General features: G+C 73.0%; 46 protein-coding genes, 1 tRNA gene and 1 pseudogene (1 of these 48 only partly in view). 25 read left to right on the forward strand and 23 right to left on the reverse strand.

What is annotated here, in order from left to right; all coding sequences use genetic code 11:
- Positions 1-966 precede the first annotated feature (966 nt).
- Both ACK8GG_RS11415 and ACK8GG_RS11420 read right to left on the reverse strand, forming a co-directional pair.
- Positions 967-1,043 (reverse strand) — tRNA-Pro (locus ACK8GG_RS11415).
- 100 nt (positions 1,044-1,143) lie between these two features.
- Entirely contained in the window at positions 1,144-2,037 is an 894-nt protein-coding gene (locus tag ACK8GG_RS11420; protein ID WP_440356277.1) for a metallophosphoesterase, read from the reverse strand.
- Between the two features lie 25 nt (positions 2,038-2,062).
- Between ACK8GG_RS11420 and ACK8GG_RS11425 the strand changes: the two genes are divergently transcribed.
- Positions 2,063-2,521, forward strand: coding sequence for a GatB/YqeY domain-containing protein (locus ACK8GG_RS11425; RefSeq protein ID WP_440356278.1), 459 nt, complete (start codon positions 2,063-2,065; stop codon positions 2,519-2,521).
- Positions 2,522-2,597: 76 nt separating this feature from the next.
- Here ACK8GG_RS11425 and ACK8GG_RS11430 read toward each other — a convergent pair whose 3' ends face one another.
- Positions 2,598-4,994 (reverse strand): penicillin-binding protein, encoded by a 2,397-nt coding sequence (locus ACK8GG_RS11430; protein ID WP_440356420.1) that lies wholly within the window; start codon positions 4,992-4,994, stop codon positions 2,598-2,600.
- Positions 4,995-5,460: 466 nt separating this feature from the next.
- Between ACK8GG_RS11430 and ACK8GG_RS11435 the strand changes: the two genes are divergently transcribed.
- A complete protein-coding gene (locus ACK8GG_RS11435; protein ID WP_440349288.1) occupies positions 5,461-5,754 on the forward strand; it encodes a WhiB family transcriptional regulator in 294 nt (97 codons plus the stop codon).
- On the opposite strand, the gene bagB is transcribed toward ACK8GG_RS11435, so the two are convergent.
- Genes bagB through ACK8GG_RS11450 form a run of 3 tightly spaced genes read right to left on the reverse strand, consistent with a single transcriptional unit; the run spans position 5,744 to position 8,894 of the window.
- Entirely contained in the window at positions 5,744-6,886 is a 1,143-nt protein-coding gene (gene bagB / locus ACK8GG_RS11440; RefSeq protein ID WP_440349289.1) for an ArsA family ATPase, read from the reverse strand. The two genes, ACK8GG_RS11435 and bagB, sit on opposite strands and share 11 nt — an antisense overlap.
- A 56-nt stretch (positions 6,887-6,942) precedes the next feature.
- Positions 6,943-7,920, reverse strand: coding sequence for an ATPase BagA (bagA, locus tag ACK8GG_RS11445; RefSeq protein ID WP_440349290.1), 978 nt, complete (start codon positions 7,918-7,920; stop codon positions 6,943-6,945).
- Positions 7,921-7,946: 26 nt separating this feature from the next.
- A complete protein-coding gene (locus tag ACK8GG_RS11450) occupies positions 7,947-8,894 on the reverse strand; it encodes an Rv0361 family membrane protein (protein WP_440352317.1) in 948 nt (315 codons plus the stop codon).
- Positions 8,895-9,150: 256 nt separating this feature from the next.
- On the opposite strand from ACK8GG_RS11450, the gene ACK8GG_RS11455 reads away from it, so the two are divergent.
- The 9 genes from ACK8GG_RS11455 (at position 9,151) to ACK8GG_RS11495 (ending at position 18,309) form a co-directional block, all read left to right on the forward strand.
- Positions 9,151-9,573 (forward strand): hypothetical protein, encoded by a 423-nt coding sequence (locus ACK8GG_RS11455; protein ID WP_440352318.1) that lies wholly within the window; start codon positions 9,151-9,153, stop codon positions 9,571-9,573.
- 40 nt (positions 9,574-9,613) lie between these two features.
- Entirely contained in the window at positions 9,614-9,769 is a 156-nt protein-coding gene (gene sp36 / locus ACK8GG_RS11460) for a Sp36 family protein (RefSeq protein WP_440349293.1), read from the forward strand.
- Positions 9,766-10,224 (forward strand): RidA family protein, encoded by a 459-nt coding sequence (locus tag ACK8GG_RS11465; RefSeq protein WP_440352319.1) that lies wholly within the window; start codon positions 9,766-9,768, stop codon positions 10,222-10,224. Before sp36 ends, ACK8GG_RS11465 begins: the two co-directional genes overlap by 4 nt.
- Before the next feature lie 114 nt (positions 10,225-10,338).
- Complete coding sequence (locus tag ACK8GG_RS11470; protein WP_440349295.1) at positions 10,339-11,169, forward strand: MBL fold metallo-hydrolase; 831 nt, start codon at positions 10,339-10,341, stop codon at positions 11,167-11,169.
- A complete protein-coding gene (locus tag ACK8GG_RS11475; RefSeq protein WP_440349296.1) occupies positions 11,166-14,831 on the forward strand; it encodes an adenylate/guanylate cyclase domain-containing protein in 3,666 nt (1,221 codons plus the stop codon). The genes ACK8GG_RS11470 and ACK8GG_RS11475 overlap by 4 nt, the downstream gene beginning before the upstream one ends.
- A 57-nt stretch (positions 14,832-14,888) precedes the next feature.
- Positions 14,889-15,332, forward strand: a complete 444-nt coding sequence (locus tag ACK8GG_RS11480) for a hypothetical protein (protein WP_440349297.1) — start codon at positions 14,889-14,891, stop codon at positions 15,330-15,332.
- A gap of 36 nt (positions 15,333-15,368) precedes the next feature.
- Positions 15,369-16,850 carry a serine/threonine-protein kinase gene (locus tag ACK8GG_RS11485; protein ID WP_440352323.1) on the forward strand — a complete coding sequence of 494 codons (1,482 nt, stop codon included), beginning with the start codon at positions 15,369-15,371 and terminating at the stop codon, positions 16,848-16,850.
- Positions 16,851-16,947: 97 nt separating this feature from the next.
- Positions 16,948-18,030 (forward strand): WD40/YVTN/BNR-like repeat-containing protein, encoded by a 1,083-nt coding sequence (locus ACK8GG_RS11490; RefSeq protein WP_440352324.1) that lies wholly within the window; start codon positions 16,948-16,950, stop codon positions 18,028-18,030.
- A 3-nt stretch (positions 18,031-18,033) separates the two neighbouring features.
- Complete coding sequence (locus ACK8GG_RS11495; RefSeq protein WP_440349300.1) at positions 18,034-18,309, forward strand: MoaD/ThiS family protein; 276 nt, start codon at positions 18,034-18,036, stop codon at positions 18,307-18,309.
- A gap of 100 nt (positions 18,310-18,409) precedes the next feature.
- Here the strand turns inward: ACK8GG_RS11495 and ACK8GG_RS11500 are convergent, their stop codons facing one another.
- The 7 genes from ACK8GG_RS11500 to ACK8GG_RS11530 are packed head-to-tail and all read right to left on the reverse strand — an operon-like array spanning position 18,410 to position 27,557.
- The gene (locus ACK8GG_RS11500; RefSeq protein WP_440352325.1) at positions 18,410-19,570 is read right to left on the reverse strand and encodes an acyl-CoA dehydrogenase family protein; all 1,161 of its coding nucleotides are present in this window, start codon (positions 19,568-19,570) and stop codon (positions 18,410-18,412) included.
- A 25-nt stretch (positions 19,571-19,595) separates the two neighbouring features.
- Entirely contained in the window at positions 19,596-21,599 is a 2,004-nt protein-coding gene (locus tag ACK8GG_RS11505; protein ID WP_440353313.1) for an acetyl/propionyl/methylcrotonyl-CoA carboxylase subunit alpha, read from the reverse strand.
- 7 nt (positions 21,600-21,606) lie between these two features.
- Positions 21,607-23,145: an acyl-CoA carboxylase subunit beta gene (locus ACK8GG_RS11510; RefSeq protein ID WP_440353314.1), complete on the reverse strand. Its 1,539-nt coding sequence runs from the start codon at positions 23,143-23,145 to the stop codon at positions 21,607-21,609.
- A 59-nt stretch (positions 23,146-23,204) separates the two neighbouring features.
- Positions 23,205-24,365, reverse strand: a complete 1,161-nt coding sequence (locus ACK8GG_RS11515) for an acyl-CoA dehydrogenase family protein (RefSeq protein WP_440352326.1) — start codon at positions 24,363-24,365, stop codon at positions 23,205-23,207.
- Complete coding sequence (locus ACK8GG_RS11520) at positions 24,362-26,125, reverse strand: acyclic terpene utilization AtuA family protein (RefSeq protein WP_440352327.1); 1,764 nt, start codon at positions 26,123-26,125, stop codon at positions 24,362-24,364. Before ACK8GG_RS11520 ends, ACK8GG_RS11515 begins: the two co-directional genes overlap by 4 nt.
- Positions 26,122-26,940, reverse strand: a complete 819-nt coding sequence (locus ACK8GG_RS11525) for a TIGR03084 family metal-binding protein (RefSeq protein WP_440352328.1) — start codon at positions 26,938-26,940, stop codon at positions 26,122-26,124. The genes ACK8GG_RS11520 and ACK8GG_RS11525 overlap by 4 nt, the downstream gene beginning before the upstream one ends.
- Before the next feature lie 11 nt (positions 26,941-26,951).
- Positions 26,952-27,557, reverse strand: a complete 606-nt coding sequence (locus ACK8GG_RS11530) for a TetR/AcrR family transcriptional regulator (RefSeq protein ID WP_440352329.1) — start codon at positions 27,555-27,557, stop codon at positions 26,952-26,954.
- A gap of 110 nt (positions 27,558-27,667) precedes the next feature.
- Here ACK8GG_RS11530 and aroA point away from each other — a divergent pair, with 110 nt between their 5' ends.
- A complete protein-coding gene (gene aroA / locus ACK8GG_RS11535; protein ID WP_440356279.1) occupies positions 27,668-28,945 on the forward strand; it encodes a 3-phosphoshikimate 1-carboxyvinyltransferase in 1,278 nt (425 codons plus the stop codon).
- A 58-nt stretch (positions 28,946-29,003) separates the two neighbouring features.
- On the opposite strand, the gene ACK8GG_RS11540 is transcribed toward aroA, so the two are convergent.
- A complete protein-coding gene (locus ACK8GG_RS11540; RefSeq protein WP_440349306.1) occupies positions 29,004-29,681 on the reverse strand; it encodes a Crp/Fnr family transcriptional regulator in 678 nt (225 codons plus the stop codon).
- A gap of 329 nt (positions 29,682-30,010) precedes the next feature.
- Between ACK8GG_RS11540 and ACK8GG_RS11545 the strand changes: the two genes are divergently transcribed.
- From ACK8GG_RS11545 to ACK8GG_RS11565, 5 genes and pseudogenes are all read left to right on the forward strand, one after another.
- Entirely contained in the window at positions 30,011-31,141 is a 1,131-nt protein-coding gene (locus tag ACK8GG_RS11545; protein ID WP_440356280.1) for a CapA family protein, read from the forward strand.
- A 120-nt stretch (positions 31,142-31,261) separates the two neighbouring features.
- The gene (gene nth / locus ACK8GG_RS11550) at positions 31,262-31,987 is read left to right on the forward strand and encodes an endonuclease III (protein ID WP_440349794.1); all 726 of its coding nucleotides are present in this window, start codon (positions 31,262-31,264) and stop codon (positions 31,985-31,987) included.
- Entirely contained in the window at positions 31,984-32,583 is a 600-nt protein-coding gene (locus tag ACK8GG_RS11555) for a TlpA family protein disulfide reductase (RefSeq protein WP_440356281.1), read from the forward strand. Before nth ends, ACK8GG_RS11555 begins: the two co-directional genes overlap by 4 nt.
- Positions 32,580-33,245 (forward strand): annotated as a pseudogene (locus ACK8GG_RS11560) (NUDIX hydrolase); the annotation flags it as partial. The gene ACK8GG_RS11555 and the pseudogene ACK8GG_RS11560, both read left to right, overlap by 4 nt.
- 148 nt (positions 33,246-33,393) lie before the next feature.
- On the forward strand, positions 33,394-34,572 hold the full coding sequence (locus ACK8GG_RS11565) for a MarP family serine protease (protein WP_440356282.1): 1,179 nt from the start codon (positions 33,394-33,396) through the stop codon (positions 34,570-34,572).
- Between the two features lie 69 nt (positions 34,573-34,641).
- On the opposite strand, the gene mycP is transcribed toward ACK8GG_RS11565, so the two are convergent.
- Positions 34,642-36,027: a type VII secretion-associated serine protease mycosin gene (gene mycP, locus ACK8GG_RS11570; protein WP_440352334.1), complete on the reverse strand. Its 1,386-nt coding sequence runs from the start codon at positions 36,025-36,027 to the stop codon at positions 34,642-34,644.
- Positions 36,028-36,144: 117 nt separating this feature from the next.
- Entirely contained in the window at positions 36,145-40,101 is a 3,957-nt protein-coding gene (gene eccCa, locus ACK8GG_RS11575; protein WP_440352335.1) for a type VII secretion protein EccCa, read from the reverse strand.
- Positions 40,102-40,233: 132 nt separating this feature from the next.
- Here eccCa and eccD point away from each other — a divergent pair, with 132 nt between their 5' ends.
- Complete coding sequence (eccD, locus tag ACK8GG_RS11580; RefSeq protein ID WP_440356421.1) at positions 40,234-41,634, forward strand: type VII secretion integral membrane protein EccD; 1,401 nt, start codon at positions 40,234-40,236, stop codon at positions 41,632-41,634.
- Between the two features lie 63 nt (positions 41,635-41,697).
- On the opposite strand, the gene ACK8GG_RS11585 is transcribed toward eccD, so the two are convergent.
- Positions 41,698-42,204, reverse strand: coding sequence for an inorganic diphosphatase (locus ACK8GG_RS11585; RefSeq protein WP_440349312.1), 507 nt, complete (start codon positions 42,202-42,204; stop codon positions 41,698-41,700).
- A gap of 455 nt (positions 42,205-42,659) precedes the next feature.
- On the opposite strand from ACK8GG_RS11585, the gene dacB reads away from it, so the two are divergent.
- From dacB to folE, 6 genes are all read left to right on the forward strand, one after another.
- The gene (gene dacB / locus ACK8GG_RS11590) at positions 42,660-44,051 is read left to right on the forward strand and encodes a D-alanyl-D-alanine carboxypeptidase/D-alanyl-D-alanine endopeptidase (RefSeq protein WP_440356422.1); all 1,392 of its coding nucleotides are present in this window, start codon (positions 42,660-42,662) and stop codon (positions 44,049-44,051) included.
- Between the two features lie 50 nt (positions 44,052-44,101).
- Positions 44,102-45,169 carry a zinc-dependent metalloprotease gene (locus tag ACK8GG_RS11595; RefSeq protein ID WP_440352336.1) on the forward strand — a complete coding sequence of 356 codons (1,068 nt, stop codon included), beginning with the start codon at positions 44,102-44,104 and terminating at the stop codon, positions 45,167-45,169.
- 10 nt (positions 45,170-45,179) lie between these two features.
- Positions 45,180-46,181 carry a tRNA lysidine(34) synthetase TilS gene (gene tilS, locus ACK8GG_RS11600; protein ID WP_440356283.1) on the forward strand — a complete coding sequence of 334 codons (1,002 nt, stop codon included), beginning with the start codon at positions 45,180-45,182 and terminating at the stop codon, positions 46,179-46,181.
- 127 nt (positions 46,182-46,308) lie between these two features.
- Positions 46,309-46,884 carry a hypoxanthine phosphoribosyltransferase gene (hpt, locus tag ACK8GG_RS11605; RefSeq protein WP_440349315.1) on the forward strand — a complete coding sequence of 192 codons (576 nt, stop codon included), beginning with the start codon at positions 46,309-46,311 and terminating at the stop codon, positions 46,882-46,884.
- A gap of 420 nt (positions 46,885-47,304) precedes the next feature.
- Entirely contained in the window at positions 47,305-49,332 is a 2,028-nt protein-coding gene (ftsH, locus tag ACK8GG_RS11610; protein ID WP_440349316.1) for an ATP-dependent zinc metalloprotease FtsH, read from the forward strand.
- A 77-nt stretch (positions 49,333-49,409) separates the two neighbouring features.
- A complete protein-coding gene (gene folE / locus ACK8GG_RS11615) occupies positions 49,410-50,036 on the forward strand; it encodes a GTP cyclohydrolase I FolE (protein WP_440349797.1) in 627 nt (208 codons plus the stop codon).
- A gap of 59 nt (positions 50,037-50,095) precedes the next feature.
- Here folE and ACK8GG_RS11620 read toward each other — a convergent pair whose 3' ends face one another.
- Entirely contained in the window at positions 50,096-50,800 is a 705-nt protein-coding gene (locus tag ACK8GG_RS11620) for a hypothetical protein (protein WP_440352338.1), read from the reverse strand.
- Positions 50,797-53,334 carry an FtsK/SpoIIIE domain-containing protein gene (locus ACK8GG_RS11625; protein ID WP_440352339.1) on the reverse strand — a complete coding sequence of 846 codons (2,538 nt, stop codon included), beginning with the start codon at positions 53,332-53,334 and terminating at the stop codon, positions 50,797-50,799. The genes ACK8GG_RS11620 and ACK8GG_RS11625 overlap by 4 nt, the downstream gene beginning before the upstream one ends.
- Positions 53,335-53,646: 312 nt before the next feature.
- Between ACK8GG_RS11625 and ACK8GG_RS11630 the strand changes: the two genes are divergently transcribed.
- On the forward strand, positions 53,647-54,069 hold the full coding sequence (locus tag ACK8GG_RS11630) for a hypothetical protein (RefSeq protein ID WP_440349319.1): 423 nt from the start codon (positions 53,647-53,649) through the stop codon (positions 54,067-54,069).
- Between the two features lie 31 nt (positions 54,070-54,100).
- Here ACK8GG_RS11630 and ACK8GG_RS11635 read toward each other — a convergent pair whose 3' ends face one another.
- The 4 genes in view from ACK8GG_RS11635 to ACK8GG_RS11650 are tightly spaced (at most 12 nt apart) and all read right to left on the reverse strand, a layout consistent with a single transcriptional unit that may run on beyond the window.
- Positions 54,101-54,694, reverse strand: coding sequence for a hypothetical protein (locus ACK8GG_RS11635; RefSeq protein ID WP_440349320.1), 594 nt, complete (start codon positions 54,692-54,694; stop codon positions 54,101-54,103).
- Positions 54,695-54,706: 12 nt separating this feature from the next.
- The gene (locus tag ACK8GG_RS11640) at positions 54,707-55,858 is read right to left on the reverse strand and encodes a M23 family metallopeptidase (protein WP_440352341.1); all 1,152 of its coding nucleotides are present in this window, start codon (positions 55,856-55,858) and stop codon (positions 54,707-54,709) included.
- Positions 55,855-56,406 carry a hypothetical protein gene (locus tag ACK8GG_RS11645; RefSeq protein WP_440356284.1) on the reverse strand — a complete coding sequence of 184 codons (552 nt, stop codon included), beginning with the start codon at positions 56,404-56,406 and terminating at the stop codon, positions 55,855-55,857. The genes ACK8GG_RS11640 and ACK8GG_RS11645 overlap by 4 nt, the downstream gene beginning before the upstream one ends.
- A gap of 3 nt (positions 56,407-56,409) precedes the next feature.
- A protein-coding gene (locus tag ACK8GG_RS11650; protein ID WP_440356285.1) for an MraY family glycosyltransferase crosses the window boundary here: on the reverse strand, positions 56,410-56,895 show its 3' portion. The gene runs 1,467 nt beyond the window's last position; 486 of the gene's 1,953 nt are visible here — the last part of the coding sequence; its start codon lies off the right edge, out of view; the stop codon is at positions 56,410-56,412.

Genomic DNA, 56,895 nt, shown 5'->3' on the forward strand with positions numbered 1-56,895 from the left:
CACCTACTACCAACGGTCCAGGCAGCCTAACTAACATCGACACATCGACCCTGTCCGTCGAAACGGGTCAAGCCCAGGACGCCCGGGATGCCGTGTCCGACCTCGTCGCCGAAGTCGGAGCCCAGAGTGACGATCGGACTCGTACGGCGGACCAGATCGGCCGGGCGCTAGCTGCTTCCCCGCAGGCGGACCTGATCTCGATCTCGGGAGTGGACACGGCTGATCCCGACGGCGTCACCGCTGTGCTCCGCGTGGTCGGCACGGGCAAAGACGGCTCATGGCTGGAGCCGGAGTGGGTCAGTGAGGAATTCTGCTTCGAGTTGCGCTTCGCACCCGCACCTCCGGCGGACCCGCCGACTGTTCCCTGCCCGTCGCTTGCCGCCCGGTTGACGTTTCCACCACCGACCGAGCCGAAGCTGCCATCGCCGGACGAGTTGCGTCGTGTGCTCTCGGAGACCAGCGCGGACGAAGCCGGAGTGTGGGCGGCCCCTCGCCACGTTCTCGCTCGACCCCGCGATCAGGGTCGATGTGGCGGTCGTGGGCGGGGAAGTGGGCGTGGCCCTGCGCTCACCGGTTCGGGAGAGCGGCCGTTACGACTGCGTCCTCGCGCGTGTCCGCAGCAGCGGGACGGCGGAGGCGTGGCGACCTGCCGGCGCCCAGCGGCAGCCAGGGGAGCTGTCGTGCCGGGCCACCGAGAGCCTCGCCGGACACGGCCTGCAACCCCCGAAGTGATCACGGTGTAGGCGGTGCTTCAGTCTCCTACGACGCTGACCTCTGCAACTCACCGCGAGCCTTCCGCGCGACCAGCTCCAGCACAGCGATCACCGTGCCGGCGCCGACGATCTCATCGCGGGACACCATCCAGGCTCGCGTCGTTCGCTGCCTTCTCGCGGCCTCAGGAGGAGCGGTGAACCCTAGAAACGAATCAAGGCCCCTCCGTGGAGGGGCCTTGACCTGCTGTACCTCTGGTCGGGGTGGCCGGATTCGAACCGACGACCTCTTCGTCCCGAACGAAGCGCGCTACCAAGCTGCGCCACACCCCGAGGCGTGCCGAGCAATAGTAGCCCACCCGCCCGGAGGATCAAATTCGCACCCCCGGGCCCGCCGGAGCCCGCCGGGAAGCACCCCGGCGGGCCGTACGGATCAGCGCGGGATCAAGGTCAACAGGGTGGCTTCGGGGCGGCAGGCGAAGCGGACCGGGGCGGTGGGGTGGGTGCCCAGGCCCGCCGAGACGTGCAGCCAGGAGTTGGAGCCGGGCCAGCGGTGCAGCCCCTTCGCCATCGACCGCGGTAGGCCGCAGTTGGTCACCAGCGCCCCGACCCCGGGTACGCAGACCTGACCGCCGTGGGTGTGCCCGGCGAGCAGCAGGTCGAAGCCGTCGGCGGCCATCTCGTCCAGCAGCCGCGGCTCGGGAGTGTGGGTGACGCCGATGCTCAGGTCGGCGGTGGCCGAGACCGGGCCGGCGACGGCGGCGTAGTCGTCCCGCTCGACGTGCGGGTCGTCGACGCCGGCCAGTTCGATCAGCCGGCCGCCGGCCTTGATCGTGGTCCGGGCGTTGTTCAGGTCTGCCCAGCCGGCGCCGGTGAAGAGGTCCCGCAGCTCCCCGGCGGGCAGGTTCACCCCGTGGGCGTACTCGCGGTCGGCCTGGAAGTACGAGAAGGGGTTCTTCAGCACCGGGCCGGTGTAGTCGTTGGAGCCGAAGACGAAGGCGCCGGGGAACTCCATCAGCGGCGCCAGGGCCCGGATCACCCCGGGTACGGCGTCGACGTGCGCCATGTTGTCGCCGGTCACCACCACCAGGTCCGGGTCGGTCGCCGCCAGCGACGCCACCCAGTCCTGCTTGCGGGCCTGTCCGGGCATCATGTGCAGGTCCGACAGGTGCAGCACCCGCAGCGGTTCGGTGTCGGTGGCGAGCACCGGCACGTCGTACCGCCGCAGGGTGAACAGGTTGCGTTCGACGAGTGAGGCGTACGCGAGGGTGGCGGCCCCGGCGAGGACGGTGCCGGCGGCTAGCCGGAATACTGTGCGCTTTCGCATACCGATCAGGGTAGTTTGAGCAGCCATGAGCACCTTGAAGGACTCCCTGACCGCCGACATGCGCGCAGCGCTGAAGGCCCGTGACGAGCTGACCACCTCCACCCTGCGGATGGCGCTGGCCGCCATCGGCACCGCCGAGGTCGCCGGCAAGACCAAGCGGGAGCTCTCCGACGACGAGGTGCTCGCCGTGCTCACCAAGGAGTCGAAGAAGCGCCGCGAGGCCGCGACCGCCTTCGCCGAGGCGGGCCGGGATGAGCAGGCCGCCAAGGAGCGGGCCGAGGGGGAGATCCTCGACCGGTACCTGCCGAAGCAACTTGACGACGCGGAGCTGGCCGAGCTGGTCGCCGTGGCGCTCGCCGAGGGCGGCTTCAACGGGATGGGGCAGATGGGCCCGGCGATGAAGGCCGCCCAGGCCGCCGTCGCCGGCCGGGCCGAGGGCGGCCGGGTCGCCGCCGAGGTACGCCGGCAGCTCGCCGCCAGCTGACCCGTACGCGGACACGGAACGGGCGGGCACCCCCAGGGGGTGCCCGCCCGTTATGCGTTCACGGCCGTAGGGCGGCTCAGTTGCCGCGCCCGGGGCGGCGAGGCTTGTCGTCGTCATCGCCCCCGCGACCGCTGCTGATCTGGATCTCGACCAGGCCGCCCTTGACGGTGCGGTCACCCGGGCTGGTGCCCGCCACCTGGCCGGCCGGGCAGCGGGAGGCGACCCGGGTGCTGCTCACACTGACCCGGAACCCGGCTTCCCGCAGCCGCTCCTGGGCTGCCGAGACCGACTGGCAGGAGACGTTCGGGATGGCGCGCTGATCGCCGTAGACGGTGTTGGCGTTCGGCGGCGTGAAGTTGATGGCCTTCTTGCCCGCCAGGGCGTCCCGCATGGTGGCGATGACCGCCGGGTTGACGGTGTTGTGGTCCATCCGCTGGTTGGTGTCCGGCCAGTCGGGGTCGGTGAGGAACCCGGCGACCGCCAGCTGCTTGGTGGTCAGCGCCAGCGTGGCGACCTTCTCGCCGTCGGTGGTGCCGGTCTTGCCGGCCAGCGGCTTGCCGACCATGCCGCGTGCCATGCCGACCGTGGCCTGGCCGTTGCACTTCGTGGTGTCGGAGCGGTCGCCGACCGGGCAGCGGGCCGCGTCGATCGCGCCGCGCGCCACCTGTTTGGAGATCACCTGCTCGCAGCGGGGCTGCGCGACGTCGAGCTTTTTGCCCTCAAGGTCGACGATCTTCTGCACTGGGATCGGCTCACAGTGCTTGCCGTCGGCAGCGAGGGTGGCGTACGCGGTGGCGACGTCCAGCGGGGTGGTTGCCGAGACACCGAGACTGAAGGCGCCCCACCCGTCCGAACCGCCCTCCTTGGTGGTCTTCTTTGCATCACTCGCGGCGCGGAACTTGATGCCGAGCCGCTGCGCGGCGTCGATGACCTTGTCCGAGCCGACCTGCTGCTGCAGCGGGATGAAGTAGGTGTTCACCGAGGCACCGAAGGCGTCCCACATCCGGTAGGTGCCGGCACCGCCACCGCCGGCGTTGGTCGGGCAGTAGTAGTGGATGCCGTTCTTGGGGCAGGTGGCCGGACCCGGGATGTTCGGGTAGTCCGAGACGAACTTCGCCGGGGCCTTGATGGCGTAGTCCAGGGGCAACCCCTGCTCCAGCGCCGCGACGATCGTGAAGATCTTGAAGACCGAGCCGGACTGGTAGCCGTGGATGTCGGGGCTGCCGCTGATCAGCGGGTTGGTGGTGTTCGGGTACGACCCGCGGATCTTCTTCGCGGCCTTCGCCGGATCCGAGGAAATCTTGTTCTTCGGCCTGGCCGGGTCGTCGAGCTTGAAGAAGCGGTTCACCGCCATCGCCCGGACGTACCCGGTGCCCGGCTCGACCGCGGCGACCATCAGCGCGCGCTTGTCGTTGTAGCTCACCTGCTCCTTGACGGCCCGGTTGGCCGCGGTCTGCGCCTTGAGGTCCAGAGTGGTGGTGATGGCGTAGCCGCCGCTCTTGAGCCGGCGCTCCCGGTCGTAGGTGGTGCTGCCGAAGGTCTCCTGATCCATCCACCAGCGGTAGAAGTAGTCGCAGAAGAAGCCGGTGTTCTTGTTGGCCGCCACGCAGCCGTTGCCGGCCCGCTTGCCCTTGACGACCAGCTTCACCTTCTTGGCCTGCTCGGCCTGCTCGGTGGTGATGAAGCCGAGCTTCTGCATGTTGTCGATGACGTAGTCGCGCCGGCCCACCGCCTGCGGGTAGCCGTTCTCGGTGGCCGGGTTGAACTCGGTCGGGGCCTTGACCAGGCCGGCGAGCATCGCCGACTCCTCGACATTGAGGTCGCGCGGGTGCTTGCCGAAGTAGACCTGCGAGGCCGCGTAGACGCCGTACGCGCCGTTGCCGAAGGCGGCGATGTTCAGATAGCGCTCGAGGACCTCGTCCTTGGTGTACTGCTTGGTCACCTGCAGCGCGTAGCTCATCTCGCGCATCTTGCGCCCGGCGGTGTCCTCGGTCGCGGCGACCACGTCCTGGGGGTGGGTGGCCGAGTACGCGATCGCGAGCCGGACGTACTGCATGGTGAGGGTGGAGGCGCCCTGCTGGTGGCTGGCGCCGGCGCTGTTGTTGATGAACGCCCGGGCGACGCCCTTGACGTCCACCCCGTTGTGCTCGTAGAAGTTGTGGTCCTCCGCGGCGATGATCGCCTTCTGCATGTCGGGCGAGATGTCGGCGAGCTTCACGTCGCGACGGTTCTCGTCGTACATGGTGGCGAGGACTGTCTTGCCGTCGCTGGCATAGACGTAGCTGATCTGCGGCGCCCGTTTGACGGTGAGTTCGCTGGGCAGGTTGTCAAAGGCTTCCGCGCCCGCTTTCGCGGCAAGGCCCGTCATCGCTACTGCGGGAAATGCGGCGGCGGCCACCACGACGCCGGCCAGGAGTCCACAGATCAGTAGCGATGCGGCGTTGGTAAGCACATGGTGGTCACGCTTCCGCATCCAGGTCACCCGGCCAGGGTACGGGAACACGCAACGAGGTGCGTCGCGGCGTTCTTGCCATTTCCAATCGCGATCAGCGCTCGTTGTGCTAAACGCCCGGTGCCGGGACGAATCTGCTGGTACGGGTGCTCCTTCTGGCCGACTCGTCCGGCGGTGCCGGTGCCGGGCCGGCCGGTGCGGCGGTCCTGGCGTGAGTCTCCTCCAGAACCAGGGGAGCTACGGCGTTTTCATCAACTGGGGCGGGGTAAGCGGGCGCAGCTTGACGGAAAGTGTGGAGTGTCCCAAATGATGGATTTGACCGACAACGTTGCGTAATCGTATGACTACAGAGCATGATGTAGGCGGCGACAACGCCGCATCTCGTCCGCGCTGCCCGGATCACGGCGACAGCGGGACGGTCGGGGGTTCACTGCCGGCTGCCGGCACCGAGGCTGGTAAGCGGGAAAGCAAGGGGGGACGAGTACAGATGGCCATGATCACTGACTGGCCCACGTTGGCAGCGTGTCAGAACGGCGACCCGGACGCGCTCTTCGTGCAGGGCGCGGAGCAGAACGTCGCGAAACGTATCTGCCGTAGCTGCCCGGTGCGCTACGAATGCCTCGCCGACGCGCTCGACAACCGCATCGAGTTCGGCGTGTGGGGCGGCATGACCGAGCGCGAGCGGCGCGCGTTGCTGCGCCGGCACCCCCAGGTGGCGAGCTGGCGGAAAATGTTCGAGGCCGCCATGAAGAACAAGGACAAGGTCCTGGTCAACAGCTGATCGCCGCACCGATCGTTCGCAACCCGTCGACGTCGTGGACGTCGGCGGGTTGTGCTGTCACGGCCACCGTCGGCACCTGCGTGAACGCCTCGGTGAAGGAGGCCGCCACCCGCTGCTCCCGCGCCGCCAGGCGCAGCAGCGCCGCGTGTGCCCGCAGCGTCTCCACAGTGCCCTCGTGCCCGCCGAGCGCCGCCAGCCGGTCGGCCGCCGCGAGGCTGGCCGCTTCGTCCGGGTGCTGCACCGCCGCCCGGTGCACCCGGTTGAAGACCAGCCCTGCCAGCGGCATCCGCTCCTCGCGCAGCCGGCCGGCGAAGTACTCGGCCTCGCGTACCGCATCCGGCTCGGGGGTCGCGACCAGCAGGAACGCGGTCTCCCGGGCCTGCAGGATCTGGTACGTCTGCTCGGCCCGCCGGCGGAACCCGCCGAACATGGAGTCCAGGGCGGCGACGAAGCCCGACAGGTCGGTCAGCAGTTGCGCGCCGAGCACCTTCTGCACCACCCGCGAGAAGACCCCGAACGAGGCGGTCACCAGGCTGAACATGCTGCGCCCACCGCGGGCCGGGGCCATCAGCAGTCGCAGCATCTTGCCGTCGAGGAAACGCGACAGCCGGGCCGGGGCGTCGAGGAAGTCCAGCGCCGAGCGTGACGGCGGGGTGTCGACCACGATCAGGTCCCACTCGCCCCGGGAGTGCAGCTGCCCGAGCTTCTCCATCGCCATGTACTCCTGCGTGCCCGCGAAGGTGGAGCTCATCGCCTGGTAGAACGGGTTGGCGAAGATCTCGGCGGCCTTCTCCGGGTCGGTGTGCGCGAGCACCACGTCGTCGAAGGTGCGCTTCATGTCGAGCATCATGGCGTGCAGCTCGCCGCCGGCGACCTCGGCGTCGATCCCCTTGACCTGGCGGGGGGTGTTGTCCAGCTCGGTCAGGCCGAGCGACTGCGCCAGCCGCCGGGCCGGGTCGATGGTGAGCACGACCGTGCGCCGTCCGTGCCGCTCGGCGGCGCGCAGGGCCAGCGCCGCGGCCGTCGTGGTCTTGCCGACGCCGCCCGCGCCGCAGCAGACCACGATCCGGATCTCCGGATCGGAGAGAATCTCATCTACGTCCAGCTGCGGGGCTGCGGGTACGGGAGGCACCTTCCGAGCGTATCGGCAACGGCGGCGATGTCGCCCGGGAGCGGCGATGGTGTGAGTCAGTCGGCGGCGGCCAGCCGCTCGGCGAGATCGTCGAGTCCGGCCCGGTCGACGCCGCCGATCAGCAACGGCAGCTCCACCATCGGCAGCTTCAGCTCGGCCAGATCCCGGCGCAGCGACTCCTCCAGCTCCCGCCGGGTCAACGCGTCCCGCGCCTCGGCGTGCAGGCCGGCCACCGTGACGCGGTCGGCGGGCAGGCCGGCGGCGGCCAGGCCCCGGCGCAGCTCCTCGCGAGTCACCCGGTTGACCGCCGGCCCCGGACGGGCGGCGTTGACGATGACGCGTCCGACCGGGAAACCCAGCGACGTCAGCTCGGCGACAGCGTCCAGCGTCTCCTGGACCGGCATCTCCTCCAGCAGCGTCACCACGTGCACCGCCGTCATCGGCGAGCGCAGCAGCGCGGCCACTCCCTCGCTCTGGGTCTTGATCGGCCCGACCTTCGCCAGCCGCGCGGTCTCCGCGGTGACGTTCAGGAACCGGCCGATCCGCCCGGTCGGTGGCGCGTCCACGACCACCGCGTCGTAGACGCGGCGCCCGTCGCGGCTGGTGCGGGTCGTCGCCTCCTTCGCCTTGCCGGTCAGCAGGACGTCCCGCAGCCCGGGTGCGATGGTGGTGGCGAAGTCGACGGCGCCGAGCTTGCGCAACGCCCGCCCGGCCGCGCCGAGCTTGTAGAAGAGGTCCAGGTACTCCAGCAGCGCCGCCTCGGCGTCCACCGGCAGCGCCCAGACCTCTCCGCCGCCGGGCGCCCGGACCAGGGGCCGCTCCTCGTAGGGCAACGGGTCGAGGCCGAAGAGCTGGGCGATGCCCTGGCGCCCTTCGACCTCCAACAGCAACGTCCGGCGACCCTCGGTGGCCAGCGCCAGCGCCAGCGCGGCGGCGGCCGTCGTCTTGCCGGTGCCGCCCTTGCCGGTCACGACGTGAAGCCGCGCGGGCCAGCCCGCGCCGGCCGAACCGGTCTCCTGCTCAACTGCTGCCACCTGTCGAGCCTAACCAGCCCCGGCGCTCAGGAGACCTCGCAGACCAGCCACCGGTCGTTGCGCACCACCACGAACCGCAGGTCCACCGACGAGACCCGCTCGTCGTTCGTGGTCAGCTTCACCGTCGTGGTGACCGTCGCGGTCTGCTCGGACTCCTCGGTCACCGTCGGATCGGTCCAGGCGAAGAGACCACCCGAGGGGCCGACCAGCTCCTCGATCTCGTTGATCTTGGAGTCGAGGCGCTGCCGGTCCAGCGCCTGACCGCAGACCAGTTCGGCCGCCCGGTCGTGGTCGCGGTCGCGGTAGGTCGCCCGCATGAACTCGGTGACCGCCTCGCCGGCCGAGGGTGCGCCCCGGCCGGCGTCGGCGTCGCGCGCCACCAGTACGGCCGCGGTAACGCCGCCGCCGGCGAGCAGGGCCAGTACCCCCGCGGTGATTCCGAGAATGAGCCACTTGCGGCTCTTCTTCGCCGGGACGGGCAGGGCCCCCGGCTCTCCGAACGCCCCCGGCTGACCAGGTACGCCGTACGGAGCCTGGCCCGGAGCGCCGTACGCGGGCTGACCAGGTGCGCCGTACGGAGGCTGGCCGGGTGCGCCGTACGGAGGCTGGCCGGGTGCGCCGTACGGAGACTGTCCGGGTGCTCCCTGCGGAGGCTGGCCCGGTGCGCCGTACGGAGACTGTCCGGGTGCTCCCTGCGGAGGCTGACCCGGAGCGCCGTACGGAGGCTGTCCGGGTGCGCCGTACGCGGGTTGTTCCGGAGCGGCGGACACAGGTTGGCCGGACGCGTCGTACGTGTGCTGTCCCGGCGCGGCGGCGGTCGGCGTCTGCGGCGCGGCGGCGGTCGGCGTCTGCGGGGCGGCTGCCGTCGGGGTCTGCGGGGCGGTCTGCGGCGAGACCGGGGGTTCGCCCGGCCCGCCCTCCGGTGCCCGGGAATCGTCCGGCAGTTGGCCAGGCTGGTGCGGCGGCTGGGTCATTTTCTCCCCTGGGGCATCGAGCGGATCCGGTACGGCTCGCAGGAGAGGGTAGCGGCGTCGGGCCCGAATGAGCAGCCACCTGCCGGGACCGATGTGACAGGAAATCCCGTTCCTGCTTTTTGTCCCCTATTGGGCGCGTCCAGTTGTGACTGTCGCCTTCGCTGCCTAGCGTCGGCGGGTGCCGCGAAGGGCGCGGACGGCACCCAGGCCGGTCCGGCCGGGCGGCGACTCGTCGACAACCCGCCTGGAGGCCGGCATGCACGACCCTGCGGAGAAGCCGCCCCAGCTCCACCTCGGTCACCCCGGCCTGCGGCGGGCCGAGGTCGGCGCGGACCGGGGCGACGCCCTCCTCGCCCGCCCGGGGCTGGTGCCCCGCGCCGACGAGGACGACACCGGGTACGTCATCCACCTGCCCGTGCGGGTCGACGATCTGGACGCCGCCACCGTGCTGGCCCGGGTCCTGGCCGAGCGCCTCGGCAGCCTCACCGAGTTCGACGCCGGCGAGACCACCATCTCCACCGTCGACGACCAGACCAACCAGCTCCGGGTCTTCTGCGATCTGCTGTTGCCGGACCGCTCCCGCTGCCCCCAGCCGTACGACCACAGCGGAGCCTGCGGCCGGCTGCCCGGGCCCTCCGCCACCGAGGAGGCAGGCCCGCCAGGGCAGGGCAGCCCGTAGGCTGTGGCCGGACGATCCACAGTTAGGAGCTTGATCAGTCATGCAGAAGTGGGAGTACTCCACCGTCCCCCTGTTGATCCACGCCACCAAGCAGATCCTCGACAACTGGGGCGAGGACGGCTGGGAGCTGGTCGCCGTGGTGCCGGGCCCGAACCCGGAGCAGCTCGTCGCGTACCTGAAGCGGCCCAAGCCGTGAGCGGTGTGCAGGCCAGGCTCGCCGAGCTGGGGCTGACCCTGCCCCGGGTCTCCCCGCCGCTGGCCGACTACGTGCCGGCGGTGCAGTCCGGGCAGCACGTCTACGTCTCCGGGCAGCTGCCCATGGTCGACGGCACGCTCGTCGCCAGCGGCAAGGTCGGCGCCGAGGTCACCGCCGAGCAGGCGAAGGAGCTCGCCAAGCGCTGCGCCCTCAACGCTCTCGCGGCGATCGACGCGCTGGTCGGCCTGGACCGGGTGACCCGGGTGGTGAAGCTCACCGGCTTCGTCGCCGTAGCCCCCGGCTTCACCGCCGTCCCCGGCGTGATCAACGGCGCCTCCGAGCTGATGGGCGCCGTCTTCGGTGAGGCCGGCCGGCATGCCCGCAGCGCCGTCGGTGTCGCCGAGCTGCCGCTGGGCGCCCCGGTCGAGGTGGAGTTCATCGTCGAGATCGCCTGAGGCGAATAGGCGCTGATGGTCGTTTTTCGTCGGTAGCGCGGCATATCGCGGCGGCTGTCCGGCTTGCGTCCGCGCTGCGGTCGGCACCCCCGCTGAGGTCGTACGATCGCAGCCATGACGGGGCATGTGACGACGCCGGCCGCGGCGCTGGCCGATCGGCTTCCGGACTGGGTGACGCTGCTGCGCGCACCCAACCCGGGGCCGATGACGCTGGAGGGCACCAACACCTGGGTGCTGCGCGCCGAACCCGGCGCGCCCGCGCTGATCATCGACCCGGGCCCGGACGACGCCGGGCATCTGGCCCGGATCGCCGCGCACACCCCCGTCGGCGGTGTCCTGATCACCCACGGGCACGGTGACCACACCGACGGAGTCGACACCCTCGCCGGGCTCCTCGGCGGCGCGCCGGTGCGGGCCGTCGACGCCGCGTACTGCCGCGACGCCGAACCGATCACCGCGGCGACCCGGCTGGCCGGCCACGGCCTTGACATCACCCCGGTCGCCGTCCCCGGCCACACCGCCGACTCGGTCGCCTACCTGGTCCGCCGCGGCGACGAGCAGGTGATCCTCACCGGCGACACCATCCTCGGCCGGGGCACCACCGTCGTGGCGTACCCGGACGGCAACCTCGGGGCGTACCTGGAGAGCCTGGAGCTGCTCGGCGCGTACCAGGGGATCACGGCCCTGCCCGGGCACGGGCCGGCGCTGGCCGACTGCGCCGTCGCCGCCGGCTTCTACCTGGCCCACCGCCGCGCCCGCCTCGACCAGGTCCGCGCCGCCCTCGCGGCCGGGATCAGCACCGCACCCGAGGTCGTCGCCCACATCTACGCCGACGTCGACCCCTCCCTCTGGCCGGCCGCCACCTGGTCGGTCCGGGCCCAGCTCGCCTACCTGGCCCAGCGGCGGGAATTCGACCCGGGGGCCGGCGGGTTGGACCTGCCGTGACCTGTCCGGTGTGCGGGACCGTCGCCGTCCCCGGCGCCCGGTTCTGCCACAACTGCGGCGCCGCGCTGCCGGCCGCCGCGACCCTGCCCGCCGCCGAGCGGCGGGTCGTCACCGTGCTCTTCGGCGACCTCTCCGACTTCACCTCCTGGTCGGAGGATCTCGACCCGGAGCGGGTCGGCGCCGTCACCGACCGGGTGCTCGCCGCCCTCGCCGGCGCGGTCAAGGCCTTCGGCGGGCACGTCGACAAGCTGACCGGCGACGGGATCATGGCAGTCTTCGGCGCCCCCGTCGCCCACGAGGACGACGCCGAGCGGGCCGTGCGCGCCGCGCTCTCCATGCAGCGCGCCGTACGCCGGGTCCTCGACGACGAACGCGGCGGCGGCGCCCCGCTCGGGCTGCGGGTCGGGCTCAACACCGGCGACGTCGTCGCCGGCATCCAGGCCGCCATCGAATACACAGTCATCGGTGACACCGTCAACACCGCGGCCCGGCTCGCCGACGCCGCGGCCATCGGCACCGTCTACGCCGGCGCCGGCACCGCCGCGGTCACCCGGCACGTCGTCTCCTGGCGGGCGCTGCGCCCGCTGCGGCTCAAGGGCAAGCGCGAACCGGTCGAGGCGTACGAGCTGCTCGGTCTCCTGGACGCCCCCGGCACCCGCTCCGGTCTCGGCGACGAGGCGCCCTTCGTCGGCCGGGAGGCCGAGATGGGCACCGTGGCCGGCCGGCTCGCCGAGGTCATCGACCGCGGCGAGCCCCGGGTGCTGCTGATGACCGCCGAGGCCGGCATCGGCAAGAGCCGCTTCGCCGCCGAGGTGGAGCGCCTCGCCGGCGGCCGGGACGTCGCCACCGGCCGGTACGCCGCGCACGGCGGCGCCCGGGTCCTCTCCGTGCGCTGCGCCGCCTTCGGCGAACGACGCCGGCTCGCACCCCTGGCCGACCTGGTCCGGGTGGCGGTAGGGCTGCCCACCGGCTCCTCGACCGCCGTGACCCGCTCGGTGGTGGAGGAGCGGCTGCGCAAACTCGCCCAGCGGCTGGCCCGCAACCGGCGCGACGCCCCGCCGATCGCCACCGACCAGCTGCTCGCCCTGCTCGGCCACGGTGAACTCGCCACCCAGCAGGGCAGCGCCACCGACGCCGGGGAGTGGGCGGCCAAGAACGCGCCCGGAGACTCCGATGCCGTGCCCGGCGCCGTGGCAGGCCTGCTCAACGCGCTCGCCGCCGAAGCGCCCCTGGTGGTGGTCGTCGACGACCTGCACGACGCCACCACGGAGACCGTCAACGCCCTCGGTGTGACCCTCAACCGGCTCGAAGGCCCGGTGCTGGTGCTGCTGCTGGGCCGCCCGGAGCTGGTCCGCACCGCGGGCACGCTGACCCGGGTCGCCGACGCGGAGGTGCACGCCCTCCCGCCGCTGCGGGGCGCGGACGCCGAACGGCTGCTCACCAGCTACCTCGGCGGTGGCCGGCTGCCGCAGGCCGACGCCGACCGGCTGCTGCGCACCGCCCAGGGCAACGCCTTCTACCTGGCCGAACTGGTGACCCTGCTGATCGAACGCGGCGCCCTGACCACCGTCTCGGAACGACAGCCGGCGGGCTCGCGCAGCGCGGCGGCCGCCGCCGGCGGCTGGCGGCTGGTGCCCGGGTCGCTCGGCAGCCGGCTGCTCTCCCGCGACCTGGCGGCGGTGCTCGCCGCGCGAATCGACGCACTGCCCGCCGACGCCCGCTCGGTGCTGCGCGACGCCGCCGTCGTCGGCGACACGATCCCCGCCGCCGCGCTCGTCGCGCTCCGCGACCGGCGGGGCGGCTGGGACAGCCGGCCCACGGCGGTGGCCGCGGTCGAGCTCGAACGCGCCGTCGAGGAGCTGCTGCAGCGGCGGATGCTGCACCGCACCCGCAACGGTTACGCCTTCGCCACCCCACTGATGCGGGAGGCCGCGTACGGCGGAATCGGCAAGGCCGACCTGGCCGAACGGCACGCGGCGCTGGCCCGCTGGGCCGACCCGGACGGTGGCGGCGCCGCGCCGGCCGGCACGACCGAGGCGGACCGGGACGAGTTCATCGCCGCCCATGTCGAACGCGCCGCCACCCTCGCCGACGCCGTCGGACTGCGCCCGGACGCCACGCCCCGCGCGGTCGTGCCGTGCGGGATCGCCGCCCTGGGCCGCGCTGCCCGCCGCGCCATGTCGCTGGGGGAGCCGACCGCCGCCGTCGAGTACGCCGACCGCGCCGTCGCCCTCGCCGGTGACGCGATGCCCGCCGCCGACCGGCTGGTCCAGGCGCGGGCCCTGATCCAGGTCGGCCGGGCCGCCGACGCGCTCGCCCTCGCCGAGAAGATGGTCGCCAACGCCGGCGACGACCCGGCGACCCGGGCGGCGGCGCTGCTGGTCTGCGGACAGTCGCACCAGACGCTGGGCGACCGGGACCGCGCCACACAGGTCTGGCAGGAGGCGCTGCAGGTCGCCGGCGAGGCGAACGTGCCGTCGCTGCGGGCTTCCGCGCTGCGGCGCCTGGGCATGGCCGACTTCATCGGCGGGCGGCTCAGCCAGGCCAGCAGCCGCCTCGCGTCGTCGTACCAGATCAGTGTGGCCGCCGGCGATCCGCGGGGGCAGGCGTGGTCGCTGCAGAACCTGGCCTGGGTGACCACCACCCGGGGTGACTTCGCCGGGGCCGACGCGGTGCTCGGCCGGGCCGCCCGGCTCTTCGCCGAGCTGCACGACCCCTACGGCCGGGCCTGGCTGCGCGGCACCACCGCCTTCGCGCGGCTGCTCGCCGGCCGGCTCACCGACGCCACCCGGCTGGCCCGGGTCTTCCTGCCGTTCGGTGAGCGGGTCGGGGAGGCCTGGGCGGTCGGCACTCTGCGCGCGGTCGAGGCGTTCGCCACCGCCGAGCTGGGGCACCTCGCCGAGGCCGACCGGGCGGCGCGGCAGGCGTACCGGGACTTCGCCCTGGCGGCTGACGACTGGGGGCGCGGCTTCGCGCTGGTCGCGCGGGGCGTGGTGGCGCGCGGGCTGGGCGAGCCGGCGCACGCAACCGACCTGCTCACCGACGCTCTGCGGTACGGCGAGCGGGCAGCACATCCGCTGCTGACCGGGATGGCGGGCACCCTGCGGGGTTTCGTGGCGCTGGAGGCCGGCGACGCCGACCGGGCGGAGCGGGACGCCCGCGCCGTGCTGGCCGCGGTGGAGCCGCACAATCCGCGCGCGCCCGCCCAGGTGGGGCCGCGGGTGCTGCTGGCGATGGCCCGGCTCGCCGACGGCGACTCCGCCACCGCAGTGGGGCTGCTCGCCCCCGTCGCCACCGCCGTGTCGGCCAGCGGCGGTTCGGCGCTGCTCTTCTCCCGCCGGCAGGCACTGGCCCGCTACGCCGGGGCGCTGCTGGCGCACGGCCAGCTCGAGCAGGGGCTGGACTGGGCGCGGCGGGCGGTCGCCGCGCCGGCCGAGGACGTGCGCAGCCAGGTGATCGCCGCGCAGGTGCTGGCTGCGGCGCTGGCGGCCAACGACGCGCGGGAGGAGGCCGGCGCGGCGGCCGCGGAGGCGATCCGGCTGGCGTACTCCACCGAGCAGGTCAGCGAGCGGGCCGGGGCGGACGCGCTGCTGGCCCGGTTGCGGCCGCCGAACGTCGGCCCTGCCGTTTCCGCCGATGTCCCAGAGTCGCCGAACCGCTAGCGTGGACCTCCCGTGGCGTCCGTAGTGGACGTACGGCGGGCAAACCGGGAGGACGCGATGAGGAAGCCCCGCTCGACCGCAGGCTGGACGATCGCCGTTTTCGGCGTGCTGGCGCTGCTGATGGGCGCGGCCGGGCTGGCGCGTCCGGAGCTGCTGCTGACGTTGCTGGGGTTCGAGGTGATCCCGGCCGCGCAGCGCGCCGATGGGGACTTCACGCGTACCTTCCTCTATGCGTCATCGATGGCCTCGTTCAACATGGGCGTCTACTACCTGGTCGCCGCGCACACCGAGTGGCGGGCCTTCTACCGTTTCACCGTCTGGTTCCGGCTGCTCACGTTCAGCGTCTTCACCCTCGTGGTGGTCTTCGGCGTGGCGCCGGTGATGTTCCTCGGGGTGGCGGTCTGGGAGGGGCTCGGGGCGGTCGCCACGGCGGTGGGGCTGCGCCGGGACGGGCGGAGCCTGCCGGCGGCGGCGCCCGAAGCGGTGCGGTCCGATGCGTGACACCGTGGGGTCAGACCCGTTCGCTATTTTCTTGGGGTGAGCGAGACCGTGCCCGGAGCTCTGCCGACGCCCGTCATCCCCGGTTTGACCGATCTGCGGGTCTTCGCCCGGGGTGGCTATGCCACGATCTTCCGCGCCACCCAGGTGTCGGTCGGGCGTGAGGTCGCGGTCAAGGTGGAGAACCGCACCCTGGACAGTGAGCGTGATCAGGCGCGGTTCCTGCGCGAGGCGCGGGCCGCCGGGCGGATGTCATCGCACCCGCACGTGGTCGACCTCTTCGACGTCGGGGTCACGCCGGACCAGCACCCCTACCTGATCATGGAGCTCTGCGACGGGTCGTACGCGGAGCGGATGCGCGGCGGCGGCCTCGGTGCGGCCGAGGCACGCGACCTCGGGGTGAAGATCGCCGACGCGCTGGCTCACTCGCACGCCTCCGGCGTCCTGCACCGCGACGTCAAACCCGCCAACATCCTCTACTCGCACTTCAACACCGCGGTGCTGGCCGACTTCGGGCTGGCGGTGCTCGGCGAGATGCGGGACCCGACGGTGACGATGGAGGTCCTCACCCCGGCGTACGCCGCGCCGGAGGCATTCGACCACCACGAGCCGTCGCCCGCGGTCGACGTCTACGCCCTCTGCGCCACCCTGTACGCGGTGATGCACGGCCGGCCGCCGCGCTGGTCGGCGCAGGACCGCAACCCGAGCCTGGCGACCGTGCTGGAGCTGTTCCACCGGCCGGTCCCGGGGCTGCCGGGGGTGCCGGAGGAGCTGGTCGACGTGCTGCGGCACGGGATGTCCAACGATCCTTCGGCCCGGCCGTCGGCGGTGCAGCTGCGTGACACCCTGGCGGCACTGCCGCTGCCCGGCCAGCCCGGCGACGCCGGTTCCGCCTCGGCGAGCCTCGGCTACCTGCCCGCCCCGGCGATCGGCGCCCCCGGCGCCCCGGCGCCACGCTCCGGGGAAGAGACGGTGCCCGTGGAGGACACGCGGGCACGGCGCTGGCGGCCCTGGTTCCTCGGCGCGGGACTGGTGCTGTCGATGGTCGCCTCGGCCGGCGCGGGCGCCTGGTTCGCCGGTGGGGGTTCCGAGCCGGCCGGGGGACGGATCGCCCAGCCCTCGGTCACCGCCACCGGGGTCGGGATCGGCGCGCAGTCGGGCTGCGCCGAACCGCTGCCCGGCGGTGGCCGCTGCACGATGGAACCGGAGTGTTACGGGCCGCTCGGGCCCGGCGGCCCGCCGCCCGGCGCCGAGCCGGTGCCCTGCGCCGGGCGGCACACCTGGGAGAGCTACGCCGTTGGTGACCTGCCGCCGCGCGTCGCCGCCGCCGACCACGGCACCGTCAAGGCCGACCCGCAGGTACGCGCGGTCTGCAACGAGCGGACGTTCCGGCTGGCGACCGGAGTCCCCAGTGCCGACGGATGGGATCTGGAGGTGCTGCCGGTGGCCGACCGCGGCACGTACCGCTGTCTCGCCGGGCAGGGGCACAACGCCCTCGTCGGGCCGACTCTGGGCGGCTGAGCAGGGCGTCGGCGTGATTCGCTGACCGGAAGTGTCGGACGGGCCATCCATACTGGTCACTCAGGTGCGCGTCCGCGCGCCGGAGCGGAGGTGTGGCATGCCGGTTCTCCTCGCGATCGGCACGAGCAAGGGTCTCTTCCTGGCCACCAGCGACGACCGTGGCGGCTGGCAGGTAGGCGGCGCGCAGTTTCCGATGAACGCGATCTATTCGGTCGCCTTGGACACCAGACGTCCCACCCCGCGTCTGCTGGCGGGCTTCGCCAGCAGCCACTGGGGTCCGACCTTCGCCACCAGCGACGACCTCGGGCGCTCCTGGCGGGAGCCGCAACAGCCGCCGATCGCGTTCCCGGCCGACACCGGCGCGAGCCTGCAGGCGGTCTGGCAGATAGCCCCGGCCGGCGCCGACGAGCCGGAGGTCGTCTACGCCGGCACCCAGCCCTCGGCGTTGTTCCGCTCCGAGGACGGCGGCGTGCACTACGAGCTGATCCGGCCGCTCTGGGACCATCCGCACCGGCCCGAGTGGGGCGAAGGCTTCGGCGGCCAGGCCATCCACACGGTGCTGCCGCACCCCGACGACCCGGGCCGGGTGCTGGTCGCGATGTCCGCCGGCGGGGTCTACCGCACCGAGGACGCCGGTGTGAGCTGGCAGGCGTCGAACACCGGTATCCGGGCGCCCTTCCTGCCCGACGAGTTGCCGGAGTTCGGCCAGTGTGTGCACAAGGTGGCCCGCGATCCGGTCGCCCCGGACCGGCTCTACGCGCAGAACCATCACGGCGTCTACCGCTCCGACGACGACGGCCGGAACTGGACGTCGATCGCCGCGGGGTTGCCGAGCGACTTCGGCTTCGCGATGGTCGCCCACCCGCGTCGCTCCGGGACGATCTGGAACTTCCCCCTGGAGGCGGACATCTCCCGCTTCCCGCCGGACCGCCGCTGCCGGGTCTACCGCTCCGGCGATGCCGGCTCCAGCTGGGAGGCGCTGTCGCAAGGGCTGCCGGCGGGGGACTTCTACCCGGCGGTGCTGCGCGACGCCATGTGCGCCGACGACGCCGACCCGGCCGGGGTCTACTTCGGCACCCGTTCCGGCACGGTCTACGGCAGCCGCGACGAGGGGGAGAGCTGGTCCCTGATCGCCGCGCACCTGCCGGACGTGCTCTGCGTACGCGCCGCCGAGGTGTGAGCCGTGGTGATCGTGCTGCTTCCCGGGGTGCTGCGGGGCGAGGCGGAGGGGCGGTCCCGCCTGGAGGTCGCGGCCACCGGCACGCTGGGCAGCGTGCTCGACGAGGTCGGGCAGCGCTGGCCCCGGCTGGCCCGGCGCATCCGCGACGAGCAGGGTGAGCTGCGCCGCTACGTCAACGTCTACGTCGACGGCGAGGACTGTCGGCAGCTGGCCGGGCTCGCCACCCCGGTCGGCGCCGGCGCGCAGGTGCAGGTGCTGCCCTCGATCGCCGGCGGCTGACCGGGGACGACCCCACCGTGGGCGTCCGCAGCCGGGCCCGGACGTGCGTCGGGCGGGTGCCGCCGCGTTGGCCGCGACAGCACCCGCCCGGGTGGAAATCTCAGTACGACTTCTCCTGGCCCAGCACGTGCTGGGCGACGAAGTTGAGGATCATCTCCCGGCTGACCGGGGCGATCCGGCCGGCCCGCACCGCGCCCAGCAGGGTCGCCACGCCGTACTCGCTGCTCATGCCGTTGCCGCCGTGGACCTGGATGGCGGTGTCGACGGCGAGCGCGGCGGCCTCCCCGGCGGCGTACTTGGCCATGTTCGCCGAGACGGCGGCCTCCAGGTCCCGGCCGCTGTCGTAGAGCGACGCGGCCTTGTAGATCATCAGCCGGGCCAGCTCCACCTGTACGGCCGCGTGGGCCAGCTGGTGCGCCACTCCCTGGTGGGAGCCGATGCTGCGCCCGCCCCAGACCTTGCGGCTGGCGGTGTAGGCCGAGCCGCGCTCGATGGCGTACCGGCCGGTGCCGGCGCCCATCGCGGCGACCGTGATCCGCTCCGGGTTGAGGCCGGAGAAGAGCGCCGGCAGGCCGGAATCCAGGTCGCCGACGAGCGCGTCGGCGGGCAGCCGTACGTCGTCGAGGTAGAGCATGAACTGGTTCTCCGGCGAGAGGATCTCCATGTCCAGCTTGGAGCGCTCCATGCCGGGCGCGTCGGTGGGCACCACGAAGAGCGCCGGCTTGAGCTTGCCCGTCGCCGCGTCCTCGGTGCGGGCCACGACAAGCACGTACTTCGCCTCGTCCACGCCGGAGATGAAGCACTTGCGGCCCGAGAGCAGCCAGTCGTCGCCGTCGCGGCGGGCAACCGTGCCGAGGCGGTGGAAGTTCGACCCCGCCTCCGGCTCGGTGATGGCGAAGGAGAACTTCAGGCTGCCGTCGGCGATGCCCGGCAGGAACTGCTTGCGCTGGTCCGGGGTGCCGTGTTTGCCGATCACCGTGGCGGCGATCGCGGGGGAGACGACCAGCAGCAACAGCGGGCAGCCGGATGCCGCCAGCTCCTCGCAGACGATCGTCAGCTCGGTGATGCCGCCGCCGCCACCGCCGTACTCCTCGGCGATGTTGACGCCGAGATAGCCCTGCCGGCCGGCTTCGGCCCAGAGCTCGTCGGTGTGCTCGCCGGCCCGGGCCTTGCCGACGAAGTACTCGTGGCCGTACTTCTTGCCCAGCGTCGCCACGGCATCGCGCAACTGCTGCTGTTCAGAGGTGAGGTCGAAATTCATGGGGGTCCTCCGGTGGCGGGGGTGACTACTCGGCGTTGACCACGGCGAGCACGGTGCCGGTCTCCACCTGGCCGCCGGCGGGCACCGGCAGTTCGGCGACGACACCGTCGGTGGGGGCCAGGACTGGATGTTCGAGCTTCATCGCCTCCAGGGTCAGCAGCAGCTGCCCGGCGGTGACCTGCTGCCCGACCTCGACGTGCACCTTGGTGACCGAGCCGGGCAGCGGGGCGATCAGCGACCCTTCGGCGAGTGCGACCGTCGGTTCGGCGAAACGCGGCACTTCGGCGAGGGCGACCGCGCCGAGCGGGCTGTCGACGAAGAACTCCCCGCCCCGCTGCTGCACCGCGAAGGCGCGGCGGATGCCGTCCACCGACAGGACCACCTCGTCGGCGCGGGCGGAGATCAGCGTGACCTCCGGTGCGACGGCCGTTGCGGCCTCTCCGGTCTCGTCCGTGGACGCGGGCGTGACGGTCGACCATTCGGCGATCGCGCCGGTGCGGTCGAGCCGGTACCGGACCTCGATCTCACCGTTGGGTGCGGTGAAGGTGCAGCTCTGCGGGGCGGCCGGCAGGTTGCGCCAGCCGGAGGGGAGCGAGGCGAGCACCGGGGCCGCCGCCCGGCGCGCCGCCGCGCCGGCCAGCGCCGCGGCCAGCGCCGCGAGGCGTACCTGGGCGGGACCGAGCAGCGGGGCGAAGACCTCCTCGTGCCGGTCCAGGAACCCGGTGTCGATCTCGGCGCTGTGGAACTCGGGTGTGCTGAGCACCTGGACCAGCAGGTCCCGGTTGGTGGTGACACCGTGCAGTTCGGCGCGGGTCAGCGCCGCCGCGAGCAGCCGGGTCGCCTCGGCGCGGGTCGGCGCCCAGACGATCAGCTTGGCCAGCATCGAGTCGTAGTGCACGCCGACCACTGAGCCGTCGCCGACACCGGAGTCGAGCCGCAGCCCGGTGGCCGCGAGCGGAGCGAACGTGCCGGTGACGCCCGGGATCGAGAAGCGGTGCAGGGTGCCGGTGGCGGGCAGGTAGCCGGCCGCCGGGTCCTCGGCGCAGATGCGCGCCTCGATCGAGTGGCCTCGGGTGGCGGGCGCCTCGGTGAAGGGCAGCGGCTCACCCTCGGCGACCAGCAGCTGCAACCGCACCAGGTCCAGTCCGGTGACGCACTCGGTGACCGGGTGCTCCACCTGGAGCCGGGTGTTCATCTCCAGGAAGAAGAACTCGCCGGTGTCGGCGAGCATGAACTCCACGGTGCCGGCCCCGACGTAGTCGACGGCCCGGCCCGCGGCAACGGCTGCCGCCGCGAGCTGCGCGCGCAGCTGCGGGGTGACCGCCGCCGACGGGGCCTCCTCGATGACCTTCTGGTGCCGGCGCTGGATCGAGCACTCCCGCTCACCGAGGGAGACGACGGTGCCGTGGCTGTCGCCAAAGATCTGCACCTCGATGTGGCGGGCCCGCTCCAGGTAGCGCTCGATGAAGACGGTGCCGTCACCGAAGGCGCCGGAGGCCTCCCGCCGCGCGGAGGCGACCGCCTCGGCCAGTTCGCCGGCTTCGCGGACGATGCGCATGCCCCGGCCGCCGCCCCCGGCAGAGGCCTTGATCAGGACGGGGAAGTCGGTGATCTGGTCCGGCTCGGTGTAGGTCGGCAGCATCGGCACGCCCGCGTCGGCGAGCAGCGCCTTCGCCTCGATCTTGGAGCCCATCGCGGCGATCGCCTTCGCCGACGGGCCGACCCAGGTCAGCCCGGCGTCGGTGACGGCGGCGGCGAAGTCGGCATTCTCGGCGAGGAAGCCGTACCCGGGGTGGATGGCGTCGGCGCCGGTGCGCCGGGCCGCCTCGATGATCAGATCGGTACGCAGATACGTCTCACCGGGGGCGTTGCCGGGCAGCCGGACCGCCTCGTCGGCGTCGGCGACGTGCAGGGCGTCCGCGTCGGCGTCGGAGTGCACGGCGACCGTGGCGATGCCCGCCTGACGGCAGGTGGCGAAGACCCGGCGGGCGATCTCGCCCCGGTTGGCGACCAGCAGCTTGCGAATCATCATGCCCTCACATCCGGAAGACGCCGTAGTTGGCGGCGCCCTTGACGGTTCCACTGTGGATTGCCGAGAGGCACATCCCGAGGACGGTACGGGTGTCCCGGGGATCGATGACCCCGTCGTCGTAGAGCTTCCCGGAGAGGAAGAGCGAGCCCGACTGCGACTCGATCTGCTGCTCCACCATCATCCGCATGGCGGCGTCGGACTCCTCGTCGTACTCCTGGCCGCGGGCCTCGGTCGCCTGCCGGGCCACGATGGAGAGCACGCCGGCGAGCTGCGCCGGGCCCATCACCGCCGACTTGGCGTTCGGCCAGGCGAAGAGGAACCGCGGGTCGTACGCCCGCCCGCACATGCCGTAGTTGCCCGCGCCGTACGAGGCGCCCATGTTCAGCGTCAGGTGCGGCACCGTCGAGTTCGACACCGCGTTGATCATCAGGGCGCCGTGCTTGATGATGCCGCGCTGCTCGTACTCGCTGCCGACCATGTAACCGGTGGTGTTCTGCAGGAAGAGCAGCGGCGTGTCGGCGGCGTTGGCGAGCTGGATGAACTGCGTCGCCTTCTGCGCCTCCTCACTGAAGAGCACCCCGCGGGCGTTGGCGATCACCCCGACCGGATAGCCGTGCAGCTCGCCGAAGCCGGTCACCAGCGCGGTGCCGTAGCCGGGCTTGAACTCGTCGAAGTCGCTGCCGTCGAGGACCCGGGCCAGCACCTCGCGCGGGTCGAACGGCACCTTCAGGTCCGCGCCCGGGATTCCGAGCAGCTCCTCCGGGTCGTACTTCGGCGGCTCCGGGAACGGGTTGCGCGCCGCCGGACCCTGCTTGGTCCAGTTCAGCCGGCGTACGCACTGCCGGGCCAGGCGCAGGCCGTCGCGCTCGTCGACGGCGAGGAAGTCCGCCAGGCCGGAGGTGCTGGCGTGCATGGACGCGCCACCGAGCGACTCGTCGTCGGTGACCTCGCCGGTGGCCATCTTGACCAGCGGCGGGCCGGCCAGGAAGACCTTCGCCTGATCCTTGATCATGATCGTGTAGTCGGACATGCCGGGCACGTACGCGCCACCGGCGGTCGCGTTGCCGAAGACCACGCTCACCGTGGGGATGCCGGCCGCCGACAGCCGGGTGAGGTCCCGGAAGACCCGCCCGCCGGGGATGAAGATGTCCGCCTGGGTGGGGAGGTCGGCGCCGCCGGACTCCACCAGATTGATCATCGGCAGCCGGTTGGTGAGTGCGATCTCCCCGACCCGCTGGGTCTTCTTCAGCGACACCGGGTTCACCGCGCCGCCGCGTACCGTCGGGTCGTTCGCCATGATCACGCACTCGACGCCCTCGACGACACCGATGCCGGCCACCACGCTCCCGCCGACCGGGAAGTCGGTCTGGAAGCCGGCCACCGGGGCGATCTCCAGGAACGGGCTGTCCCGGTCCAGCAGCAGCTCGATGCGCTCGCGGGGGAGCAGCTTGCCGCGGGAGTGGTGCCGCTTGACGTACTTCTCGCCGCCGCCGCCCCGGGCCGTCGCCAGCGCCGCGTCCAGCTCGGCGATGCGCTCCAGCATCGCCTCCCGGTTCGCCCGGAACTGGTCGCCGCGCGGGTCGACCGCGCTGTTGATGACGCTCACAGGCCGATTCCCTTCACGATGATCTCGTTCATGATTTCGGTGGCCCCGCCGCCGATGCCGAGGATCCGGGCGTCGCGGTAGTGCCGCTCCACCTCCGCCTCACGCATGTAGCCGAAGCCGCCGTGCAGCTGCACCGCCTCGCTGACCACCCACTCGCAGGCCGCCACCGAGGCGTTCTTGGCCCGCGCGACCTCGGTGAAGACCTGCTCGCCGGCGGCCGCCCGGGCCGCCACCGCGTGCGTGTACGTCCGCGCCACGTCCACCCGGGTCGACATCTCGGCGAGCTTGTGACGCACCACCTGCCGCTTCGCCAGCGGCCGGCCGAACGTCTCCCGCTGCCGGCACCACTCGATCGTCAGATCCAGGCAGCGCTGGGCAGTCGCGTACGCCTGCACCGCCAGCGAGATCCGCTCCGCGGCGAAGTTCTGCATGATGGCGAAGAAACCCGAGTTCTCCGCCCCGACCAGGTTGGCCCGCGGCACCCGTACGTCGGAGAAGGCCAGCTCGGCGGTGTCCGAGCAGTGCCAGCCGAGCTTCTCCAGCTTGCGCCCGACGGTGAAGCCGGGGGTGTTCTTGTCGATCACCAGCAGCGAGATCGCGCTCGCCCCCGGCTCGTCGCCGGTGCGCACCGCCGTGGTGACGAAGTCGGCCCGCACCCCGCTGGTGATGTAGGTCTTCGCGCCGTTGACGATGTAGTGGTCGCCGTCCAGGCGGGCGGTGGTGCGGATGCCCGCCACATCGGAGCCGCCGTCCGGCTCGGTGACCGCCAGTGAGCCGATCAGTTCACCGGCGAGCGTCGGGCGGACGTACCGGTCGATCAGTGCGTCGGCTCCGTCGGCGCCGAACTGGGCGGCCTGCACCATGTGCGGCAGCGAGATGCCGTGGGTGAACAGCGCCGCGATCAGCCCCGACGAAGCACCGGCGTAGAGGATCTCCTCGTTCACCGCGACCATGTCGAGCAGGTCGCCGCCGCTGCCGCCGTACGCCTCGGGGAAGCCGATGCCGAGCAGCCCCACCTTGGCGGTGGCGCGGTGCAGGTCGCGGGGGAGTTCCCCGGCCCGCTCCCACCCGTCGAGGTGGGGAACGATCTCCCGGGTCACGAAGGAGCGGGTCAGTTCGCGCAACTGGCGCCGTTCGGGGGTGTCGATCAGATTCACGCGATCTCCTCGGGGGCGGGGGAGGGGAGGTCGACGATGCGGGACCGCAGCAGCTCCCCGAGGGCCTTGGCCTGCGGGTCGAAGCGGGTGGAGGCGGCCACCCCCTGACCGAGCAGGCCGTGCAGCACGAAGTTGACGGCGCGCAGGTTCGGCAGCTCGTGCCGGTCGATCTGCAGGTCGGCCGCCTCCGGCAGCAGCTCGCGCAGCCGGTCGGTGGTGAGGAACGTCCGCAGCCAGGCGTGCCCGGCGTCGTCGCGGGCCCAGACGCCGAGGTTGGCGTTGCCGCCCTTGTCGCCGGAGCGGGCCCCGACCAGCTCGCCGAGCGGCCCGCGGCGGGTTGCCGTCGTGGTGCTGCCGGCGGTCATGGCCGCGGCTGCGGTGGTGGTTTCGGCTGTGGTCTGCGGCGACGGCCCATCGGCGGTCGCCGGGTCGGCGCCGGTTTCGGCCGACGGGTCGGCGGTGACGCTGGCCGGGGGGATGTCGCGGCGCTCGCCCGAGGGGAGGACGGCGACGTGCGGCACCGTCTCCTGGGGGACGAAGTCGGCGCTGAAGACCGCGTACGGGGTGGCCCGGCCGGGGACGGTGGTGAGCGTGCAGCCGGGGTAGGAGGCGAGCGCCAGCTCGACCGCAGCCGATGAGAACGCCCGGCCGGAGCGCTTGCCGTCGCTGTCGCGCAGGTGCACGTGCAGCAGCGCGCTCGCCGCCTCGGTGTCGGCCGAGTCCGGGTGGTCGGTGCGGGCCAGCACGAACTCCAGCCCTTCGGCGCCGACCGCCTCGGTCAGCTGCTCCCGCACCAGCGCGGCCTTCGCCTCGATGTCGAGTCCGCAGAGGACGAAGGTCATCGAGTTGCGGAAACCGCCGAGGTTGTTGATGCCGACCTTGACGGTGGCCGGCGGGGGGAGGCCGCGGGTGCCGCTGACCCGGACCCGGTCGGGGCCGTCGGCGGTCAGCTCGACCGTCTCCAGCCGGGTGACCACGTCCGGGCCGAGGTAGTGCGGGCCGCCCACCTCGTAGAGCAGCTGGGCGGTGACGGTCTCGGGGGTGACCGCGCCGCCGGTGCCCGGGTGCTTGGTGATCACGGTGGAGCCGTCGGCGGCGATCTCCGCGATCGGGAAGCCGGGGCGGCGCGCGCCGTCGGGCAGTTCGGTGAAGAAGCTGAAGTTGCCGCCGGTGACCTGCGCGCCGCACTCGATCAGGTGCCCGGCGACGGTCGCCCCGGCCAGGGCGTCGAAGTCGGTGCGCGACCAGCCGAAGTGGGCGATCGCCGGGCCGACCGCCAGCGAGGCGTCGGTGACCCGGCCGGTCACCACGATGTCCGCGCCGGCCCGCAGGCACTCGGCGATCCCGAACCCGCCCAGGTACGCGTTCGCGGTGAGCGCGTCCGGCCGGGCCAGCTTGTCGCCTTCGACGTGGGCGACCTTGGCGTCCAGCCCGAGCCGTTCGGTGAGCCGGCGAAGCTCGTCGGCGAGCCCGGCGGGGTTGAGGCCACCGGCGTTGGTGACGAGCCGTACGCCGCGCTCCAGGGCGGTGCCGAGGCAGGTCTCCAGCTGGCGCAGGAACGTCTTGGCGTAGCCGAGGTTCGCGTCGCGCAGCTGGTCCTTGCCGAGAATCAGCATCGTCAGCTCGGCGAGGTAGTCGCCGGTGAGGACGTCCAGATCACCGCCGTCGAGCATCTCCTGCCAGGCCGCGAACCGGTCGCCGTAGAAGCCGGAGGCGTTGCCGATGCGCAGTACGCCGGGGTCGGCGCCGATGCCGCTCATGCCGGCACCTCACCGTCGACGGCGCCGGCCGGGGCACCGAGCGGTGCACGGCCGGGGCCGGGCGGGCCGGCGAAGGCCTGGGCGATGTCCAGCCAGCGGTCGGCGACCGCCCCAGTGGCGGTCAGCGCCAGGTCGTCGCGGTGCCGGCGCTGGGTGACCAGCAGGCAGAAGTCCAGCGCGCTGCCGGTGACCCGGTCCGCCGCCTCCTCCGGCCCGAAGGTCCAGAGCGTGCCGTCCGGCGCGGTCAGCTCGACCCGTACGGACTCGGTGGGCTCCGGGTCGCCGTTGGCGCTGAAGGCGTGCTTGAGCGTACGGCTGCCCAGGTAGGCGATGTGCTGCAGCCGTCCGGTCGGGGTGCGCTCGACGCCGAGTGCGTCGGCGACGTCCTGGCCGTGTGCCCAGGTCTCCATGATCCGTGCGGTGACCATCGAGGCGGCCGACATCTGGGTGCCGAACCAGGGCAGCTTCATCCCCGGCGGCACCTCGGTCAGCGCCTTGGCCAGCGTCTCGCGCCCGGCCCGCCAGCGCGGCAGCAGCTCGGCCGGTGGTGCCAGCCACGCCGTCGCGGCCTCGTCCACATAGGTCTCCGGGTTGCTGATCATGTCGGTGACCGAGGAGAAGAAGGCGTTCATGTCGGTGGCCGCGAGCGTCGCCATGTGGTCGGTCCAGGCGAGATGGGCGATCTGGTGACCGACGGACCAGCCGGGCGAGGGTGTGGGGCGGGCCCAGCCGGCCTCGTCGCACGAGGTCACGGTCGCGTCCAGGTCGGCCGATTCGGCGTCCAGGTCAGCGAGGAGGGGGGCGAGGTCAACCATCATGCCTCCGGTCAGGGCTTGAGCAGTGCGGCGAGTTGCTGCTTCCAGTACTGGAGCAGGGCGGTACGTCGCGTCGAGTCGTCGGTGAGCAGGTTCGCCACGCCGAGGCCGCGCATCAGGTCGAGCGTGGTCTGCACCGATTCCCGTACGCCCGGACGGCGCTGGTCCACCCCGAGCAGTTCGACGGTGAGGCGGTGCATCTCCCGGCCGAGCCGGTTCTCCAGGGGGAGCAGCGCGGCGCGCAGTTCGGCGTCGGTGCGGGCGGCGACCCAGAGCTCCAGCGCGGCGACGAAGAGCGGCCCGGTGAATGCCGCGGCCAGCAGATCGATCACCTGGTCCAGCCGTTCGGCCCCCTCGGGCAGCGCCTCGGCCTCGCGGCGCAGTTCGGTGGCGCGCCGCTCGGCGATGTGACCGACGGCGGCGGTGACCAGCGCCGCCTTGGTGGGGTAGTGGTGCAGCTGCGCCCCGCGGGAGACCCCGGCGCGCGCGGCGACGACCGTGGTGGTGGTGCCGGACCAGCCCCGCTCCACCAGGCAATCGACCGTCGCCTCCAGCAGCCGGGCCTGGGTGGCGCGGCTGCGCTCCTGCTGCGGGGTGCGGGCTGTGGTGTCGGTCACGCCGACAGCCTGCCTCGCCCGAAACAAACAGTCAAGCCTGACTTTTTCTGGCCCGGGTCGTGGGTGGGATCACCGGGGCCGGTGCGCGGTCGGCGCGGGACAATGCCGGGGTGGCTCCTCCCTTTGAAGGTTTCCCCGACGTCCTCGCCGTCGCCCCGCTGACCGCCGCCCCGGACGTGACGCTCCGCCCACCGGGCTCCAAGAGCATCACCAACCGGGCGCTGCTCTGCGCCGCCCTGGCCCCGGGGCGCAGCGTGCTGCGCGGCGCGCTCTTCGCCGACGACACCCGTGCAATGCTCGGCGCGATCGCCGGCCTCGGCGCGGGCGTCGGCGCCGACGAGGAAGGCGCCACCGTCACCGTGGACGGGATCGACCCCCGGGCCACCGCCACCGGTGGCACCCTCGACGCCCGGCAGTCCGGCACCACCTCCCGGTTCGTGCTGCCCGTCGCGGCGCTCGGCGCAGGCCGTACCGTCGTCGACGGCGCCGCCCAGCTGCGTGCCCGCCCCTTCGGGCCGCTGATCGATGCGCTGCGCGACCTCGGCGCCGAGGTCACCGAGGAGGGTGAGCCCGGCCGGCTGCCGGTGGCCGTCCGCGGCCCGGTCCGCGGTGGCGAGGTCGACCTGCCGGGACACCTCTCCAGCCAGTTCATCTCCGGGCTGCTGATGGCGGGACCGCTGATGCGCGACGGGCTGCGGATGCGGCTCACCTCGGAGCTGGTCTCGGTGCCGTACCTGGACATGACCGTCGCGGTGATGGCGGCCTTCGGAGTCGACGCCGAACGGCTCGCGGTCGCGCCCGGGGCGTACCGGCCGGCCGACTACGCGGTCGAGCCCGACGCGAGCGCCGCGTCCTACCTGCTCGCCGCCGCTGCCATCACCGGCGGCCGGGTCACCGTCGACGGGCTCGGCGCGGGCAGCCTCCAGGGCGACGTCGCCTTCGCCGACGCGCTGGAGCGGATGGGGGCGCGGGTCGAGCGGCACGCCGACCGGATCACCGTCACCGGGACCGGCACCCTGCGCGGGATCGACATCGACATGGCCGACATCTCCGACACCGCCCAGACCCTCGCCGCCGTCGCCGTCTTCGCCGACGGCCCCACCCGGGTACGCGGCATCGGCTTCATCCGCGGCAAGGAGACCGACCGCATCCACGCCGTCGTCACCGAGTTGCGCCGCGCCGGCATCGACGCCGTTGAACACGACGACGGTTTCACCGTCAACCCGGGTACGCCGAGCCCGACCCGCTTCGCCACCTACGACGACCACCGGATGGCGATGAGCCTGGCGCTGCTCGGCCTGCGGGTGCCCGGCATCGAGATCGCCGACCCGGGTTGCGTCGCCAAGACGTACCCGGGCTACTTCACCGACCTCGACCGACTGCGCTGAGCGGGAACGCGAAACGGGACCACCCCCCAGGGGGCGGTCCCGTTTCGCGGTGATCAGGTCAGACGCGGGCGCGGCGGGCCAGGCGCTCCGGGTCCAGGATGATGATGCTCTTGCCGTCCAGGCGCAGCCAGCCGCGCGAGGCGAAGTCGGCCAGGGCCTTGTTGACGGTCTCCCGGGAGGCGCCGACGAGCTGGGCGATCTCCTCCTGGGTCAGGTCGTGGGTGACGCGCAGGACGCCGCCGTCACGGGTGCCGAAACGGCCGGCCATCTGGAGCAGGTTCTTGGCGACCCGGCCCGGCACGTCGGTGAAGATCAGGTCGGCGAGGGAGTCGTTGGTACGGCGCAGCCGGCGGGCGAGCACCCGCAGCAGCTGCTCGGCGATCTCCGGGCGGTTGTTCAGCCACGGGCGCAGTGCCTGCTTGCGCAGCCGGACCAGCCGGGCGTCGGTCACGGCGGTGGCGGTCGCCGTACGCGGTCCGGGGTCGAAGAGCGACAGCTCGCCCAGCATGTCGGACGGGCCCACCAGCGCGATGAGGTTCTGTCGGCCGTCGGCTGCCCGGCGACCGAGCTTCATCTTCCCGCTCAGCAGGATGTAGAGGCTGTCGCCCGGCTCGCCCTCGTTGAAGACGACCTCACCCTTGCGGATGTTGATCGTCTCCATCTCCTTGGCGAGCGCCTCTGCCGCTTCGGGCTCGACCCCCTGGAAGATCCCGCTGCGTGCCAGCACTTCATCCATCGCGCACCTCCGCCTGCGCGTGCCGTCCGTCGGCCGGGTCCGCCGGTCGCTGGATCCCTCGCGCGCCGACAAGTCTAGGCGCATGTGAGCAGGAATCGGAGGTCCACCCCTGGAATGTTGATCCCCGGGGGTAACCGCTCCGACCCGGTCCGCCGTTACTATTGCCGACCGCCCGTCACATACTACTTCCGGTAGTCGTTTGATGACCGATGGCTGGTAGCCCAATTCGACCCGGAGGTTCCCATGCGCCGGATCTGTACGGTCGGTCGCATCGTCTACCCGGAGGGCGGGGGTCCGAACCTCCCGGGGACCAGGTAGCTTCGCCTGCGATGTCGACTCCAGGTGCTCGCGGCCGTACCGCTCTGATCTGCGGCCTTCTTCTCGTCCTTCTCACCGGCTGCGCCGACAGCGGCGAGGGTCCCCGGTGGGAGCCCGGCGCCGCCGCGCCGCAGACAGCCGGCTCCTCGGCGCCGCAGGCGACAACCGCCGCGCCCGCGCCGGTCACGCTCTCGGCCACCGGGGACATCATCATGGGCAACGCCCCGTCCCGGCTGCCCGCCGACGACGGCAAGGGCTTCTTCGACTCGGTCACCAAGGCGCTCGCCGCCGACCTGGTCATGGGGAACCTCGAGGAGCCGCTGACCGTCGACACCGGCACCGGCAAGTGCGGTGCCGACGCCACCGACTGCTACCAGTTCCGCGCGCCGCCGTCGTACGCCGCCCACCTGCGCGACGCCGGCTTCCAGGTGCTCAACATCGCCAACAACCACGGGTACGACTTCGGTGCCGCCGGCTACGCCAACACGCAGGCCGCTCTCGAGGAGCACGGCCTGCAGCACACCGGGCCGCCGGAGCAGATCACCCTCACCGAGGTCGGCGGCCTGACGATCGCCAACGTCGGCTTCTCGCCGTACTTCTGGGGCAACAGCGTGGTCGACATCACCGCCGGCAAGAAGCTGGTGGCCGAGGCCGCCGAGCTGGCCGATCTCGTGGTGGTCCAGGCGCACATGGGGGCCGAGGGGACCGACCGCACCCGGGTCACCTTCGAGACCGAGACCTTCTTCGGCGAGAACCGCGGCAACCCGGTCGCCTTCTCCCGGGCCATGGTCGACGCCGGCGCCGACCTGATCGTCGGGCACGGCCCGCACGTGCTGCGCGGCATGGAGTTCTACAAGGGCAAGCTGATCGCCTACAGCCTCGGCAACTTCGCCGGCGGCGGTGGCACCCTCAGCACCCGGGCCGAACTCGGCTGGGGCGGAGTGCTGCGGGTCTCGCTCAACCCGGACGGATCCTGGGCCGGCGGCGAGTTCCGCTCCACGTACATGGACGGCGCCGGGCTGCCCCGGATGGACGCCGACGCCCGCGGACTGCAGTTGATCGAGCGGGTCAGCGGGGCGGACTTCCCGGAGAGCGCGCCCCAGTTCGGCCCCGACGGCCGGATCACGCCGCCGGCGAGCTGACGCGACCCGTCGGGCGGGTCGACCGGCGTGTCGGGGTGGCGACGTAGGCTGGCCGATGTGACCGGCACTTCCCTCGGCAGCGCCGAAACCGAGCTCGCCCGTACGCGCCGAGCCCGCCGGATGGGGCGGGAACTGGCCGCGACGCACCCTGACGCGCACTGCGAACTGGACCACGAGAACCCGTTGCAGCTGGCGGTCGCCACGATCCTCTCCGCCCAGTGCACCGACAAGCGGGTCAACGAGGTCACCCCGGCGCTCTTCGCCCGCTACCCGAAGGCCGCCGACTACGCCGCGGCCGACCGGGCCGAGCTGGAGGAGCTGATCCGCCCGACCGGCTTTTTCCGCAACAAGACCGACGCCCTGATCAAGCTCGGCCAGGCGCTCGTCGAGCGGCACGGCGGCGAAATCCCCGGCAAGCTCGCCGAGCTGGTGGCCCTGCCCGGCATCGGCCGCAAGACGGCGAACGTCATCCTCGGCAACGCCTTTGGCGTCCCCGGCATCACCGTCGACACCCACTTCCAGCGACTGGTGCGCCGCTGGGGCTGGACCGACGAGACGGACCCGGTGAAGATCGAGCATGCGGTGGGGGCGATTTTCCCGCGCCGCGACTGGACGATGCTCTCGCACCAGGTGATCTTCCACGGCCGCCGGGTCTGCCACGCGCGCAAACCCGCCTGCGGGGCCTGCACCCTGGCCCGGCTCTGCCCGTCGTACGGCACCGGGCCGACCGAGCAGCGCGCCGCGGCGAAGCTGCTCAAGGGCCCGCGCGCCCCGGAGCTGGCCGTCGCGGCCGGCGTGCCCGCCGAGTACGTGCCGGCCAAGGCCGTCCAGGCGGACGCGCCGTGATCCGCCGTCTCGCCGCCCTGGCCCTGCCGCTGCTACTCCTCGCCGGCTGCGGTGGGGACGCCGAACCAGCGCCGTCGCAGCCGTCGGCGCCGATCCCCTTTGCGGCCTGCGCCGGCCTGACCACCGCACCGGCCGTCGGACCCGCGGACACCACCGCAGCCGCCGGCACCGCACCGGTGGAGCTGCCCTCGTTCGGGCTGGCCTGCTTCAACGGTGGCGAGGAGATCGTCCTCGCCGACCTGCGCGGTCCTGCCGTCGTCAACCTCTGGGCCTCGTGGTGCCCGCCCTGCCGCAAGGAGCTGCCCGCCTTCCAGCGGCTCGCCGAGCGCGCCGACGGGCGGCTGCACGTCATCGGCGTCAACGCCGCCGACGACCGGGAAGCCGCGCGGGCCCTCGGCGAGCGCTACGGCCTCACCTTCCCCAACCTCTTCGACGGCGACGACCAGCTCCGGGGCGCCTTCGGCCGCAACTTCCTGCCGATGACCCTGCTGGTCGACGCCGAAGGCCAGGTGCGCCATCTTGATTCCTCCGGTGCGCTCGACGACGCTGCGCTCGACGCGCTGATCGGGCAGTATCTCGGGGTGGAGCTCTCATGACCGAACCCAAGCTGCCGACCTGGTGCTACCCACTGCTGCCCCGGGTGCGCGAGTCGCGTACCCGGGATTTCACCCGGCTGGAGACGCCCGAGCGCGGCGGCCGGGACAGCGCCGTGCTGGTGCTGCTCGGCGAGGATCCCCGGACCGGCCCCGACCTGCTGGTGCTGCAGCGCGCCGCGAGGATGCGCAACCACGCCGGGCAGCCCGCGTTCCCCGGTGGGGCCGCCGATCCCGGCGACGCCGACTCGGCTGCCACCGCCCTGCGGGAGGCGAACGAGGAGGTGGGGCTCGATCCGGCCAGCGTGACGCTCCTGGCCGAGTTGCCGAAGCTCTGGATCCCGATCAGCGACTTCGTCGTCACGCCGGTGCTGGCGTGGTGGCACACGCCCCATCCGGTGCACCCCCGCGAACCGGCCGAGGTCGCCCACGTCGCCCGGCTGCCGATCGCCGAACTGGTCGACCCCGACAACCGCTGCCAGGTACGCCACCCCAGCGGCTACATCGGGCCCGCCTTCCAGGCCCGCGGCATGCTCGTCTGGGGCTTCACCGCCGGCGTGATCTCGGCGCTGCTGGAGATGGGCGGCTGGGCCCGGCCCTGGCCCCGGGACCGGGTCGTGGACCTGCCCGCCACCGAGGCGCTGCCCGCCACCCCGGCCGCCGGGCCTACAGCCAAGACCACGGCATCCACGGCCAAGACCCACGGGCCCGCGACCAAGACCGCCGGGTCCGCCGCAGGGCCTGAACGAGCCGAACATCGCAGGTCCTGGCCGCATCAGGGCGACGTGAGCGCTGCGCCCGTACCCTGAACGGGTGTCGGTCGTTGATGTGGTGCTCGTGGTGCTCATGCTGCTCTTCGCCATCAGCGGCTACCGGCAGGGCTTCGTCGTCGGCGCGCTCTCCTTCAGCGGGTTCTTCGTCGGGGCGCTGATCGGACTCCAGGTCGGCCCGCTGGCCGCCCGGCAGTTCGACGACCCGGCCGGGCGGGTGGTCGTCTCGCTCGTCACCATCTTCGGTCTCGCCGTTCTCGGTCAGGCGCTCGCCGGCTGGGTCGGCTCCCACCTGCGGCACGCGATCAGCAGCCGGGCCGGCCGCCGCCTCGACGACGCCGGCGGCGCGTTCGTCTCCCTGGTCGCCGTCCTCTTCGTCGCCTGGCTGGTGGCCGTCCCGCTCGGCTCGTCGGCCATCCCCGGCCTGGCCGGCGCGGTGCGCAACAGCGCGGTGCTCGGCGCCGTCGACCGGGTGATGCCCGACCAGGCGCAGCGCTTCTCCACCGCGCTGCGCGACACCGTCGACACCAACGGCTTCCCGGAGGTCTTCCGGGGCCTGTCGCCCACCCGGGCCCGGCAGGTCTCCCCACCGGATCCGGCCCTGATCGGCTCGCAGGTGGTGGCGAACAGCCGCCAGTCGGTGGTGAAGGTCCTCGGCAGCGCGCCGGACTGCTCCCGGCGGATCGAGGGCACCGGCTTCGTCTACGCCTCGGAACGGGTGATGACCAACGCCCACGTGGTGGCCGGCACCCGCAGCCTCACCGTCGAACTCGACGACCGCCGGTACGACGGCCGGGTCGTCGTCTACGACCCGGACCGCGACCTCGCGGTGCTCTATGTGCCCGGCCTGACCGCGCCGGTGCTGGACTTCGAGCCCCGCAGAGCCGACACCGGCACCGACGCGATCGTCGTCGGTTTCCCGTTGGACGGGCCCTTCGACGCCCAGTCCGCCCGCATCCGGGACGTCGACCGGATCACCGGCCCCGACATCTACGAGTCCAGCGATGTCACCCGGGAGATCTACACGATCCGGGCGCTGGTGCGCAGCGGCAACTCCGGTGGTCCGCTGCTCGACTCCGACGGCGCGGTGCTCGGCGTGATCTTCGCGGCCGCCGCCGACGACCCCAACACCGGATTCGCGGTCACCGCGACCGAAGCGCAGCCGGTCGCGAAGGCGGGGGCCGGACGTACCCGGGCAGTGGAGACCGGCAAGTGCACGTGAAATCCTCGCCGCACCGGGCCGGCCGGCGGCCCCTGCGCTGACGGCTGCGCCAGAGCCACCCCGGCGTACTCAGCGGTGATGGTCGGCGTAGAACCGGTCGATCGGTGGTGGGGCCCCGTACGCCGGGTCGGGCGCGGGATCGGGCCGGTAGGCGGTGGCGTACCGGCGCGGGACGTAACGGCGCGACCGGCGCAGCAGCAGCGTGCCGGCGGCCAGGGCCGTCAGCAGCACAAAACCGGAGATCAGCGGCACCGATGCGTCGGTGAGGCTCGCCGAGCCGAGCAGCCAGGTGCTGCGCGCCTCGGCCGGCTCGACCGCCGCGGCCTGCTCCAGCCCCGGCGGACCGCCGAAGCCGGCGAAGCCGGGGCGCACGTCGTCGTCGAGCGGGTTGCGGTGCACCGGTTCGATCGTGCTGTTCAGCGCCGCCACCGGGTCGACCAGGCCGAAGCCGTACCGGTCGTCGCGGCCCTGCGGGCCGAGGTCGCGGGCGGTGACCAGGAGTCGGTTGACCACGTCGCCGGCGGACATGTCCGGCCAGCGGGACCGGATCAGGGCGGCGGCGGCGGAGACCAGCGGGGCGGCGAAGCTCGTCCCCTGCACCTGCCAGTAGCCGTCGGGCTTCGCCCCGATCAGGCCCGTGGCGGGCGCGGCGAGCACCGTCTCGGTGCCGGAGATCGCCCCGGACCAGAGTTCGTCGGCCGACTGCTCCAGCCCCGTCACGGCGATCACCCCCGGTTCCCGGGCCGGGTACCAGACGTTCGGGTTCGACGAGGTGGCGACGTTGCCCGTGCAGGCGATCACCACGACGTCCCGGGCGAAGGCGTAGTCGATGGCGGCGGCGAGCGCCGGGGACGCGCCGGAACCCCCGAGGGAGAGGTTCACGACCTGGGCGCCGTTGTCGACCGCCCAGCGCACGCCCTCGGCGACCACCGTGGCGTCCTCGTAGCGGTTGTCGTCATCGAGCACCCGTACCGGCAGGATCTTGGCGTCAGGGGCGAGGCCGACAACGCCGGCGGCGTCATCGGCACGCCCGGCGATCAGGCCGGCGACGGTGGTGCCGTGGCCGACGGGATCCCAGCGGCCGTCAGAGTCGCTGAAGACGAAGTCCTTTCCGGGCAGCACCTGCCCGGCGAGGTCGACGTGGGAGCCGTCCACCCCGGAGTCGATCACGGCAACGGTGACTCCCGAGCCGGTCGAGGTCCGCCAGGCCGCGGCGGCGTTGAGCTTCTCCACCTGCCACTGCCCGGCCCGGACCGACTCGGCGGCGAGCGGCTCACCCAGCGGCGCGGCGAAGGCAGGCGCGTTGACCGTCGCGGCGGCGCGGGCGGCCGGCGCGGGCATCGCCTGCGCCGGGACACCGAGTCCGGTCTGGACGGTCACGGCGAGCAGAGCCCCGACGGCGAAGCGTCCGGCGGTGCGCTGCGAGCGGCTCACTTCGGTCACACCTTCAGCCATTCACCCCATCGGCCCCATTGATGCTCGAAAGCGTACCGGGTGCGCCGCCCCCGCCGGAGGGTTCTCCGCGGATTGCCCGGCCGTGGCAGCGAACCGGTCCGCCGCGGCGCCGGCCGCTCAGGCCGGGGGCAGATGGGCCAACTGCACCAGCCGTACGCCGTCGACGCGGGTGACGAGCCGCCCCCGCCCGGCCGGCAGCCGCACCGGTTTCAACCCGCCCGGCAACGGCCCGTCCTCACGGCCCGCCGAGAGCACCAGCGCGGGCGCGGAGAGTTCGGCGAGGCTCTGCATGAGCGGCTCGAAGGCGGCCCGGGAGATCCCACCCGACCGGCGGACCAGCACCAGGTGCAGGCCGATGTCGCGGGCCTGCGGCAGGTACTCCTGCAACGGCGCCAGCGGGTTCACCGGCCCGGTCGTCACCAGGTCGTAGTCGTCCACCAGCACGAAGAGCTCCGGCCCGCTCCACCAGGAGCGGTCCCGCAGCTGCTCGGCGGTCACCTCCGGACCGGGCAGCCGTCGTCGCATGTGATCAGCGACCGACTCCATCAGCTCGCTGGTGTGCGCCGCTGCCGAGCCGTACCCGATCAGGTGCGGCTCGCCGATCGCCCCGAAGAGGCTGCGGCGGTAGTCCACCAGCATCACCCGGGCCTGCTCGGGGGCGAACCGGCGGGTGATCGTGGTCGCCAGTGCCCGCAGGAACGATGACTTGCCCGACTCCGGTTCGCCCACCACCATCAGGTGCGGTTCGGTGCCGAAGTCCAGCTCCACCTGGCGCAGGTCCGCTTCGGCGATGCCGATCGGCAGCCGCAGCCCGGTAGCCTCGGCCGGCTCCAGGCGGTCGTAGGGCAGGACCGCCGGCAGCAGCCGGACCCGCGGCGCCACCGGCCCCGCCCAGGCGGCGGCGACCGCTTTGACCAGGTCCGCGGTCTCCGTCCCGGTGCCGTCGGCCTGCGGCAGCGCGCCGAGGAAGTGCAGCCCGTCGACGGTCATTCCCCGTCCGGGCGTGCCCGCCGGCACGTTCGCCGCCGCCCGCCGGGGCACCATCGAGTCGCTCGGGTCGCCCAGTCGCAGCTCCACCTTGGAACCGAACAGGTCACGCACCGACGGCCGGAAATCCATCCAGCGCGCCGCCGAGGCGACCACGTGGATGCCGTACGACAGGCCCCGCCCGGCCAGTTCGGTGATGAGCGGCTCCAGGTCCTCGTATTCGTTGCGCAGTGTCGCCCAGCCGTCGACCACCAGGAAGACGTCGCCGTACGGGTCGCCGGGCGGAGCTCCGGCCGCCACGTGGGCGCGGTGGGCGGCCATCGACTCCGTCCCGGCCAGCGCGAAACGCTGCTCGCGCTGCGTCAGCAGCCCGCTGATCTCCCCGACGGTCCGGCGCACCGCCGCCGGGTCGGAACGTCCCGCGACCCCGCCGACGTGCGGCAGATCCCGCAACCCGGCCAGCGCGCCGCCGCCGAAGTCGAGGCAGTAGACCTGCGCCTGCGCCGGCGTGTGGGTCAGCGCCAGGGCGCAGATCAGCGTCCGCAGCAGCGTCGACTTGCCGCTCTGCGTGGTGCCGACGACCGCCACATGCCCGGCCGCCCCGTCCAGGGCCAGCCAGAAGAGGTCCCGGCGCTGCTCGTACGGCTTGTCGACCAGCGCGATCGGCACCTGCAGGGCGCCGTGCAGCTCCGGGTTGCCGACGGTCAGGCCCCGCTGCGGGTCGGTTGTCAGCGGCCCGAGCAGCTCCTCCAGGGTCGCCGCCGCACCCAGCGGTGGCAGCCAGACCTGGTGGGCGGGGGGTCCCTGCCCGGCGAGCCGCTCCACCAGCACGTCCAGCAGCGACTCCCGGTCGCTCTCCTCGGGCTGCGGCTCGTCGGGTACGGCCGGCTCCGGAATCGGCACGTGGTGGCTGGTGAAATCAAGCAGCCGGGGCCGCGTCAGCGGCGTGCCGTCCGCGCCGTCGCCCGCGCGCCGGTGCGGTCCCGAGACGTACGCCGCCTTGAACCGCAGCAGCGGCTCGTTGCCGTAGCGCAGGAAACCGTGCCCGGGGGAGCGGGGCAGCTCATGGGCGTCCGGCACGCCGAGCACGGTGCGTGACTCCAGCGCCGAGAAGGTCCGCAGCCCCACCCGGTACGACAGGTGGTTGTCCAGTCCGCGTAGCCGTCCCTCCTCCAGCCGCTGCGAGGCGAGCAGCAGGTGCACCCCGAGTGAGCGGCCGACCCGGCCGATCTGGACGAAGAGGTCGATGAACTCGGGTTTGGCGGTGAGCAGTTCGGAGAACTCGTCGCAGACGAAGAGCAGCGACGGCAGCGGCGCCAGGGCGGCGCCGCCGGCCCGGGCGCGTTCGTAGTCGCGCAGGCTGGCGTAGTTGCCGCAGCGGCGCAGCAGCTCCTGCCGGCGGTTGAGCTCGCCGGAGATCGCGTCGACCATCCGGTCCACCAGCGGCAGCTCGTCGGCGAGGTTGGTGACCACCGCGGCGGTGTGCGGCAGCCGGTCGAGGGAGGCGAAGGTGGCGCCGCCCTTGAAGTCGACCAGGACGAAGTTCAGCTCCGCCGAGCTGTGCGTGGCGGCGAGCCCGAGGACGAGGGTCCGCAACAGCTCGGACTTGCCGGAGCCGGTCGCGCCGATCAGCAGTCCGTGCGGTCCCATGCCGTCCTGTGCGGACTCCTTGAGGTCGAGCTCGACGGTGCCGCCGTCCGGGCCGACGCCGATCGGCACCCGCAGCCGGTCCCGGTGCGCCCGGGGCGTCCAGCCCCGCTCGGGCGTCCAGCTCTCCGGGTCGCCGAGGCCGAGCAGCTCCGGCAGGCCGGGGTCGGTGGCGGCCGGGGTGTCGGCGCCGCGCGCGCCGGTGGCGAGGCGCAGCGGCGCCAGGCGGCGGGCGATCCCTTCGGCGTCGGCGGGGTCGAGCAGGTCCGGCCTGCCCACCTCCGCCATGCCGTCCATGGTGGAGCTGATCAGGTGTTCGGCGCTGACGTGCAGCACCAGGGTCGCCCGGTCGGGCAGCCGGGGCGGGCGGTTCTGCAGGTCGAGCACGGTCAGCCCGGCGACGCCGCCGTCGGCGGTGAGGGTGTTCGCGCCGGTCAGTTCACCGCCGTCGAGGACCACCACGAGATGCGGCCCGTCGCCGGTCACCATCCCGGGCCGGAAACGGGGGCGGTTGGCGAGCAGATCGTCGAGGAGTTCCTCAAGTTCGGTGGCGGTGCTGGCGACCAGGCGTACCGGGCCGAGCGCGTCGTGGCGGGTGGGGTGCCGGGCGTGCGGCAGCCACTTCACCCATTCCCAGGCCGGGCGGCGCTCCGGCCCGGTGCAGACGGCGATCAGCAGCTCGTCGGGGGCGTGGAAGACCGCGAGCTGGGTGAGGATCGCGCGGACCAGCGCCGCCGGTTCCCCGGTGTCCGGGACCGGATTGGAGCCGGTGGTGGGCACGTCGGGACCGACGAAGACCCGGGCGAAGCCGCGCAGCGAGAGCGCCACCGGCAGGTCCGGCAGGACCGAGTGTGCGTCCAGGAAGCGGCGCAGCGCCCCGGCGGTCATCGGCTCCAGCTCGTCCAGCGGCCGGGTCGTCGGCGCCACCAGCGGCGTGGCCAGGGTCTGCGGGCCGACGCCGACGCGGACCACCGCGAAGTCGTCGTCGGCCGGGCGGCGCTCCCAGACGCGGTGGCTGCCGACGGTGGACCAGAGCCGGGTGGGGTCCGGATGCCGGTAGTGCAGGCCGGCGCGCTGGCGGGCAGCCGTCTCGCGCACCCGGCGGCGCAGGGTGGCGAGGTGGCGCAGGTACTCCCGGCGGGCCGTCATCATCTCCGACTTCTTCGGCGCGCCGGACGAGTTCGCCCAGGAGCTGACGAGCATCGCCAGCGACGACAGGCCGAAGATCCCGCCCACCACGTAGGAGTACGGGCCGCCGTCCCGGCCGAACATCATCGCCATCGCGGTGGTGCCGCCGAGCATTGGCAGGACCATCAGCAACTGCTGCCAGCGGGCCTGGGTCTGGGCCGGGATCTCCGGTGGCGCCTCGACCGGCAACTCGCCCTCGGGGATCTCCGGAGCGGGGCGGCGGGCGGGCCGCTTGACGACGACCGTACTCATCGGACCACCCCGTACCGGTGCAATTCATCCCCCTGTGAACGCGCATCGTGATCCGAACCTCGCTCATGGTAGATAGAGTCCTGTCGTTCGCGCAGCCGCCACCGCCGTGGGAAAGGAATCTCGTAGATGTCGATGAGCACGGGGCTCGCCCGGGTCACCATCAGCGCGCCGCATCGCCGGGTCGACGTCGCGCTGCCGGAGCAGACCCCGTTGGTGGAGCTCCTGCCGGAGGTGCTGCGGCACGCCGGTGAGGGGCTCGCCGACTCCGGGGAGGAGCACGGCGGCTGGGTGCTGCGCCGCGCCGACGGCGGTGTCCTCGCCACCGCCCGTCCACTGGCGGTCCAGGGGGTACGCGACGGTGAGGTGCTGCACCTCGTGCCGGCGCAGGCGCAGTGGCCGCAGCTCGAGTACGACGACGTGGTGGAGGCGATCGCCGACGGCGCCCGCCGGCGCGGCGGGGCATGGTCACCGTCTGCGTCGCGCACCGCGAGCAGCGTCGCCGCCGGTCTGGCCGCGGCGATCGGGCTGCTGGCACTGCTCGCCGCCGGACCGGCCCCCGGCGGGAGCAGCGCGTACCCGGCGCTGGGGATCGCCGCGCTGCTCACCGTCGCGGGGGTTGTCGCCTCCCGCGCGTACGGCGACGCCGGTGCCGGTGTCGCGCTCGCCGGCTGCGCGATGCCGTACGCCTTCGCCGGCGGCGCCCTGCTCGTCACCTCCGGGGACCCGGTGGGGCTGCCCGGTCTGCGCTGGATCGGCGCGGCGGAGCTGCTGGCCGGATCGGCGGCGCTGGTGGTGGCGGCGCTGCTCGGCACGGTCGGGGTGGCCGCGGGGACCCGGATCTTCGTCGCCGCCACCGGGGTGGGCCTCGGCGGCGCGGCGGCGGCGCTGACCGCCTTCGCCCTGCCGGCCCAGGCCGCCGCGGCGGTCGTGCTGAGCGTGCTTGTCCTGGCCCTCGGCGTGCTGCCGCTGCTGGCGATCCGGCTCGGCAAGGTGCCGATGCCGCCGGTCGCGCCCGCCGACGACGCCGGGCCGGGCGCCGCCGCGGCCCGCCGGCTGCCGGACACCACCCTGGTACGCGACGCGGTGACCCGCAGCGAGGAGGTGCTCGGCGGGCTGCTGATCGCCCAGGCGGTCCTGGTGGCCGGCGCGTCGGCGGTGCTGGTGGCGCACGGCGGCACGGCGGCGCTGCTGCTGGTGGCCGCCTGCGCGGTGGCGCTGCTGCTGCGTACCCGGCTCTTCGTGGCGGTCCGGCACCGGGTGCCGCTGCTGGCCGGTGGTCTGGCGGGGGTGACGCTGCTCGGCGCCGGCCTCGCGGCCACGGCTGGCGACCCGGGCCGGTTGCTGCTGGTCGCGGCGGCGGTGGTGGCGGCGCCGCTGCTGGTCGCCGCCGGGGCCACGTACGCCCACCGTCCGCCCTCGCCGTATCTGGGGCGCGCCGCCGACCTACTGGAGACGGTGGTGGTGGTCTCGGTGGTGCCGGTGGCCTGTGCCGTGCTCGATCTCTACGCGCGCGCTCGCGGGCTCATCGGCTGAGAGAAACGCGAAGGCCGTCCGCGCGGGTGGCGCGGACGGCCTTGCGATGTGTGGTGGCGCAGGTCAGTGCAGGTGCTCGCCGGCGGCCTCGGCGTCCTTGGCGCGCTGGATCGACTTGACGATCTCGGCCTCGGCCTCGACCCGGCCGACCCAGGTCGCGCCCTCGACTGACTTGCCCGGCTCCAGGTCCTTGTAGACCTCGAAGAAGTGCTGGATCTCCAGGCGGTCGAACTCGCCCAGGTGGTGAATGTCGCGCAGGTGCTCCTGGCGCGGGTCCTCGTAGGGGACGCAGAGGACCTTGTCGTCGCCGCCCTTTTCGTCGGTCATGCGGAACATGCCGACGGCACGGCAGCGGATCAGGCAGCCCGGGAAGGTGGGCTCGGGAACGAGCACCAGAGCGTCCAGCGGGTCGCCGTCCTCGCCGAGGGTGCCTTCGATGAACCCGTAGTCCGCCGGGTACTGCGTCGAGGTGAACAGCGTGCGGTCCAGCCGGATCCGGCCGGTCGCGTGGTCTACCTCGTACTTGTTTCGATGGCCCTTCGGGATCTCAACCAGGACGTCGAAATCCATCTCACGCTCCTCGTCTGCCCACGCCGCCTAACGTCGTGGCATGCGTGCGGCCCCGGTGAACCTGTCCCGGTCGATCCGGACGCCACATAGTCTTCGGACGGCAGTAGTGTCGCCTAAGCCGTTTTCGATGTGGGGAGGAGGGGCCGGTGGGGAGGGATGATTCACACTACCGCCCGGAGAGCGGACAGGGGGCCGAGACTGGAGGGTCGCCTGGCCGATCGGCGGATCCGGTGAGCCCCGGCGCGCCTTCTTCCGGGGCTTCCGCACGTGGCCGGGCCTCGGTCCCGCCGCCGCCGTTGCGCAGCACCCCCGACCCGGATTCCGCCCCCGAATCGGAATCGGAATCGACGCCCCCGGCCGGTTCGCAGGCCTCGGAAACCCCGCGACCGCCGGCCGGCCCGCCGCCCGCAGACCCGGTTCCGCCCGCTACCCGCGGCCGGCGACGGCTCGCCTGGCTGGCAGCTGTCCTGGTTCTGGTCGTCGGGGTCGGCGCCGCGCTGGTGCTGGTCCGTCCGGGGCCGATCGACGGCTGGCTGGGCGGGGCCGATCCCGCGACAACCGCCGCCCCCGATCCCGCGCCCCGACAGGTCCTCGCCGTCGCCTCGGACAGTGCGCCGATGCCCACGCCTGCCGGGGTGAAGGCCGCCATCGACAAGCTGAACGTCTCCGCGGCCCTCGGCGAGCGGCTGCACCTGGAGATCATCGATCTCAAGACCGGCGAGGTGCTCGACGCCCGCGCCCCGCAGGAGCCGACGGTGCCGGCCTCGGTGACCAAGCTGGTGACAGCGGTGACGGTGCTGGCGGCGCGGGGTCCGGCGTACCGGATCCCCACGGTGGCGGTGGCCGGCGCGAACCCCGGTGAGGTGGTGCTGGTCGGCGGGGGCGACCCCACCCTCGCCGGCGGCAAGACCGGCTACTACCCGGGCGCGGCCCGGCTCGACGTGCTCGCCGAACAGGTGCGGAAGGCCCTCGGCGGCACCGCGCCGACGAAGGTGATCGTCGACGGCTCGCTCTACTCCGGTCCGGCGCACGAGCCGGGCTGGGACTCCGACATTCCCACCGGCGGCTACGGCGGCACGATCAGCGCGCTGATGATCGACGGCGCACGCAACGATCCGAAGTCCGGGCAGGGTTACGCCGAGCGTTCGGCCGAGCCGGAGCTGGCGGCCGGGCGGGCCTTCGCCGCGGCGCTGGGGCTGCCCGCGAGCGCGGTCAGCGCCGGCCGGGCACCGCGGGCGGGGGCGGCCTCCGGGGCGGCGACCGCCGCCGAGCCGGCGGCCGGTGCGGAGCTGGCCCGGGTCGAGTCCGCGCCGATGGTGCGGCTGGTGGAGTTGATGCTGGAGCAGAGCGACAACTTCCTCGCCGAGGCGCTGGCCCGCCAGGTCGCCCTGGTCCAGGGCAAGCCGGCCTCGTTCGCCGGTTCCGGCGAGGCGATGAAGGAGGTGCTCGCCGAGCTCGGCCTCCCCGCCGAGGGCACCGAGCTGGCCGACGGCAGCGGGCTGTCGCGTGACAACCGGATCGCACCGCGCCTGCTGACCGAGATCCTGCAGCTCGCCGCCGATCCGTCCCGGCCGGACCTCTCCGGTCTCTTCGCCGGGCTGCCGGTGGCGGCCTGGTCCGGCACGCTGCGTGAGCGCTACGGCGACCAGGCCAGGGCCGGAGCGGGAGCGGTACGCGCGAAGACCGGCACGCTCAGCGGGGTGCACGCGATCTCCGGCGTCGTCACCACCGCCGACGGGCGGGTGCTGGCGTTCGCCATCCTCGCCGACCGGGTGCCCCACAGCGCCGACCCCCAGGTGGCGCTGGACCGGATCGCCGCCGCCCTGGCCGGGTGCGGTTGCCGCTGAGGCTGCCGGGAGACCCGGCGGGGGTGCCCCACGCGGGTACGGTGGGTGCCATGGCGCAGTTCGTGGATTGGGACCTGGCCGCCGCGACGGCGGGGGCACTCGGCAAGAACGGCCCTCGGGTGTCGCTCAGCGAGGCGACCGAGATCGTGGCGCAGCTGCGGCGACTCGCGGACGAGGCGGCCGAGCACGTCTCGGCGTACACCGGGCTGACCCCGGTCGGCACGCCCGCCCCGGTGCGGGTGGTCGACCGCCGCGACTGGGTCGACGCCAACGTTGCCGGGATGCGGGAGGTGATCTCCCCGCTGATCTCCCAGCTCTCGGAGAAGGAGCCCAGCGCCCTGACCGAGATGATCGGCTCCCGGGCGACCGGACTGCAGACCGGCACGGTGCTGGCCTTTCTCTCCGGCCGGGTGCTCGGGCAGTTCGACGTGCTCGCCAACGACCCGGGGCAGTTGCTGCTGGTCGCGCCGAACATCGTCGACGTGGAGCGCCGCCTGGAGGCCGACCCGCGGGACTTCCGGCTCTGGGTCTGCCTGCACGAGGTGACCCACCGGGTGCAGTTCACGGCGGTGCCCTGGATGCGTGGGTACTTCCTCGGCGAGGTGCAGGCCTTCGTCGACGCCTCACAGGCCGATGACGACCGCTTCCTGGAGCGGCTGCGCCGCGCGGTGGGGATGCTCGCCTCGTCGGCGCGGGACCCGCAGTCGCGGACCAGCGTGCTCGATCTGGTGCAGACGCCCGGCCAGAAGGCCGTGCTGGACCGGCTGACCGCGCTGATGACCCTGCTGGAGGGGCACGCCGAGTTCGTGATGGACGGGGTGGGGCCGGAAGTGGTCCCGAGCGTGGAGCAGATCCGGGCCCGGTTCAACCAGCGGCGCGAACCGACCAGCCCGGTCGAGCGGGCATTCCGCCGGCTGATCGGCATCGACGCCAAGATGCGCCAGTACGCCGAAGGCCGGGCCTTCGTGCACGGCGTCGTCGAGCGGGTCGGGATGACCGGTTTCAACAAGGTCTTCAGCTCGCCGCTGACACTGCCGAAGATCGGCGAGCTCGCCGACCCCGACGCCTGGGTGGCGCGGGTGCACGGCCGCACCGCCCCGGCCGCCGACGCGGGCTGACCTCGCCGTCGTGGCCCGGCTCGCTCCGGCGGTCGCCGCCGTCCGCCTCGCCGTGCGTGCGGCGCTCACCGGGTTGCCGGCCGGCTCGACGGTGCTGGTTGCCTGCTCCGGCGGGGCTGATTCGCTGGCGCTGGCTGCCGCCACCGCCTTCGTGGCCCCCCGCCTGGGCTGTCCGGCGGGGTTGGTGACGGTCGACCACGGCCTGCAGGAGGGCTCGGCGCGGCGGGCCGTCGCGGTCGCCGACTGGGCCCGCGGGGCCGGGTTCGACCCGGTGGAGGTGGCAACGGTCGAGGTCGCCCCCGGCGCGGGCGGACCGGAGGCGGCGGCACGCAACGCCCGGTACGACGCGCTGGCGCGGATCGCCCACGAGTGGGGCGCGGCGGCGGTCCTGGTCGGGCACACCCGTGACGACCAGGCCGAGACGGTCCTGCTGGCGCTGGCCCGGGGGGCCGGGCCGCGAGGCCTGGCCGGGATGCCCGCCGAGCGGGACCTCGACGGCGTACGGCTGCTGCGCCCGCTGCTGCGGATCGGCCGCGACCAGACCCGGTCGGCCTGCGCCGCGCTGGGCCTGACGCCCTGGGAGGACCCGCACAACACCGACCCCGCGTACGCCCGGTCCCGGGTGCGTGCCGAAGTGCTGCCGGTGCTGGCGGCGGCGCTCGGCGCGGACGCGGTGGCGAACCTCGCGCGCAGCGCGGCGCTGATCGCGGCCGACAGCACGGCCCTGGACGCGCTCGCGGGGCAGGCGCTGGCGGCGGCGCGTACCGGCTCGGGCGGGCTGGCGGTGGCCGAGCTGGCGGAGCTACTGCCGGCGCTGCGGAGCCGGGTGCTGCATGCCTGGGCCCGGGAGCTGGGCGCGCCGCCTGCGGCGCTGTCGCAGCGGCACGTGGACGCGCTGGAGGCGCTGGTGACCAGCTGGCGGGGGCAGGGCCCGGTGCACCTGCCCGGTGGGATCGAGGCGGCCCGCCGCGGTGGCGAGCTGCTGCGGGTCGCCGGCGGACGCCGCCCGTAGCAGATGTGGCGAGAAATCCTCTCGTACGAAGAATCGCCCGAATCGACCCGCTGTTGTCGGGGCGGACCCGCCGGAAAAGGGCCGCCCCGGCGACACCTCGCCAACCGGCGTACGGCAGGCTAGGGGCATGGCTGACGGCTCCTGGTACGACGCCGACATCGACCACGTGATCATCACTGAGGCGGAGATCCGCGACAAGACCGCCGAACTCGCCAAGCAGATCTCGGCGGACTACGCCCACGTGCAGGACGCCCTGCTCCTGGTCTGCGTGCTCAAGGGTGCGGTCATGTTCATGGCCGACTTCTCCCGGGCACTCGGCCGGCACGGACCCCCCGCCGAGCTGGAGTTCATGGCGATCTCCTCCTACGGCCAGGGCACCACCTCCTCCGGTGTCGTCCGCATCCTCAAGGACCTCGACCGTGACATCGCCGGCCGGCACGTCGTGGTCGTCGAGGACATCGTCGACTCCGGGCTGACCCTCTCCTGGCTGCTGCGCTACCTCGAGTCGCGCTCCGCCGCCAGCGTCGAGGTCGTCGCCCTCTTCCGCAAACCGGACGCCGTCAAGGTCGACGTCCCGGTCAAGTACGTCGGCTTCGACATCCCGACCGAGTTCGTCGTCGGCTACGGCCTCGACTTCGGTGAGCGCTACCGCGAGGTCCCCTACGTCGGCGTGCTGAAGCCCGAGGTCTACGGCCGCGCCTGACCCCGGCCCGCCCGCCGCAGCGATCTGTTCGCTTACAGCGGTCTTTCAGAAAACGCGGCTATCGTTCCCCGAGGTACAGCTCACTCCTCGCCCCCACGGGCGGGTGGTTGTGGGCGACTGCGGGGCTCGCAAGCTCGCTCCTCGCGCCCACGGGCGGGTGGTTGTGGGCGACTGCGGGGCTCGCAAGCTCGCTCCTCGCGCCCACGGTGGTGTTGATAGTGGGCGACTGCGGGGCTCGCAAGCTCGCTCCTCGCGCCCACGGTGTACCGTCGAATGACCGCGGCGCGGTGACATCTGTGCGCCTCGGGGTCGAGCCGGCCCGCAGGGTCGGTCACGGCGAGCCGCTTCGGCGGCAGCACTGTCATCAGACAGCCATGACGTCGATCAGGAGGATCCGGGCGCTCGTCGCTCGACTACAGCATGGAACGTACGCGTTTCTTCCGCCGACCGGTGGTCTGGATCATCCTGGTGATCGCCGGCGCGATTCTGCTCAGCACCCTGTTCACCGGCGGCCCGGCCTATGAAAAGGTCGATACTTCGGTCGCCCTGGAGAAGCTCAGCACCGCTCAGATCGAAGAGGCGATCTTCCAGGACAAGGAGCAGACGCTCCAACTTGACCTGAAGAACGAAGAGAAGTTCGGGGACGTCACCACCGACAAGATCGAGGCGCAGTTCCCGTACGAGTCGGGCTCGCAGGTCTGGGATCAGGTGCTGGCGGCCAAGGCCGACGGTCGTATCAGCGGCCCGGCCAACACCGAGGTCAACAGCGACAGCATCCTGGTGACCCTGCTGGTCAACCTGCTGCCGATCGTGCTGCTCGTGCTCCTGCTGCTCTTCTTCATGTCGCAGATGCAGGGCGGCGGCTCCCGGGTGCTCAACTTCGGCAAGTCCAAGGCGAAGATGATCACCAAGGACACCCCGAAGACGACCTTCGCGGACGTCGCCGGCTCGGAAGAGGCGGTCGAGGAGCTCTACGAGATCAAGGACTTCCTCCAGAACCCGGCGAAGTACCAGGCTCTGGGCGCGAAGATCCCCAAGGGTGTGCTGCTCTTCGGCCCGCCCGGAACCGGCAAGACGCTGCTCGCCCGCGCGGTCGCGGGTGAGGCGGGAGTGCCCTTCTACTCCATCTCCGGCTCCGACTTCGTCGAGATGTTCGTCGGTGTCGGCGCCAGCCGGGTCCGCGACCTCTTCGAGCAGGCCAAGGCGAACGCCCCGGCCATCGTCTTCGTCGACGAGATCGACGCCGTCGGCCGCCACCGCGGCGCCGGCATGGGCGGCGGTCACGACGAGCGCGAGCAGACCCTCAACCAGCTCCTCGTCGAGATGGACGGCTTCGACACCAAGGGCGGGGTCATCCTGATCGCGGCCACCAACCGGCCGGACATCCTCGACCCGGCGCTGCTGCGCCCGGGCCGTTTCGACCGGCAGATCCCGGTGGACCAGCCCGACATGGAGGGCCGCAAGGCCATCCTGCGGGTGCACGCCAAGGGCAAGCCCTTCTCGCCCGACGTCGACCTGGACGCGGTCGCCCGCCGTACCCCGGGCTTCAGCGGCGCCGACCTCGCGAACGTGATCAACGAATCCGCGCTGCTCACCGCCCGCCGCGACGAGCGCGCCATTACCAACGACTCCCTGGAGGAGTCGATCGACCGGGTGATCGCCGGACCGCAGCGGCGTACCCGGGTGATGAGCGACCAGGAAAAGAAGATCACCGCGTACCACGAGGCGGGGCACGCGCTGGTCGCCTGGGCGCTGCCGCACTCCGCGCCGGTGCACAAGGTGACGATCCTGTCCCGTGGCCGTTCGCTGGGGCACACCCTGGTGCTGCCGACCGAGGACAAGTACACCCAGACCCGCGCCGAGATGATCGACACCCTGGCGTACGCGCTGGGTGGCCGGGCCGCCGAGGAGCTCGTCTTCCACGAGCCCACCACCGGCGCCGGCAACGACATCGAGAAGGCGACCGGGCTCGCCCGGGCGATGATCACCCAGTACGGCATGAGCTCCAAGCTCGGTGCGATCAAGTACGGCACTACCGGTGACGAGCCGTTCCTGGGCCGCAGCATGGGCCACGAGCGGGACTACTCCGACGCCGTCGCCGCCGAGATCGACGCCGAGGTGCGGGCCCTGATCGAACTGGCCCACGACGAGGCCTGGGAGATCCTGGTCGAGTACCGGGACGTGCTGGACAGCATCGTGCTGGAGTTGATGGAGAAGGAAACCATTTCCCAGTCCGACATGGCCCGCATCTGCTCCCGCGTGGTCAAGCGTCCGCCGATGGCGCCCTTCAACGGTCTCGGCAAGCGCAAGCCCTCCACCGAACCGCCGATTCTCACCCCGGCGGAGAAGGAGCGGCTCAAGTCGCAGGCCGAGACGGACGGTGCCAGTGCGGGCGCCGGCACCAACACGAGCGGCGGCTCCTCGCCCAACTCGGAGGGCTCACTCTGAACACGCAGCACGACGACACGGCCGGCCGCGTTTCGCGGCCGGCCGTCTCGTCCACCGAACCCGACGGCGACGACGCGCTGGACTACCTCGCCGCCCGTCTCATCAACGGCAAGCTCACCGGCGGCCGGGTCGAGGACAGCATCGACCTGGGCCGGATCGAGGCAGCGGTACGCGAGATCCTGATCGCGGTCGGGGAGGACCCGGACCGCGACGGACTGGTGCAGACCCCGGCACGGGTGGCCCGCTCCTACGCCGAGCTCTTCGCCGGGCTGCGGGTCGACCCGGCCCAGATCCTCAACACCACCTTCGAGGCCAACCACGAAGAGCTGGTGCTGGTCCGCGACATCGACGTCACCAGCCTCTGCGAGCACCACCTGCTGCCGTTCCGGGGGGTCGCGCACATCGGCTACATCCCCGGGCCGGACGGCCGGATCACCGGTCTGTCCAAGCTCGCCCGGCTGGTCGAGGTCTACGCCCGCCGTCCGCAGGTGCAGGAGCGGCTCACCTCGCAGATCGCCGACCTGCTGATGGGCAAGCTCCAGCCGCGCGGTGTGATCGTCATCCTCGAATGCGAGCACATGTGCATGGCGATGCGGGGCATCCAGAAGTCCGGGGCGATGACGATCACCTCGGCGGTGCGGGGCATCCTGCAGTCGGACGCGAAGTCACGCGCCGAAGCGATGTCCCTGATCATGCCCCGCTGATCGCTGATCGCTGATCGCTGATCGCTGATCGCTGATCGGGTGGTGCCGGAGCGCCGGCATCACCCGATCATCAGCGTCACTCCGATGATCGTCGTGCTCAGCAGCGTGCCGGCCAGCGCCAGCGTCAGCCCGAGCGATCCGCCGCGCCGCGCCCGACCCTCCCGGCCGCCGGCGATGCGGTGCGTCGCCACCCCCACCGCCGCGACGAGCGCCGCCGCCAGCGGCAGCCCGGCCAGTAGCGACACCATTGTCCACGCGCCCGCCCCGGTCGACACGTAGAGCAGCACCTGGAGCAGCGGCACCAGCGCCGCGAGCGGCCCGTACAGCAGCAGGCTGCGCAGCGGCAGACGGTCCCCGCCGGCCAGCATTCCATCGGCCGTGTCGGCCAGGACCGCCGCCTCGCGCAGGCACGCCGCGACCGCCTCCGGCCCGGCCGTCATGCGCCGCCCCGCGGCAGTCACCTCCGGCGGAGTGGGAGAGAGCGTCATCGCCGGCACGTCCAACTCCCGCAGATGCGAGTGCTGCGGAGCCAACCGGGCCCGTACCTCGGTCAGCAGTTCCCGCGCCGACTGGGCGGACTGGGCCTGCTCACCGGCGGCGGTGGCGGCACCCCGCCGGACCGCATCGAGCTGACGGGCCGCGTCCAGGTACTCCACCCAGGCCGCTGCCCGCGGGTCGAGCGCCGCGCCCGGCTGGGCACCCGGCTCCGTGGCGGCCGGCTCACCGCCGCGCTGCCCGACGATCTGCACCGTACGCTCGCTCATCCGACCTCATCCGCCGCGTAGGGAACCAGGACCGTGGCCGTGCCCCGGTGCAGATCGTGCAGATACGCCCGGTCCGGGCGCGCCCGCCACTGGACGGGACGGCGGACCAGCGCGGTCAGCTGCAGCTCCGGCACGTCCAGCGTGACCAGCCCGGCGAGCTCCCCGGCCCCGATCGCAGCGCCGAGCCGCAACGCGAGCGGCCGGATCTGGCGCCACCAGCAGAGCAGGTGCACCCCCTTGGCCGGCCCGTCCCGCAGCAACTCGCGCAGCATCTCGGTGGGGATCTCCGGCCCGCCGAGAGCGTCCATCCCGAAAACGACAAGGTACGTCGGGTGGTCCCCGTCGAAGGGGCCGCGCAGCGCGTCCTGCGCCACGATCCGCGCCGGATGGTGCCGCGCCAGCGCGGCGGCGAGCTGCTCGGCGCGGCCGGTGGCGGCGGGGATCAGCGGCAACAACAGGAACCGGGCGCTGCCCGGCTCGTGCTGGGCAGCGACGGTGCGGACCGCCGTCACCAGCAGCTCCACGGCCGGTTCGCCGGCGCCGACCACCGCCAGATGACGCCCGGCCTCGGCCCCGAACTCGAAACTCACCGAGCTGCGGGCCACATCGACCGCCCGGCCCAGGAACGCGCTGGCCGTGGTCCCCCCACCGGCGACCGCCCCCCGGTAGCCGGGGTCGTTGGCCAGCGCCGGCCGGGAGTAGCCGGCGAAGACGCTCGGTGGGCCGAACCCCTCGGCCCGGCCACGCCAGAGCCGCTCCCGCAGCCGGCCCAGTGCCTGCGGGGTGGGATCCGGGAAACGAATGGTGCGCTCGTGCCCGCGGGTGGCGCGGCGTGGACCGCCCAGCCCGCCGGCGGTGTTCACCACGGCGCTGCCCAGCGGCAGCCCGGCCGCGGCGTCGTTGGCGGGTTCCAGCACCATCGCCCCGCCAGGCAGGGCCACCCGGACGGGGAACTGCCCGAGCAGCGGATCACGAGGACCGGCGCCGCCGGCCATCGGACCGTTGCCGGCCAGCACCAGATGGATGCCGTACATCCGGCAGCGCTGCGCGAGCCCGGCGAGCCGTTCGACCGCCACGGCGCTGAGCCGGTCGGCCGGGGCCAGCAGGAGCGGGAAGTTCTCGATCACCACCAGCAGCCGGGGCAGCTCGGAGTGGGCACGCAGCTGCGCGAAACGGGTCACCCCGAACTCCGCGCAGGCGGCAACCCGCCGCTGCAGCTCGGCCTCCAGGTCGTCCAGCACCGCCAGCAGGTACTCCCGGTCGGCCTCCATGCCGGCCGCCCGTACGTGCGGCAGCCAGGAGCGGTCCCCCTCGGTCTGCAGGTACTCGGCAAACGCCTCGCCAGGTCCCAGATCCACCAGCTGGATCGAGAGCTGATCCGGGCCGTAGCGGGCGGCGAGCCCGAAGAGGACGTTCGCCAGGAACGCTGTCTTGCCGGCGCCGGAGCGCCCGCCGACGAGCCAGTGTGGGGTGACATCGCCGAAGCCGAGCACGACCGGCCGCCCGGCGGCGTCGCCGACACAGGTGCTCAACCCGTCCGCCGAGGACTCCCGCCAGAACTGGTCGGGCAGCAACTCGGTCAGGCCGGGCCGGTTGCCGGCGTCGACCAGGTGCGCCAACCGGCGGCAGACCCGTTCGACCAGTGCGTCCGGCGGGGCCGCGTCGACGAAGACCGGGGCGTTCAGGCCGCCGGGCGCGTTGCCGGCGGGTGGTGCGCCGTACCGGGTCGCGGGCGGGTCGCCGACCAGGGCGTACGGGTTGCGGATCTCCACGGTGGTCGTCAGCGGCAGCTCGGGGGCGACCCCGGGCGCCGGCCAGCCGGCCAGCAGCAGGTGCAGGTTGGCGGCGGGGCCACCGCGGGCCAGCTCCGTCAGCCGGGCGAGCTCGGCCTCGCCGGTCCCCTCGGGCAGGCCGGCCAGGGTCAGCAGCAGAGTCCGGTCGTGGCGGGGACGGCGGGGCGCATCAGCCGGTCCCGCCCACTGCTCGGCCTCGGCGAGCATGGCACGCAGGCCCGTCACGTCGGTGGCAGCCGGGGGTAGTACTCCGGCCGCGGCGAGCGGGGCGAAGCCGGCGAAGAGCTCCGGGGCGGCGGGTCCGCACACGGCGCGGACCAGCAGCGTGCCGGGGGGTGCGGCGGCGAGCAGCCGCAGCAGCACGGCCCGTAGCAGCCCGGTGACGCGAGGATCGCCCACGCCGCCGTCGATGTGCAGATGCCCGGTGCCGAGCAGCGGCACCAGCGCGGGAAAGCGGGCGTCGTCCAGGGGCGCGGCCGTGCCGATGCGCACGTACGGCGGCAGCGCGGGCTCCTCCCCGTCGAGCAGGGCGGCGGTCAGGACGTTCCAGTCGGCGCCGGCCCAGCCGGGAGCGAGCAGCTGCGCGGCGGCCCGCAGCCGGGCCGCGAGGTCGCGCTGCCGGTGCCGGTCCGCGGGGGCGGGACGGATGGCGTCGAGGGCGGCCGCCGCGGCGTCGACGGTGGCGGTGGCCTGCCGGTGCAGGGCGGCGACGCGAGCGATTCGAGCCTTCTGACCTGGCACTGTGCCACCTCCTTCGTTGCCGGTGGTGCGCCTCTAGGACGGTATCCCAGCCGGTGCGTGGAATCCGGGACGCGCCGCCGGTGCGGTCACGGTACAGCGACGGTGCTGAAGGGACAGCCGCCAGGCATTGGGTACGGGCCGGTATGCCGATAACCTCGAGAAGTGGAATCTGTGCCGCCTCCCGCCGGTTCCCAGGTCTCCCGGGTTCCGGCGCAACGCGCCCCGCACGACCCCGTCGGCGCGCCCGTGCCGCTGCCGCCACCGGCACCGCGGCCGCGACGGCTCGGCCGGGCTCTCGGCATCGTGGCGGCTGTGGTGGCCCTGTTCTGCCTCGCCGGTTCGATCACCGCGTACGTCCTCTATGACCGCGCCACCGCCCCGGACCGGGGTACGCCCGATGTGGCCGTATACAACTATCTCCGGGCATTTCTGGTCGACGGAAACGACGTTCGGGCGAGCGAGTTCGTCTGCTCCGGGAGTGCCACGGGATTGACCGAGCTGACCAGCTTTCGTGCTGATCTACGGGACCGTGAGCAGCGCTTCGGCACGCCGTTGCAGGTGAGCTGGGGCGCGATGGACGTCCGGCAGGCGGAGGGAAGCGCCCAGGTCGGCGTGGAACTGAAGGTTTCGGCTCACGTGGACGGTGTAACGCAGAGAGGCCGCGAGTCCTGGCAGTTCGAGGTGCGCGACGAGCCCGACGGCTGGCGGGTCTGCCAGGCCCGCCGACTGGGCTGACCGGATCGAAAGCGGCCTCGGTTCGCCCGGGTCACTCCACCCAGAGCAGGTGCACCGGCACCTCCCGGGTGGCAGGCACCTGCCCTCGCCACGCCCAGCGGTACCAGTCGAGCTCGGCGGTGACCCGTACGCAGATGTCGCCCCCGTCGGCGGCGTAGGTCTCGGTGACCGCGCGCAGGTCGCGCCGCTCGGCGCCGTCGGCCATCTGCACCACCCGCCGGCCGCAGAGCGAGTCGGCCTCCACCACGGCGGTGGGGGGCCGGTGCGCCGGGAGGTCCAGCGAGACCAGCTTCTCCGGCGGAACCGAGCCGGTGACCTCCGGTTCGCCGAGGGTCTCCACCCAGATCCGGTCCACCGGCATCAGCGGCGCGAATACCTCGACCTGCTCGGCTTCGGCGCGATACCACTCCTGTTCCGGCAGGACCGGGATGAAGGTGCGACTGTTGCGCACGATCGGCTCGTCGGCCCGCAGATCCGTGCGCCAGCCGAAGCCCGGCAGCCCGGCCACCACCCGTCGGCCGCGCAGGTCGCTTCGGCCGACCGCCGGGACCAGCCGGACCGGACGAGGACGCCGGGGCACCCAGGCGGGCTCACCGGCGAAGGGGTCGGGAAAGGGTTGATTCATCAGCCGGCCGTCTCAGGAGTCCTGGGTCAGCGGCGCGCCCTTGCCGCGCATGAACGGGACGGGGTCGATCGCGCCGGCACTGCTGCGGTCACCGTTGACGTGCACCTCGAAGTGCAGGTGCGGGCCGGAGGAGTTGCCGCTGGTGCCGACCCGGCCGATGACCTGCCCGGCGCGGACCTTCTGCCCGACCCGCACGTACGGCCGCTCCACCAGGTGGCAGTAGCGGGTGACGTAGTTCTGCGCGTGCAGGATGTCGACGAACCAGCCGCACCCCATCTTCTGCGGGGAGCCGTCGACGTCGCAGGTGTAGCGGCCGTACTGATCCGGGTCGCACTGCGCCACCAGGACCCGGCCGGAGGCGGCGGCGTGGATCTCGGCCCCTCTCGGGGCGATGATGTCCACGCCGTGGTGGGTGGGCCGGTCAGCGGTGCGGAAACCGGAGCCGACGTTGTGCGCCAGCGGCGCGGTCCAGCCGGAGGCGGCGATGCGGGTGCCGGCCGCGCCGTTGCAGACCAGGGAGCCGTCAGCCTCGACGATCGCCTGACCGGCGCCGCTGGCCAGGGTGTTGACGATCAACTCGGCCGTCGTCTCGTGCTTGGCGTACGCGTCGGGATAGGCGCTGATCTGCACAGCTTGCGCGGCCTCGGTCAGCGGCAGCGTCTCCCAGCCGGGGATGGTGAGCAGCTTCCGGTAGAACTTCGTCGAGCTGTAGACGGGGTCCTGTAGCTGCGCCGGGGTGCCCCAGCCCTGACTGGGGCGCTGCTGAAAGAGCCCGATGGAGTCGTGGTCGTTGATCTGGCCGAGGTGGCCGAGGTTGACCAGGGTCGACTCCTGCATCGCGGTGGCGACCGCGATCACCCAGCCGCGGGGTGCCACCTCCAGCTCGGCGCCGGTGCGGATGATGATGGCCGCGTTCCGCAGCTGGTTGTCGCCGTAGCCGGGGACGAACGGCATCTGGCCGGAGATGTCCACGATGCCGCCCGCGCCGCAGTTCATCGCCAGCTGGAACCGCCGCTCGTCGCCGGGCAACCCGGAGAGGAGCACCAGGGCCAGGCCGCCGGTGCAGCAGAGCAGCACCGTGGTCAGGGCCGTCGCCGCCGCGACCACCTTCGGGCGCAGTTTCGAGATCAACCGGCGGCGCACCGGCGCCGGGATGGCCGTCACGACCGCTCCCAGTCGATCGCGTCGACCTGCCATCCGCCGTCGACGGAGACGAGCTCCAGCCGCAGCGTGCCGGTGTCCATCGGGATCCGGGCCTCGACGAAGTTCGCCGCCCGGGGTGTGACGACCGGGGCGCCGGTGATCCGGGCGGCCGGCACCGCGGCCGGGTCGGTGGCGACGAGCTTGGTGCTCAGCTCCTCGGTGGAGAGGGGGCGCAGCTTCTCCCGCCACTGGGCGGCAGCGCTGTCATCGGTGTTGACCCAGGCCCCGGCGAACTGCTCGGCGACCTTCGCCGGGGCCGACTGCCCGGGCGAGGTGACCGGTGACGGCGGCGGCCCGGTCGCCAGGGCGCCGTCGTCGTCGTGCGGCTGCGGCTCCCGGGTGATGATCGGGCCGGCGGGGGTGCCCAACGGGGCGCTGCGCCCGCCGTCGCTCTCGGCGACCAGCCGGGCGGCGCCGACCACCCCGAGGACCAGCAGCGCGATCACCAGCGCCAGACCCAGCCGGGAGCGGAGCATCCGGGTGAGGAGTTGCTCGATCGCCCGTCGCATGGTTCACCGCGCCTCGGAGCGGATGCGGGGGGTGCGCGGCTGCGGGGCGGTCTTCGCCGAGTCCGGCCGGTAGACCGCGTAGTCGGGTTTGGACCGCGGCACGTCCGGCTCCGACCAGGTCGTCTCCCCCCGTCGCGGGCCGGTCGCCGCCGGGCGCGACGCGCCGGGCTCGCCGCCGCTTGCGCCACCGCGACCACCAACGGGCCCACCGCCGGTCTCCGGCCGGGTGCGCGCGGCGTGGGACGGATCCTCGTGCCGCGCCTCGGGCCGCAGCCGCGACGGCTCGGCGACCGGTCCGCGCCGGCGTCCCATCGTCGGTTCGGCGGTGCCGCCGGGCTGGGTCACGTCGATCCGGGCCGCGACCCGCATGTCCCGGAAGAACCGGCGGTGCCAGGAGCCGGCCGAGCTGACCGCCTCGCTGCTGTCCTTGCCGCCGAGCTGCGTGATCCGCCGGTACGGCCGCAGCAGCAGCCAGCCGACGACGCCGCA

The sequence above is a fragment of the Melissospora conviva genome (assembly GCF_049523535.1).
Lineage (GTDB): Bacteria > Actinomycetota > Actinomycetes > Mycobacteriales > Micromonosporaceae > Melissospora > Melissospora conviva.

What these genes read in the sequence shown, in the direction of transcription:
- ACK8GG_RS11420 (WP_440356277.1), bottom strand. Translation starts at nt 2,037, where the DNA reads ATGCGAAAGCGCACAGTATTCCGGCTAGCCGCCGGCACCGTCCTCGCC.
- ACK8GG_RS11425 (WP_440356278.1), top strand. Translation starts at nt 2,063, where the DNA reads ATGAGCACCTTGAAGGACTCCCTGACCGCCGACATGCGCGCAGCGCTG.
- ACK8GG_RS11430 (WP_440356420.1), bottom strand. Translation starts at nt 4,994, where the DNA reads ATGCGGAAGCGTGACCACCATGTGCTTACCAACGCCGCATCGCTACTG.
- ACK8GG_RS11435 (WP_440349288.1), top strand. Translation starts at nt 5,461, where the DNA reads ATGGCCATGATCACTGACTGGCCCACGTTGGCAGCGTGTCAGAACGGC.
- ACK8GG_RS11450 (WP_440352317.1), bottom strand. Translation starts at nt 8,894, where the DNA reads ATGACCCAGCCGCCGCACCAGCCTGGCCAACTGCCGGACGATTCCCGG.
- ACK8GG_RS11455 (WP_440352318.1), top strand. Translation starts at nt 9,151, where the DNA reads ATGCACGACCCTGCGGAGAAGCCGCCCCAGCTCCACCTCGGTCACCCC.
- sp36 (WP_440349293.1), top strand. Translation starts at nt 9,614, where the DNA reads ATGCAGAAGTGGGAGTACTCCACCGTCCCCCTGTTGATCCACGCCACC.
- ACK8GG_RS11470 (WP_440349295.1), top strand. Translation starts at nt 10,339, where the DNA reads ATGACGGGGCATGTGACGACGCCGGCCGCGGCGCTGGCCGATCGGCTT.
- ACK8GG_RS11480 (WP_440349297.1), top strand. Translation starts at nt 14,889, where the DNA reads ATGAGGAAGCCCCGCTCGACCGCAGGCTGGACGATCGCCGTTTTCGGC.
- ACK8GG_RS11490 (WP_440352324.1), top strand. Translation starts at nt 16,948, where the DNA reads ATGCCGGTTCTCCTCGCGATCGGCACGAGCAAGGGTCTCTTCCTGGCC.
- ACK8GG_RS11500 (WP_440352325.1), bottom strand. Translation starts at nt 19,570, where the DNA reads ATGAATTTCGACCTCACCTCTGAACAGCAGCAGTTGCGCGATGCCGTG.
- ACK8GG_RS11505 (WP_440353313.1), bottom strand. Translation starts at nt 21,599, where the DNA reads ATGATTCGCAAGCTGCTGGTCGCCAACCGGGGCGAGATCGCCCGCCGG.
- ACK8GG_RS11510 (WP_440353314.1), bottom strand. Translation starts at nt 23,145, where the DNA reads ATGCTGGAGCGCATCGCCGAGCTGGACGCGGCGCTGGCGACGGCCCGG.
- ACK8GG_RS11520 (WP_440352327.1), bottom strand. Translation starts at nt 26,125, where the DNA reads ATGAGCGGCATCGGCGCCGACCCCGGCGTACTGCGCATCGGCAACGCC.
- ACK8GG_RS11525 (WP_440352328.1), bottom strand. Translation starts at nt 26,940, where the DNA reads ATGGTTGACCTCGCCCCCCTCCTCGCTGACCTGGACGCCGAATCGGCC.
- ACK8GG_RS11540 (WP_440349306.1), bottom strand. Translation starts at nt 29,681, where the DNA reads ATGGATGAAGTGCTGGCACGCAGCGGGATCTTCCAGGGGGTCGAGCCC.
- ACK8GG_RS11545 (WP_440356280.1), top strand. Translation starts at nt 30,011, where the DNA reads ATGTCGACTCCAGGTGCTCGCGGCCGTACCGCTCTGATCTGCGGCCTT.
- nth (WP_440349794.1), top strand. Translation starts at nt 31,262, where the DNA reads ATGGGGCGGGAACTGGCCGCGACGCACCCTGACGCGCACTGCGAACTG.
- mycP (WP_440352334.1), bottom strand. Translation starts at nt 36,027, where the DNA reads ATGGCTGAAGGTGTGACCGAAGTGAGCCGCTCGCAGCGCACCGCCGGA.
- eccCa (WP_440352335.1), bottom strand. Translation starts at nt 40,101, where the DNA reads ATGAGTACGGTCGTCGTCAAGCGGCCCGCCCGCCGCCCCGCTCCGGAG.
- eccD (WP_440356421.1), top strand. Translation starts at nt 40,234, where the DNA reads ATGAGCACGGGGCTCGCCCGGGTCACCATCAGCGCGCCGCATCGCCGG.
- ACK8GG_RS11585 (WP_440349312.1), bottom strand. Translation starts at nt 42,204, where the DNA reads ATGGATTTCGACGTCCTGGTTGAGATCCCGAAGGGCCATCGAAACAAG.
- ACK8GG_RS11595 (WP_440352336.1), top strand. Translation starts at nt 44,102, where the DNA reads ATGGCGCAGTTCGTGGATTGGGACCTGGCCGCCGCGACGGCGGGGGCA.
- hpt (WP_440349315.1), top strand. Translation starts at nt 46,309, where the DNA reads ATGGCTGACGGCTCCTGGTACGACGCCGACATCGACCACGTGATCATC.
- ftsH (WP_440349316.1), top strand. Translation starts at nt 47,305, where the DNA reads ATGGAACGTACGCGTTTCTTCCGCCGACCGGTGGTCTGGATCATCCTG.
- ACK8GG_RS11620 (WP_440352338.1), bottom strand. Translation starts at nt 50,800, where the DNA reads ATGAGCGAGCGTACGGTGCAGATCGTCGGGCAGCGCGGCGGTGAGCCG.
- ACK8GG_RS11635 (WP_440349320.1), bottom strand. Translation starts at nt 54,694, where the DNA reads ATGAATCAACCCTTTCCCGACCCCTTCGCCGGTGAGCCCGCCTGGGTG.
- ACK8GG_RS11645 (WP_440356284.1), bottom strand. Translation starts at nt 56,406, where the DNA reads ATGCGACGGGCGATCGAGCAACTCCTCACCCGGATGCTCCGCTCCCGG.